57 protein-coding genes (2 of these 57 cut by a window edge) are annotated in these 56,381 nt (G+C 59.0%); 17 read left to right on the top strand and 40 right to left on the bottom strand.

Annotation, left to right across the window (positions count from 1 at the left end; genetic code table 11):
- From JNN07_01785 to JNN07_01770, 4 genes are all read left to right on the top strand, one after another.
- A protein-coding gene (locus JNN07_01785) for a DUF2752 domain-containing protein (GenBank protein MBL9166452.1) crosses the window boundary here: on the top strand, positions 1 to 401 show its 3' portion. The gene continues 67 nt to the left of window position 1, outside the view; the window shows 401 of its 468 coding nt (coding positions 68–468); its start codon lies beyond the left edge, outside the window; its stop codon occupies positions 399 to 401.
- A 258-nt stretch (positions 402 to 659) separates the two neighbouring features.
- Positions 660 to 1,781 (top strand): glucose 1-dehydrogenase, encoded by a 1,122-nt coding sequence (locus JNN07_01780; GenBank protein MBL9166451.1) that lies wholly within the window; start codon positions 660 to 662, stop codon positions 1,779 to 1,781.
- 47 nt (positions 1,782 to 1,828) lie between these two features.
- Positions 1,829 to 3,559, top strand: coding sequence for a M3 family oligoendopeptidase (locus JNN07_01775; GenBank protein ID MBL9166450.1), 1,731 nt, complete (start codon positions 1,829 to 1,831; stop codon positions 3,557 to 3,559).
- Between the two features lie 39 nt (positions 3,560 to 3,598).
- A complete protein-coding gene (locus tag JNN07_01770) occupies positions 3,599 to 4,948 on the top strand; it encodes a PQQ-like beta-propeller repeat protein (protein ID MBL9166449.1) in 1,350 nt (449 codons plus the stop codon).
- A 233-nt stretch (positions 4,949 to 5,181) separates the two neighbouring features.
- On the opposite strand, the gene JNN07_01765 is transcribed toward JNN07_01770, so the two are convergent.
- The 3 genes from JNN07_01765 to JNN07_01755 all read right to left on the bottom strand — a co-directional run bounded on the left by JNN07_01765 (position 5,182) and on the right by JNN07_01755 (position 10,565).
- Positions 5,182 to 6,327, bottom strand: a complete 1,146-nt coding sequence (locus tag JNN07_01765; protein ID MBL9166448.1) for a hypothetical protein — start codon at positions 6,325 to 6,327, stop codon at positions 5,182 to 5,184.
- 255 nt (positions 6,328 to 6,582) lie between these two features.
- Entirely contained in the window at positions 6,583 to 7,956 is a 1,374-nt protein-coding gene (locus JNN07_01760; protein ID MBL9166447.1) for a DUF1552 domain-containing protein, read from the bottom strand.
- A gap of 2 nt (positions 7,957 to 7,958) precedes the next feature.
- On the bottom strand, positions 7,959 to 10,565 hold the full coding sequence (locus JNN07_01755) for a DUF1592 domain-containing protein (protein MBL9166446.1): 2,607 nt from the start codon (positions 10,563 to 10,565) through the stop codon (positions 7,959 to 7,961).
- A gap of 223 nt (positions 10,566 to 10,788) precedes the next feature.
- Between JNN07_01755 and JNN07_01750 the strand changes: the two genes are divergently transcribed.
- Positions 10,789 to 11,508, top strand: coding sequence for a prepilin-type N-terminal cleavage/methylation domain-containing protein (locus JNN07_01750; GenBank protein MBL9166445.1), 720 nt, complete (start codon positions 10,789 to 10,791; stop codon positions 11,506 to 11,508).
- A gap of 16 nt (positions 11,509 to 11,524) precedes the next feature.
- Positions 11,525 to 13,663 carry a PQQ-binding-like beta-propeller repeat protein gene (locus tag JNN07_01745; GenBank protein ID MBL9166444.1) on the top strand — a complete coding sequence of 713 codons (2,139 nt, stop codon included), beginning with the start codon at positions 11,525 to 11,527 and terminating at the stop codon, positions 13,661 to 13,663.
- A 23-nt stretch (positions 13,664 to 13,686) separates the two neighbouring features.
- Here the strand turns inward: JNN07_01745 and JNN07_01740 are convergent, their stop codons facing one another.
- From JNN07_01740 to JNN07_01725, 4 genes are all read right to left on the bottom strand, one after another.
- Positions 13,687 to 14,976 carry a serpin family protein gene (locus JNN07_01740; protein ID MBL9166443.1) on the bottom strand — a complete coding sequence of 430 codons (1,290 nt, stop codon included), beginning with the start codon at positions 14,974 to 14,976 and terminating at the stop codon, positions 13,687 to 13,689.
- Positions 14,977 to 15,186: 210 nt separating this feature from the next.
- The gene (locus JNN07_01735; protein MBL9166442.1) at positions 15,187 to 16,029 is read right to left on the bottom strand and encodes a PEP-CTERM sorting domain-containing protein; all 843 of its coding nucleotides are present in this window, start codon (positions 16,027 to 16,029) and stop codon (positions 15,187 to 15,189) included.
- A gap of 402 nt (positions 16,030 to 16,431) precedes the next feature.
- Complete coding sequence (locus tag JNN07_01730) at positions 16,432 to 20,235, bottom strand: VCBS repeat-containing protein (protein MBL9166441.1); 3,804 nt, start codon at positions 20,233 to 20,235, stop codon at positions 16,432 to 16,434.
- Between the two features lie 36 nt (positions 20,236 to 20,271).
- Complete coding sequence (locus JNN07_01725; GenBank protein MBL9166440.1) at positions 20,272 to 21,165, bottom strand: hypothetical protein; 894 nt, start codon at positions 21,163 to 21,165, stop codon at positions 20,272 to 20,274.
- A 111-nt stretch (positions 21,166 to 21,276) separates the two neighbouring features.
- Here JNN07_01725 and JNN07_01720 point away from each other — a divergent pair, with 111 nt between their 5' ends.
- The 3 genes from JNN07_01720 (at position 21,277) to JNN07_01710 (ending at position 24,724) form a co-directional block, all read left to right on the top strand.
- On the top strand, positions 21,277 to 22,137 hold the full coding sequence (locus JNN07_01720) for a hypothetical protein (GenBank protein MBL9166439.1): 861 nt from the start codon (positions 21,277 to 21,279) through the stop codon (positions 22,135 to 22,137).
- Positions 22,138 to 22,301: 164 nt separating this feature from the next.
- The gene (locus JNN07_01715) at positions 22,302 to 23,411 is read left to right on the top strand and encodes a hypothetical protein (protein ID MBL9166438.1); all 1,110 of its coding nucleotides are present in this window, start codon (positions 22,302 to 22,304) and stop codon (positions 23,409 to 23,411) included.
- A complete protein-coding gene (locus JNN07_01710) occupies positions 23,408 to 24,724 on the top strand; it encodes a hypothetical protein (GenBank protein ID MBL9166437.1) in 1,317 nt (438 codons plus the stop codon). The genes JNN07_01715 and JNN07_01710 overlap by 4 nt, the downstream gene beginning before the upstream one ends.
- Here the strand turns inward: JNN07_01710 and JNN07_01705 are convergent.
- Entirely contained in the window at positions 24,651 to 25,574 is a 924-nt protein-coding gene (locus tag JNN07_01705; GenBank protein MBL9166436.1) for a cation transporter, read from the bottom strand. The genes JNN07_01710 and JNN07_01705 overlap by 74 nt on opposite strands.
- Positions 25,575 to 25,942: 368 nt before the next feature.
- On the opposite strand from JNN07_01705, the gene JNN07_01700 reads away from it, so the two are divergent.
- The 3 genes from JNN07_01700 to JNN07_01690 all read left to right on the top strand — a co-directional run bounded on the left by JNN07_01700 (position 25,943) and on the right by JNN07_01690 (position 30,488).
- Positions 25,943 to 27,421: a putative Ig domain-containing protein gene (locus JNN07_01700; GenBank protein MBL9166435.1), complete on the top strand. Its 1,479-nt coding sequence runs from the start codon at positions 25,943 to 25,945 to the stop codon at positions 27,419 to 27,421.
- Between the two features lie 389 nt (positions 27,422 to 27,810).
- Positions 27,811 to 29,832, top strand: coding sequence for a PAS domain-containing protein (locus JNN07_01695; protein MBL9166434.1), 2,022 nt, complete (start codon positions 27,811 to 27,813; stop codon positions 29,830 to 29,832).
- Positions 29,823 to 30,488: a response regulator gene (locus JNN07_01690; GenBank protein MBL9166433.1), complete on the top strand. Its 666-nt coding sequence runs from the start codon at positions 29,823 to 29,825 to the stop codon at positions 30,486 to 30,488. Before JNN07_01695 ends, JNN07_01690 begins: the two co-directional genes overlap by 10 nt.
- A gap of 135 nt (positions 30,489 to 30,623) precedes the next feature.
- Here JNN07_01690 and JNN07_01685 read toward each other — a convergent pair whose 3' ends face one another.
- Positions 30,624 to 31,049 (bottom strand): hypothetical protein, encoded by a 426-nt coding sequence (locus JNN07_01685; GenBank protein MBL9166432.1) that lies wholly within the window; start codon positions 31,047 to 31,049, stop codon positions 30,624 to 30,626.
- A 96-nt stretch (positions 31,050 to 31,145) separates the two neighbouring features.
- Here JNN07_01685 and JNN07_01680 point away from each other — a divergent pair, with 96 nt between their 5' ends.
- The gene (locus tag JNN07_01680; protein ID MBL9166431.1) at positions 31,146 to 32,309 is read left to right on the top strand and encodes a hypothetical protein; all 1,164 of its coding nucleotides are present in this window, start codon (positions 31,146 to 31,148) and stop codon (positions 32,307 to 32,309) included.
- On the opposite strand, the gene JNN07_01675 is transcribed toward JNN07_01680, so the two are convergent.
- From JNN07_01675 to JNN07_01655, 5 genes are all read right to left on the bottom strand, one after another.
- Positions 32,302 to 33,201 carry a transglutaminase family protein gene (locus JNN07_01675; GenBank protein ID MBL9166430.1) on the bottom strand — a complete coding sequence of 300 codons (900 nt, stop codon included), beginning with the start codon at positions 33,199 to 33,201 and terminating at the stop codon, positions 32,302 to 32,304. The two genes, JNN07_01680 and JNN07_01675, sit on opposite strands and share 8 nt — an antisense overlap.
- Positions 33,202 to 33,289: 88 nt before the next feature.
- Positions 33,290 to 33,445, bottom strand: coding sequence for a hypothetical protein (locus JNN07_01670; protein MBL9166429.1), 156 nt, complete (start codon positions 33,443 to 33,445; stop codon positions 33,290 to 33,292).
- 126 nt (positions 33,446 to 33,571) lie between these two features.
- Positions 33,572 to 34,258: a response regulator transcription factor gene (locus JNN07_01665; GenBank protein ID MBL9166428.1), complete on the bottom strand. Its 687-nt coding sequence runs from the start codon at positions 34,256 to 34,258 to the stop codon at positions 33,572 to 33,574.
- Positions 34,255 to 35,445, bottom strand: a complete 1,191-nt coding sequence (locus JNN07_01660) for a sensor histidine kinase (GenBank protein ID MBL9166427.1) — start codon at positions 35,443 to 35,445, stop codon at positions 34,255 to 34,257. Before JNN07_01660 ends, JNN07_01665 begins: the two co-directional genes overlap by 4 nt.
- The gene (locus JNN07_01655) at positions 35,442 to 36,209 is read right to left on the bottom strand and encodes a hypothetical protein (protein ID MBL9166426.1); all 768 of its coding nucleotides are present in this window, start codon (positions 36,207 to 36,209) and stop codon (positions 35,442 to 35,444) included. Before JNN07_01655 ends, JNN07_01660 begins: the two co-directional genes overlap by 4 nt.
- A gap of 204 nt (positions 36,210 to 36,413) precedes the next feature.
- Between JNN07_01655 and JNN07_01650 the strand changes: the two genes are divergently transcribed.
- From JNN07_01650 to JNN07_01640, 3 genes are read left to right on the top strand one after another with little or no spacing between them, the layout of a single operon-like run.
- Positions 36,414 to 36,860: a hypothetical protein gene (locus JNN07_01650; GenBank protein ID MBL9166425.1), complete on the top strand. Its 447-nt coding sequence runs from the start codon at positions 36,414 to 36,416 to the stop codon at positions 36,858 to 36,860.
- A gap of 38 nt (positions 36,861 to 36,898) precedes the next feature.
- Positions 36,899 to 37,864: a flotillin-like protein FloA gene (floA, locus tag JNN07_01645; protein ID MBL9166424.1), complete on the top strand. Its 966-nt coding sequence runs from the start codon at positions 36,899 to 36,901 to the stop codon at positions 37,862 to 37,864.
- 24 nt (positions 37,865 to 37,888) lie between these two features.
- Positions 37,889 to 38,065, top strand: a complete 177-nt coding sequence (locus JNN07_01640; GenBank protein MBL9166423.1) for a hypothetical protein — start codon at positions 37,889 to 37,891, stop codon at positions 38,063 to 38,065.
- Positions 38,066 to 38,071: 6 nt separating this feature from the next.
- On the opposite strand, the gene JNN07_01635 is transcribed toward JNN07_01640, so the two are convergent.
- From JNN07_01635 to JNN07_01620, 4 genes are all read right to left on the bottom strand, one after another.
- Positions 38,072 to 38,728, bottom strand: coding sequence for a TIGR04283 family arsenosugar biosynthesis glycosyltransferase (locus tag JNN07_01635; GenBank protein MBL9166422.1), 657 nt, complete (start codon positions 38,726 to 38,728; stop codon positions 38,072 to 38,074).
- 121 nt (positions 38,729 to 38,849) lie between these two features.
- A complete protein-coding gene (locus JNN07_01630; protein ID MBL9166421.1) occupies positions 38,850 to 40,496 on the bottom strand; it encodes an AAA family ATPase in 1,647 nt (548 codons plus the stop codon).
- A 101-nt stretch (positions 40,497 to 40,597) separates the two neighbouring features.
- Positions 40,598 to 41,791, bottom strand: a complete 1,194-nt coding sequence (locus JNN07_01625; protein MBL9166420.1) for a hypothetical protein — start codon at positions 41,789 to 41,791, stop codon at positions 40,598 to 40,600.
- Between the two features lie 79 nt (positions 41,792 to 41,870).
- A complete protein-coding gene (locus tag JNN07_01620) occupies positions 41,871 to 43,640 on the bottom strand; it encodes a phosphoenolpyruvate carboxykinase (GTP) (GenBank protein MBL9166419.1) in 1,770 nt (589 codons plus the stop codon).
- Positions 43,641 to 43,948: 308 nt separating this feature from the next.
- On the opposite strand from JNN07_01620, the gene JNN07_01615 reads away from it, so the two are divergent.
- A complete protein-coding gene (locus tag JNN07_01615; GenBank protein ID MBL9166418.1) occupies positions 43,949 to 44,782 on the top strand; it encodes a GTP cyclohydrolase I FolE2 in 834 nt (277 codons plus the stop codon).
- Positions 44,783 to 44,889: 107 nt separating this feature from the next.
- On the opposite strand, the gene rplQ is transcribed toward JNN07_01615, so the two are convergent.
- The 22 genes from rplQ to rpsC form a co-directional block, all read right to left on the bottom strand.
- Positions 44,890 to 45,354, bottom strand: coding sequence for a 50S ribosomal protein L17 (rplQ, locus tag JNN07_01610; protein MBL9166417.1), 465 nt, complete (start codon positions 45,352 to 45,354; stop codon positions 44,890 to 44,892).
- 10 nt (positions 45,355 to 45,364) lie between these two features.
- On the bottom strand, positions 45,365 to 46,357 hold the full coding sequence (locus JNN07_01605; GenBank protein ID MBL9166416.1) for a DNA-directed RNA polymerase subunit alpha: 993 nt from the start codon (positions 46,355 to 46,357) through the stop codon (positions 45,365 to 45,367).
- 138 nt (positions 46,358 to 46,495) lie between these two features.
- Positions 46,496 to 47,104: a 30S ribosomal protein S4 gene (rpsD, locus tag JNN07_01600; protein MBL9166415.1), complete on the bottom strand. Its 609-nt coding sequence runs from the start codon at positions 47,102 to 47,104 to the stop codon at positions 46,496 to 46,498.
- Positions 47,105 to 47,141: 37 nt separating this feature from the next.
- Entirely contained in the window at positions 47,142 to 47,753 is a 612-nt protein-coding gene (gene rpsK, locus JNN07_01595; GenBank protein ID MBL9166414.1) for a 30S ribosomal protein S11, read from the bottom strand.
- Positions 47,754 to 47,765: 12 nt separating this feature from the next.
- A complete protein-coding gene (gene rpsM, locus JNN07_01590) occupies positions 47,766 to 48,161 on the bottom strand; it encodes a 30S ribosomal protein S13 (protein MBL9166413.1) in 396 nt (131 codons plus the stop codon).
- Positions 48,162 to 48,167: 6 nt separating this feature from the next.
- Positions 48,168 to 48,281, bottom strand: a complete 114-nt coding sequence (gene rpmJ / locus JNN07_01585; protein MBL9166412.1) for a 50S ribosomal protein L36 — start codon at positions 48,279 to 48,281, stop codon at positions 48,168 to 48,170.
- A 10-nt stretch (positions 48,282 to 48,291) separates the two neighbouring features.
- Positions 48,292 to 48,507, bottom strand: a complete 216-nt coding sequence (gene infA / locus JNN07_01580) for a translation initiation factor IF-1 (protein ID MBL9166411.1) — start codon at positions 48,505 to 48,507, stop codon at positions 48,292 to 48,294.
- Positions 48,468 to 49,244 carry a type I methionyl aminopeptidase gene (gene map / locus JNN07_01575; GenBank protein ID MBL9166410.1) on the bottom strand — a complete coding sequence of 259 codons (777 nt, stop codon included), beginning with the start codon at positions 49,242 to 49,244 and terminating at the stop codon, positions 48,468 to 48,470. The genes infA and map overlap by 40 nt, the downstream gene beginning before the upstream one ends.
- Before the next feature lie 59 nt (positions 49,245 to 49,303).
- Positions 49,304 to 50,710 carry a preprotein translocase subunit SecY gene (gene secY / locus JNN07_01570; GenBank protein MBL9166409.1) on the bottom strand — a complete coding sequence of 469 codons (1,407 nt, stop codon included), beginning with the start codon at positions 50,708 to 50,710 and terminating at the stop codon, positions 49,304 to 49,306.
- A gap of 20 nt (positions 50,711 to 50,730) precedes the next feature.
- Positions 50,731 to 51,186, bottom strand: coding sequence for a 50S ribosomal protein L15 (gene rplO / locus JNN07_01565; GenBank protein ID MBL9166408.1), 456 nt, complete (start codon positions 51,184 to 51,186; stop codon positions 50,731 to 50,733).
- 8 nt (positions 51,187 to 51,194) lie between these two features.
- Positions 51,195 to 51,884: a 30S ribosomal protein S5 gene (gene rpsE / locus JNN07_01560; protein MBL9166407.1), complete on the bottom strand. Its 690-nt coding sequence runs from the start codon at positions 51,882 to 51,884 to the stop codon at positions 51,195 to 51,197.
- 33 nt (positions 51,885 to 51,917) lie between these two features.
- Entirely contained in the window at positions 51,918 to 52,277 is a 360-nt protein-coding gene (locus JNN07_01555) for a 50S ribosomal protein L18 (protein ID MBL9166406.1), read from the bottom strand.
- A 39-nt stretch (positions 52,278 to 52,316) separates the two neighbouring features.
- On the bottom strand, positions 52,317 to 52,853 hold the full coding sequence (rplF, locus tag JNN07_01550; protein MBL9166405.1) for a 50S ribosomal protein L6: 537 nt from the start codon (positions 52,851 to 52,853) through the stop codon (positions 52,317 to 52,319).
- An 18-nt stretch (positions 52,854 to 52,871) separates the two neighbouring features.
- On the bottom strand, positions 52,872 to 53,258 hold the full coding sequence (rpsH, locus tag JNN07_01545; GenBank protein ID MBL9166404.1) for a 30S ribosomal protein S8: 387 nt from the start codon (positions 53,256 to 53,258) through the stop codon (positions 52,872 to 52,874).
- A gap of 3 nt (positions 53,259 to 53,261) precedes the next feature.
- Positions 53,262 to 53,531, bottom strand: a complete 270-nt coding sequence (gene rpsN / locus JNN07_01540; GenBank protein MBL9166403.1) for a 30S ribosomal protein S14 — start codon at positions 53,529 to 53,531, stop codon at positions 53,262 to 53,264.
- 35 nt (positions 53,532 to 53,566) lie between these two features.
- Complete coding sequence (rplE, locus tag JNN07_01535) at positions 53,567 to 54,112, bottom strand: 50S ribosomal protein L5 (protein MBL9166402.1); 546 nt, start codon at positions 54,110 to 54,112, stop codon at positions 53,567 to 53,569.
- A 56-nt stretch (positions 54,113 to 54,168) separates the two neighbouring features.
- Positions 54,169 to 54,441 (bottom strand): 50S ribosomal protein L24, encoded by a 273-nt coding sequence (locus JNN07_01530; protein ID MBL9166401.1) that lies wholly within the window; start codon positions 54,439 to 54,441, stop codon positions 54,169 to 54,171.
- 3 nt (positions 54,442 to 54,444) lie between these two features.
- Positions 54,445 to 54,810, bottom strand: coding sequence for a 50S ribosomal protein L14 (gene rplN, locus JNN07_01525; GenBank protein MBL9166400.1), 366 nt, complete (start codon positions 54,808 to 54,810; stop codon positions 54,445 to 54,447).
- A gap of 12 nt (positions 54,811 to 54,822) precedes the next feature.
- Complete coding sequence (rpsQ, locus tag JNN07_01520) at positions 54,823 to 55,113, bottom strand: 30S ribosomal protein S17 (protein ID MBL9166399.1); 291 nt, start codon at positions 55,111 to 55,113, stop codon at positions 54,823 to 54,825.
- Between the two features lie 8 nt (positions 55,114 to 55,121).
- A complete protein-coding gene (rpmC, locus tag JNN07_01515) occupies positions 55,122 to 55,319 on the bottom strand; it encodes a 50S ribosomal protein L29 (protein ID MBL9166398.1) in 198 nt (65 codons plus the stop codon).
- 24 nt (positions 55,320 to 55,343) lie between these two features.
- The gene (gene rplP / locus JNN07_01510; protein MBL9166397.1) at positions 55,344 to 55,766 is read right to left on the bottom strand and encodes a 50S ribosomal protein L16; all 423 of its coding nucleotides are present in this window, start codon (positions 55,764 to 55,766) and stop codon (positions 55,344 to 55,346) included.
- Between the two features lie 27 nt (positions 55,767 to 55,793).
- On the bottom strand, positions 55,794 to 56,381 hold the 3' portion of the coding sequence (gene rpsC / locus JNN07_01505; GenBank protein ID MBL9166396.1) for a 30S ribosomal protein S3. The gene runs 93 nt beyond the window's last position; only the last 588 of its 681 coding nucleotides appear in the window; the start codon falls outside the window, past its right edge — the gene reads right to left on this strand; the stop codon is at positions 55,794 to 55,796.

Here is a 56,381-nt window from a genome sequence, read left to right as displayed (position 1 = left end):
TCCAGGAACCAGAGGCCACCTCAAAACCAAGCTTCTCGCTGCCCCGCACGATCGTTTTGCTGGGAATCGTTGGATGTGGGGTAGCCGGGCTGCACTTTTTTCCTCCAGGCCAGGGGGGATTCTATCCGCCGTGCCTGTTTCATCGAGCGACCGGACTCGACTGCCCGGGCTGCGGGGCCACACGCGCGGCTTATTCTCTCCTGCATGGAAACATCGGGGTGGCTTGGCACCAAAATGCTCTCCTGGTGCTGCTCGCCCCCGCGGGGCTGATCGGGGGTGGAGTCGCCGCCTGGAGATGGACTCATCGGCGACCGATGCCGTCACTTCCGGGCCAGCCCTGGACGATCTATATGCTCCTGGCAGCCATGGCCATCTTTGGCATCGCACGAAATATGCGCTAACTTCGATCACCCGGCTAAGCTCCAGGACCGCACGGGGGTCCGAAGTCCGAGGGAGATACGGAAGCTGAGAACTGTCGCCTTGTGAACTCCCGCGGACATACGACGGAAAACACGTTGCAAATCTCACCCAATTCTTAGCCACCCGCCCTCCTAATCATAAAAAATTTGATTCCCTACCACCCAAAGCACGCTATCATGTCCCACACCACTCGCCCGGGTAAAACAACTCCTTGCGGCTGAGCGTTGATTTTTAAGCACATGAGCAAGCATATGCGCGCCGTCGGCGTGGTCCCCAGTCGCAAAGAAGTGCGAATGATCGAGCATCCGGCTCCGGCGATCACCCAGTCAAACCAGGTCAAGATCCGCACCCTCGATGTCGGGATCTGCGGCACGGACCGGGAGATCTGTACCTTCGTGTATGGCGCCCCGCCCACCGGCTCCGACTATTTGGTTCTGGGGCACGAAGCGCTCGGGCAGGTGCTGGAGGTCGGCAGCAATGTCAGCCGGTTTAAGGTCGGTGACTATGTGGTTCCTAGCGTCCGACGTCCCTGCCCGGCTCCCAGTTGCGTTCCCTGCCGCGAAAGCCGACAGGATTTCTGCAGCACCTGGACCTTCACCGAACGCGGCATCAATCAGTATCATGGTTACATGACGGAGTGCTTCGTCGACGAAGACCGTTACCTGACCTACGTGCCGAGCGAGCTTCGCGACATTGCGGTCTTGGTCGAACCCCTGACCGTCGCCGAAAAGGGACTCGCCCAAGTCTGGAAGACCCAGCAGCGCCTGCCTTGGAACAAGGCTGCCACCCACGAACCCCGCGGCACCGGACTGAACGCGGTCGTCCTTGGCGCCGGTCCCGTCGGCATCCTCGGAGCCATGGCACTGGTCGTCAACGGCTTCAAGACCTACGTCTATTCACGCTCCAAGAAACCGAACAGCAAGGCCGATCTGGTGGAGTCCTTCGGTGCCGAGTACATCTCCTCCGAACAGATGAGCGTCGATGACCTGGCCAAGCACGTGGGCAGCATCGATCTGATCTACGAGGCGGTGGGCGTTCCGGGAATCACTTTCGATGTCATGCGCGTGCTGGGGATCAACGGGGTTTATGTCATGACCGGCATCCCTGCTCCGAAAGCCCCCATCTCGGTGGCCGCCAGCGAAATCATGCGGAATATCGTGCTGAAGAACCAAGCGATCGTCGGCACCGTCAATGCCGACGGGGATGCGTTCGCCTCCGCGATCCGCGACCTGGGAACCTTCAACCAACGGTGGCCCAAGGCGGTCCGCCAACTGATCTCGTCCCGCAACAAGCTGGAAAACTTTCAGGAACTGCTGGTCGGCAAGGCCACCGGCATCAAGAACGTCATCTCGTTCGACTGAAATAAATCCTCCTTCACCCCCGGGCCGGCTCTCGCTAGGCTCCGGGTATGAGCTTACTGCCCTTTGGTGAATTAACGCCTTTTAGCGCGCGACGCTTCGTTCCGAGCCAGATCAACCTCGGAGAGTGGGCGTCCATCGAACCGCTCTTCCAACGTCTGAAAGCGGATGCCGCCGCCTGCGCCTCGGTGGCCGATTTCGAAGCCTGGATCCTAGCCTGGGGTGAGCTCAGCGCCGCTCTGGATGAGGAGTCTTCCCGACGCTACATCGCGATGACTTGCCACACCGACGACCCGGGTGCCGAGAAAGCCTATCTGGAATTCGTCGAATCCATCGAACCCGAACTCAAGCCCTGGCAGCAGCAGATCTCGGAGATTTTTCTGGCCCACCCACTGAGCTCGAAGCTTCCCGAAGAACGCTATCGAATCCTGCATCGCGACACCGTCCTGCGCGTGGAGTTGTTCCGACCTGAGAACGTCGCGCTCGAAACCGAGGAAGCCAAACTCGGACAGCAATATCAAAAGCTGAGCGGCTCCCTGACGGTTCAGTATCAGGGCAAGGAACGCACCCTCCCCCAGATGAGCCCCTTCCTGGAAGAGCAGGACCGAGGGGTCCGCGAAGACGTCTGGAAACTCGTGGCCAACCGCCGACTGCAGGAGAGCGAAGCGTTCGAAGCCCAGTTCGAAGGGTTGCTCGACCTGCGCGAGCGGATGGCCAAGAACGCGGGCTATGCCAACTATCGCGACTACGCCTTCCGGCTGCGCGGTCGCTTCGACTACACGCCCGAACACTGCGAACGATTCCACGACGCGGTCGAGGGGGAGATCATGCCCGTTCTGCGCGAGCTTCAAGAGAAGCGCCGGGAAAACCTGAAGGTTCCCGCACTGCGCCCGTGGGACATGGCGGTGGATCCATTCAACCGTGCTCCGCTGCGCCCCTTCCAATCGGTCGACAAACTCACGTCGGCCTCCCAGAAGGTGTTCGATCAGATTTCTCCCGAGCTGGGAAGCGGCTTTCGCCTGATGCAGACGCGCAAGCTGATCGACCTGGAAAACCGGAAAGGCAAGGCGCCCGGCGGATACCAGTCGACCCTAGCCGAGGCACGCTTACCCTTCATTTTCATGAATGCGGTCGGAGTGCAGCGGGATGTCGAAACCATGTTCCACGAAGCCGGCCATGCGTTCCATGCGCTGGCCACTCAGAAGGAAGATCTCTACGCCTATCGAGGCGCGCCGATCGAGTTCTGCGAAGTGGCATCAATGAGCATGGAGCTTCTCGGCAACGAGTTCCTGGAAGAGTTCTACTCCCCTGCTGAAGCCCAGCGGGCCCGCCGGGATCACCTGGAAGGGGTTCTGAAAGTCCTGCCCTGGATCGCCACGGTCGATGCCTTTCAACACTGGATCTACACCCATCCGAAACATGCCCGCTCCGAACGGACCGCCGCTTGGGTCCAGCTGATGGGACGATTTGGAGACAAGGTCGATTGGACCGGATTCGAGGCTGTCCGCGCCAACCTCTGGCATCGCCAGTTGCACATCTTCCTGCACCCCTTCTATTATATCGAGTACGGGATTGCCCAACTCGGAGCCCTCCAAGTCTGGGCGAACTCGAAGAAGGACAAGCCGGGTGCGCTGCGCGACTACCTCAAGGGCCTCTCGCTCGGCGGTTCACGCCCGTTGCCTGAACTTTTCCAGGCCGCGGGATGCCGATTTGACTTCAGCCGGGAAACCATCAAGCCGCTGGTTCAGTTGGTGCGCAACGAAATGGCCAAACTGGCTTGAGCGGCAGGCGGACCCTCGCCAGCCAACCCGATGCAACTCATGAAACCCATCCTCGCCCTGGCGATACTCATCAACCTTAGCCTCGTCCCACTCGCCTCGGCCGCGAACTCGCCTGCCGCGCCGATCCACTGGCCTCAGTTCCGCGGGGCGGACTCCATGGCCGTGGCTGATGGGTCGCGGTTTCCTGAACGATGGAGCACCAATGAGAATGTGGCTTGGAAGGTGGAGATCCCGGGGCGTGGCTGGTCCTCACCCATCGTGTGGGGTGATCGCGTCTTCCTGACCACCGCTACGAGCGAGGGTCCCATGGACGAGGCCAAAAAGGGCCTGTACTTCGGCGGCGACCGCAAAGACCCGCCGGCCACGACGCATCATTGGTGGGTGCAATGTCTCGCCCTCAAGGACGGGAAAGAACTGTGGCGCCGGGAGGTCAAAAGCGGCAATCCCGTCAATCCCCTGCACATCAAAAACAGCTATGCCTCGGAAACGCCAGTCACCGACGGCGAGCGAGTGTACGCCTACTTCGGCAACGTGGGCCTGTTCTGCTTCGACCTGGACGGAAAGCCCCTCTGGTCCACCAACTGGCCGGCAGTGAAGACCCGCTACGGATGGGGTTCGGCGGCCTCGCCGGTGCTTCACGGTGACAAGCTCTTCCTGGTGAACGACAATGAAGACCAGTCGTTTGTGGTGGCGCTGGACAAGCGAACGGGAAAGCAGCTTTGGAGAACTGAACGGGATGAGCCGAGTAACTGGGCGACTCCCTATGTCTGGCAGAACGAGCAGCGAACCGAGCTGGTCACCCCGGGACGCAAACGCGTCCGCTCGTATGATCTCGATGGGAAGCTGCTGTGGGAGTTCGGAGGCATGTCCACGATTGTGATTCCAACGCCCTTCTCGAAGTTTGGATTGCTCTACATCAGCTCGGGATATGTCGGTGACAAAATCCGCCCCGTGTTCGCGGTGAAGCCGGGCGCGAGCGGGGATATCACGCTGCCCGCAGGCGAGACCAACAGCGCGCACATCGCGTGGTATCAGCCGACGGCGGCACCCTACAACCCTTCACCCCTGCTCTACGGGGACCAGTTCTATGTGCTGTTTGATTTCGGTTTCTTCAGCGCGCACGACGCCCGAACAGGACGACAGATCTACGAAAAGCAGCGGATCCGGACCCAGACCACTTCCTTCACGGCCTCGCCTTGGGCGGCCAATGGAAAGATCTACGCGCTCAGCGAGGACGGCGACACCTTCGTGTTCCAAGCGGGACCCGAGTATCGTCTGTTGCATAGCAATCCGCTCGACGAGATGTGCATGTCCACGCCGGCCATCGCCGGAGATCGGTTACTGATTCGAACCCTGACCAAGCTCTACTGCATCGCACCGGGAAAGTGAGTAATTGTGGCGTCGTCCATGTTGGACGATGCGCCAGCCTCCCGAGCGCAGCGGGCCTCATTGGTCCCAAATGGAAAAATGAGCAATGTGAAATCAGGTCCGTTGAGCCGCGCCCATTCCGAGGGGGATTGCACATTGTTCATTGCTCATTTCACATTGCACATTGGGGATGGACCGAGACGGCCCACACTACATTGTGGCATCGTCCGTGTCGGACGATCCGTGCGACAAACTCACCGAAACAGCTTCGGCGCGAAATCCACCAGATATCGCCGCCACACCGGCCAGGAATGGTCACCCTCCGTCACGAGGTATTCGTGCTGAATCCCCTTGGTTTTCAGCAACGCGGAAAAGGTCTCGTTGTTCTGAAAAAGGAAGTCCTTCTTTCCACACGCAATCCAGAACAGCTTCAGGTGGCGGTTCATTTCGTTGCCCTTTTCCAAATCTCGAGCAATCCAACTCTCCACCGGAGTCGCGGCGCTGAAGGCCCCCACCCACCCGAACTGATCATGGTGCTTCAAGGCCACCGTAAAGGCATGGTGCCCACCCATCGACAAACCGGCAAAAGCCCGGCTGCGCGGACGTGAGGCAACCCGGTAATGACTCTCGACCAAGGGCACGATGTCCTTCACCAGTTCTTCACAGTAAGCGCCGCTATTATTGGTCGCGTAGGCTTCCCAAGCTCCGGCAGCAGGGGGGAGTGCATGGCCATCCGGCATCACGACGATCATCGGCACCGCCTTCTTCTGAGCGATCAGCGAATCGAGAATCCAATGGGCCTTGCCATGAACACTCCAGCTTCCTTCATTGTCGCTGTAGCCATGCGAGAGATAGAGGACCGGCAGCTTGGAACCCGACCCGGCTCCCGGAGGCGTATAGACAACCACCTTGCGCCAGGTGCCCAGCACCTTCGAGTGATAAAGATGCTCATGGAGTACACCGTGCGGAATGTCCTGCAGATCCCAAGGGGCGGCAGGCACGGAAGGAACGTGAAGGATGCTGGTGTTGGGCCAGCGTTGCGGCTTGATGGCCGGGTTCTGGGGATCGATGACACTCAAGCCATCCACGACAAAACGATATTCATGCACCCCTGGCGGCACCGACGGCAAGGTCACGCTCCAGACGCCCTGATCATCTTTTTGAAGCGGCGTGTCGGAACCAAACTGTCCGACCACTTTAACCTCCTTCGCCTGCGGCGCCTTGAGCCGAAAAGCAACCCCGCCCCCCGGCAAAAGATCCGGAGAAACCAAGGGGGCCGCTCGAGGTGCACGGCGCGGTGGTGTGTTCGTCGCAGTGGAGTTAGATTGAGCTTGGAGCGGAGAGATAGCGCTCACTGCAATACAGAGACATGAAGCGAACACGAAGCGTGGCAAGTTCATAGCGAGAGAGGTCATCGGATGTGGGAATACCTTACCGATCTCCCCGCGGCCGATGCCACAAAATTATCGGTCAGCCCATGAGATAGAAGTCAGGCCAGCCACGGACGAGTGTGATTATTTCCGCGTGAGGCGTGGTCGTTGGTACGGAGTTGATCGCGGGGCGGTCCGCTAAAGCTTATAGTTCACTCGTCCGCCTTCAGGCGGATAGGTGTAGGAATGGACCTAGCGGCATGAAATTCACCATTCAGCCACTGCTTAAACGTCCTCCAACAGGCCCGTGGAATCGCCCAAGCTGGTCACATTCTTCGCCCCCATGTGCTGCGCCATCGTCAGGAGCAGGTTGGTCATCGGCTTGGATCCGTGGTTCACGTAGCGACCAGGCTTCAGCAGGCCACCACCTCCGCCCGCCAACAGCAAAGGAAGATTGGAATGGGTATGACGGTTGCCATCCGCATTACCGCTCCCGTAGAGGATCATGGAGTTTTGCAGCAAGGGGCTCCCATCCACATCCGTCACACGCTGGAGCTTGTCCAAGAGCTGCGCAAACTGCCCAGCATACCACAAATCGATGTCCTTCAGCTTTTGAATCTTTTCCTCACTGTTAAAATGGTGAGAAAGGTCATGGTGTCCTTCGGAGACACCCGCCTCGGGCAAAGAACGGTTGTCGCCATCGTGCCCCAGCAACATCGTCGCGACGCGCGTCGAATCCGTCTGGAATGCCAGCACGAGCATGTCGCACATCACCTGAACATACTGGGCACGATCCTGGGGAACCCCGGAGGGCGTGTCGCCCCCTGGATCCCGGACCTCGCCGAATCGCTCCGCCTTGTCGAGGCTGTTTTCAATCTCCCGAATTCCCGTGAGATACTGATCCAGCTTGTCGCGATCTCGTCCGTTGAGACGACGGTTCATCGCGCGGGCATCCTCCATCACGAAGTCGAGCACCGAGCGCTGCTCCTGCTGACGCCGCTGCAGGTTCGCCGCGCGTTCGCCCGGCGCTCCCGCACCAAAGAGCCGCTCGAAGACGAGCCGCGGGTTGGACTCGGCAGCCACCGGGGTGGTGGGGGAACTCCAGGAGAGGTTGAACTGGTAGGCACAAGCATAACCGGAATCGCAGGCGCCGGATCCCCGAATCGCATCGGCGCTCAGCTCCAGCGAAGGGAACCGCGTCAGGTGTCCGATCTCCCGCGCGATCGCCTGATCGATGGACACCCCGGCGCGGATGTCGGTGGCGCTCTTCTTCAACCGCACCCCCGTCAGGAAGACCCCGTTGCCTCGGGCATGATCCCCAGCCCCGTCGGGACCACCCTCGGCGAACTTCTGGTTCAGTCCCCCCAGGATTTGGAGGGAACGACGGTGGTTCGCCAAAGGCTTCAGGGTAGGGCTCAGCTCAAAGTCTGCGCCATCCTTTCCCGGCCACCAAGCGGAAGGAATCGCGCCGTTGGGAAAAAAGAGAAAGGCGGCGCGCACGGGGGCGGTTGCTTTCGTTTTCGCTCCGGACGGGGTGGCGCCCAGCAGGTTCAGCGATTCGAATGCTGGCAGTGCGATGCAAGCCCCCAGCCCCCGAAGAAAGCGGCGGCGGCTCAAACTCTGAAATCGGGCGATTGTGGATGGGGAGAGAGAGCTCATGATCAAGGGTGGATTGAGGTGGACGGACTCACAGACGCAGATTCAGGGGCGGATTTGGATACCTTCGAGGGAAGTGCACGGGTTCGTTGGAAGGGGACGGACTCCACGACGGATCGGATCAGAATTTGAGCCCGCCCCTGGTTCGCCTGGAGCCGAGCCACAATGTCATCCACCGTCGCCACATCATAATAATCGAGCCCTCGGCCCAGGGCATAAGTTAAAAGTTTCTCGGTCAGGGTCGTATAAAACTCGATGGAATGATCGCGAGCCAGAATGGATTTCAGCTGTCGAACGTGAGAGAAGCTTTCCCCGCTCAACAAGGCCCCGGTGGCATCGATCGGCTGCCCGCGCTCCTGATCCCGCCACATTCCCATGGCATTAAAATTCTCCAAGGCCAGGCCCAACGGATCCATCCGATTGTGACACGAGCTGCACAAGGGTTGATCGCGATGCAGGGCCAGCGTTTGCCTCAGAGAGAGGTTCTGTCCTTTCATGGCTTTGACGGCATCCTCCAGCGGTGGGATGTCAGGGGGCGGCGGAGGCGGGGGCGTTCCCAGGATGTTGTTGAGAATAAACAAGCCGCGCTTAACGGGCGAGGTACGGGTTGGGTTCGACGTTACGGCCAGCACGGAGCCATGGGTCAGCACACCGCCACGGGGGCTCTCCGGAGGCAGGCTCACCTTCCGCAGATGGTCGCCCGTGATGTTGAGGTTAGTCAGCCCATAGTGGCGGGCCAATCGCTCATTCAAAAAGGTGTAATCGCCGTCGATCAGCTCGATCAAGGCGCGATCTTCCCGAAACACATGCTCTACGGTTTTCTCCGTCTCCTGACGCAGGAACCGTCGCAAATCTCCGTTCAGCTCCGCTCGCAAAGGCTGGGCGGCACGGCGACCAAACCCTGCTCGAAATTCGTCCATCTCCTTGACCTCCGCCGGTGTCAGCGTGCTCTCGGGACGATCCCTCAGCTCGCGAAACCGCTGACGACGTTTCTCAAAAGCGGGATCGGGCGCCGCCTCCCGCTGCAGCACCTGCCGCGCATCGATCGCGATCGTGTCGATATCACGAACCTGCAGCCACTGCCCCACGAAATTGCGGAAAAAGGCCTCTGATTTACGATCGGCAAACAGCCGCTGGGTTTGGGCCGCCAAGTTCTTCCTCAGCTCCCCTTGGCCAGCCAATCGCAGGAGTTCCTCATCCGGCATAGAGGACCACAGCCAGTAGGAGAGCCGGGAGGCCAAGGAATACTCGTCGACCAACGGATGAACCTCTCCCTCCTTCAGCGGCGCAGTTTCTTCCTCTCGAAACAGGAACCGGGGCGATGCCAGCACCGCAACCATCGCCTGCCCCACCCCAAACTCGAAGGTCTTCCCCGAATGTTCATGGCTCTGTTCAGCCAAGCGAACCAACCGATCCACCGTTGCCCCATCGACCGGCCGACGGTAGGCCCGTTCTACAAATTTTCCCAAGATCTCCCTCGCGAAGGCACGACGGTCCTCCGTTCTCTCGCCGGGCTCATGGGGGAAGAACCGCGTGTAGTCCTTGGGCCGCACCCAATGTTCCGGTGCCATCGGCCCCTGGATGGCAATTGCGTCCAAACGTAAGGTGAGAGATCTGACCTGCTTCTGATCCGGGGTGAGTGGGTAAACCTCGACCAGCAGCTCATGGTCGCCCTCCCTCCAGTCCTGATCGAAGTCGTAGGTAAAGAGCTTGCCACCCTCACGAGTGAACTCCTGGCGCTGCAATTCCTTTCCGTCCACCTTGAATACCATTCGACACTTATTCTGATCGAACTGGTTTTCCACGAAGCGCTCCTGGGCGGTGACCGCCAAAGTCAGCCGATACCGTCCGGTGTTCTTCACCGAGAACCGATTCGAAAGAGCGGACTCCCGATAATAACTGAGATGCGGAGACTCCGTCGCCGGGAGACTGCCCGGGCGCGCCAGGAGCGTGAAGTCCTTGCCGGGAATCTTACGCTCGGCCGGAACTCGGGAGGAATCAGGCACGCCCCGACTGATGATGGATCGGGCCGCGACAAGATATTTCTCCAACAGCATCGGCGACAGAGTCAGCACATCGCCCATGTTGTCAAAACCGTGCCCTGCATCATCCGCCGGAAACTCTTTTTCAGTGTCAAAGTCCACTCCCACCAAATCACGGATGGTGTTGCGATACTCCGTTCGGTTCAACCGCCGAACCGTGACCTGCCCTGGATCCAAATGGAGTGGGTCCACCTCGAATACCGAGGCCTTGATCCATTGCTCCATCCGCGCCTTCTGCTGCGTCGAGGGTTGGGGCTTTTTGGCCGGGGGCATCATCCCGGCGCGAACATTCTTCAGCACCTTCAGCCAAAGTTCGTGATCTGCGGTCAAGGCCTTCTCAGTGGGATAACGATCGAAGGCAACGCCCCCCTTCTCCGCTCCATCAGCGTGGCAGTCATGGCAGTATTCCTTGAGCAGTGGGGCAATGTCCTTCGCATACCGGAGAACCTCGGCACCCTGAGTTGTGGCGAAGCCCAGCCCAACGACCAACACCACCAGCAGCGCAGCTGCGCGCTCCGCGCCCGGGGCGAAGGACCTTAAAAAGCTTCGTGAGCGACACAGTGTCAGCATAGGACTTTGGCTAGGTGAATATCCTGCGCTCTTCCGGGGCCTCAGGCCAGAGGATTCTGGCGTGAACTCGGGTTTGACAACCAACTCGTCGCGATTCAGTCTGCCCCTCACCCGACGCCTGAATCGCTCCCTGCAAAGGCACGAATCCTCAGGGTCGGCTCGATAACGGTCCATGCAGCTCACCCTGTCCATTAGACTCCGTTACCGCCGCAGCAGCCCAGCCATGCCCCATGCCGATCGCCGGCCCCCGTTCGCGCTCGCCTTCACCCTCATCGAATTACTGATTGTCATCGCGATTATTGGGGTCCTGGCTTCACTGCTCCTCCCTTCCTTTTCCCGAGCCCAACAGCGCGCCCGTCGCACCAACTGCCTCTCCAACCTCCGACAAATCGGCATCGCATTTGCACTTCAAGAGGACGACCACAACGATCGTTTTCCAGATGATCGGCCGCTGAAGACCCAGTTGGGGTATCGTCCGTGGCGCACCTGGCCACCATCCGATCCTCGGGCCGGATGGGCAGCCCTCTCATTGAGCAATCACATCGGGAATAATGCCGTCTGGATGTGTCCCTCCCTGGATGGGGCCGGCCTGGGCCAAAGCGCCCAGGCGGTGCAACGCTTCAGCGCGGGAGTCAAGGCTTCTGCCACCGGATACTGGCTGTGGCGATTCGACCGGATCACCGATCCCGTGCCCCTCGACAATTTTTGGGGGAAATCTCGCGAAGCCGCGATGCACGACCTCCGCGCTGCCGAAAACCCCACCATCGGCCAGCCAAACTCCCCGTCGGAGGTCGAACTCGCGGTGGACACTTATTTCCCAAGCACCATCGGAACGGTCGATCCGCTGCTGTCCGGGCGATCCCCCCACGCGGGCGGACGCAACCGCCTCATGCTCGACCTGAGCGCCAGCTTCTGGAGCGACCCCCGGTTGCTGGCACGGTGAAGTCTTCGTCCTATCTATGAATAAAGCCCTGCTCGCAGCGCTCCTCCTCCCACTGTCCGCCGTCGCGGCCGATTCCAATTGGCCCGCTTACCTGGGGGACAAATCCAGCAGCCACTACTCCAAACTACGTCAGATCACCGTCAGGAATGTTCACAAGCTCCAGCCCGCTTGGACCTATCGGACCGGGGGATCGGATGCCAACAACCGGTCCCAGATCCAATGCAACCCGTTGATCCTCGACGGGGTTCTCTACGGCACCACTCCCGACCTCCAGCTCTTCGCGCTGGAAGCGCAAACCGGAAAGGAAAAATGGCGCTTCAACCCGGCAACCATCCCCGGAATCCGCACCTCGGGAGTTAACCGCGGGTTGGTCGCCTGGATCGATGGCAGCGACCGTCGAATCCTCTATGCCAACGACCACTTTCTCCACGCCGTTAACGCGGACACAGGTCAAAGGGTTTCCAGTTTTGGGGTTGCCGGAACCATCGACCTGAAGCAAGACCTGGGACGCGACATCAGTTCCCTCTCCCTCCAGGTAACCACTCCCGGAGTAATCCTGGGCGATCTTCTCATCATGGGCATGCGACTGGGCGAAGGACCAGCCCCGGCGGCGCCAGGACACATCCGGGCCTACAACGTCCGCACCGGACGACTGGTATGGCGCTTCAACACAATTCCCAACCCCGGTGAACCCGGCTATGAAACCTGGCCTCCCAACGCCTATCGCTATGTGGGGGGCGCGAATGTCTGGACGGGATTCGCGCTCGACGAAGAGCGCGGCCTGGTGTTCTGCCCCACCGGATCCGCCACCTACGATTTCTGGGGAGGTAACCGGATGGGCCAGAACCTCTATGCCAACTGCCTGATCGCCCTGGATGCCAGGACGGGGCGACGCATTTGGCACCAGCAGTTGGTTCACCATGACCTCTGGGATCGCGACCTCCCAGCACCCCCAAATCTGCTCCGGGTGAAGCACGGAAACCGAGAGATCGATGCCGTCGCCCAGGTCACGAAATCCGGTCATGTCTTTGTCTTTGATCGGGAGAACGGAACACCACTCTTTCCGATCGAGGAGATCGCGGTACCAGGATCTGACCTTCAAGGAGAATCCGCCTGGCCAACTCAGCCCATTCCCACGAAGCCGGCTCCCTTCTCGCGTCAACTGCTGACGTATCACGAGTTAACCGATCTGACTCCCGAGTCTCGACGCCAAGCCCTGGAACGTTTCGTGCGGATTCGGCCACATGTTCCCTATCAGCCCCCGAGTCGCGAGGGCACCATCATCTTTCCTGGCTTCGACGGAGGGGCGGAATGGGGAGGGGCCGCGGCGGACCCCAACGGAGTCTTGTACGTCAACGGGAATGAGATGCCTTGGATCCTGACCATGGTGGAAACCAAGCGATCCGGCCAGGAACCCCTGTCCAGCGGGGAGGCGATCTTTACGCAGATTTGCGCGGCCTGCCATGGAATCGATCGCCAGGGGAACCGGGCGCAGAACGTGCCCACGCTCCTGGGGATCGAAAAGCGGCTCAAGCGCGACGACGTGATGGCTCTGCTCAAAACCGGAAAAGGGGTCATGCCCTCGTTCGACTTTCTCACTGAACGGCAACGCCAAGCGGTCGCGGATACACTGCTCGGATCCACCTCCTCCCCAGCGGGGGTGGCGGCAGGGACACTCCCAGCTGATCGCAGCGCTGCTCCCGGGTCGTCCGATGCCCTCGGCTCCGTTCCCTACACTTCCACCGGATACCACCGCTGGTTGGACACCAATGGCTACCCCGCCGTGAAGCCGCCGTGGGGAACCCTGAATGCGATCGACCTGAATACGGGAGAGTATCGCTGGCGAGTCACGTTGGGTGAATGGCCTGAACTGACCGCCAAAGGGATCCCCCCCACGGGCACCGAGAACTACGGCGGGCCCGTCGTCACGGCCGGCGGATTGGTGTTCATTGCCGCCAGCCGCGACGAACACCTGCGGGCATTCGATAGCAAAACCGGGAAGGAACTTTGGAAAGCTCGTTTGCCCGCGGCCGGTTATGCGACGCCGGCAACCTACTCAGTAGGAGGCCGGCAGTTTGTCGTGATCGCCTGTGGAGGCGGCAAGATTGGCACGAGGAGCGGCGATGCCTATGTTGCGTTCGCCCTGCCGGAGTGATGAGGGCCGTGAGCTAGCCAGTCCTATCTCGGATCGCTTAATCTTCCGAGAAAGAGGCAAGCCTTGCTCGCTCGATGTTGAATCGCGAACAGAAACGGACGGTCCACACGCACTTCGATGGGAGGCTTGGGCGCGGCAATCACGGAGGTGGCTCGCATCATGGACACTGCCGTTGCAGCCGCGGCCTCCGTTCCTTTCTCATCCAACTCGATAAAGGTCTTGTGAAAGACTTCGGAGATGAAGAGGTAGTCGTCCGGTTTTCGCTCCGCCATTCGATCGAAATTGGCGGACCCGGCCGGCACGTCGAACGCGGACTTCATCCCCAGCGCCCGCAACGCGGCCGAAAGCTTCAGAACGGGCGGCTGCAGTTTGAACTTCGGCAAGGACAGCTGAACCTCAGTTCCGGGTAGATTCGAACAGGCCGCCAACGCTTCTTCCTTGAGCTTCGTTTCCAGCTCCGCCAACCCTTCGACGGCATCGGGGAGAAGGATGAGAAAGTGGAGCTCCCCACCGGCGTATGGGACGCTCACCGCCGTGTAGCCGTCGCGTTTGGAATAGCCAAACCGAGCCTGGCGCTGGAGGGTCGGGACTTCCCGCACGGTTTTGCCATCAACGTGGAAGGGACGGTTCGCCGTCGCACCGGACGGAAAAGGTTCGACCCATGGCGATTTGAAATGAATCGCGTTGACCAGGACCAACCGGGTATCGCGACTCACGCCGTCTTCGGGAACGAGGTCCAGGATACGATCTTTCGTTCGCTGAGCTACCCAGCGGTTGATTCCGGCGCGGGCACCTTGGGGATCTTCCCGAAAGGAAACACGTTCCAGCGGAGCCCCATAGTGTTCTTGGACCACCCCCAGAAAGGGCGGACGAAAGGCATAGTGTTGCTCGCCGAACAGCCGATTCGCCATCGCCAAGGACAGGGGTTCGCCTTCAACCCCGTTTTTGGCGAGATTCTTAGTCCGCAACTCGCTCCGACGGGAGACTTCTTCCAAGGCCGCGGCCAGCGCAGCGAAGGAAGCGTGGATCTCCGACTCCGCGCCATTCAGGCCGAGCACCCGGGCCATCTCGGTTCGCGTTTCCCCATCAGCTCCGGCCAGCGTCATGGCCAGAGCCGTCTGGATGGAGTAAGGCGAGAGAAGTTGGTTCCCGCCGGCCGACTTCGACTGGCCAAGGAGTTCCAGTCCCAGACGGTTGAGCGATTGTGCGGCAATTTCAGGAGTATTCACAGCGGAGTGGCACCACAAGGTTCCACACCCCATCAAGACCGCCACCGCTCGAAGAAGCGAGATCTGGATCGAATCATTTTTCATGGCGCGTGTTCTGGTTGACTCTAAGTGACTCTGAAAGCTCGGCGTCCGAGCTTTCCCAACGTTTGACGGCAACAGGGAATGAAAAACTCCCGGTGCCGGAAAAAGTCTAGCCTCCCTGGGCGAGAGGGACAGGCACACTGTCAAAAAAAAAGCGGACCGGTCGTGCACCGGTCCGCTCACAGACATCGGAGAATACTCCGCGAAGTTAGTTTAGTTCTTGCGCTTGCGCAGGAACAGCATACCCAATCCGAGGCCGCCGAGAGCCATGATCGAAGGCTCAGGGACGTAGGTGATATTCAGATTGTCGATTCCAGCCAACTCGTTCTCACCGCCGGTACGGGCAGCGAAGATGGCGCGGCTCTCGAACGGAGTCAGGCCAGCAACCGCTTGGTTACCGAAGATCGTCTTGCCGTCCACCGTCATGCTGACGGTGCCGCCGGCAAAGTCCACAGTGCCATAGACATCGTGCCAGAGACCGTCGTCCAGGGTCAGCCCCAAGGTGCGGGTATCGTTCACACGAGCAACGAGCGAGTTATCATAAAAGACGCTGATTTCCTGGTAGTCCGAGCTCTGAGCCTGAGCCGGATCATCGGGGCTGGCCGTATCGACTCCACCATTGTTGCTCCAGGTGTCAAAACCGAAGCCCAGAATGCCCGCCGCCTTCGGATCTTCAGGCGTGAAAACGGGCGCTCCCACCCCACCGGACACTCCATACTTGGAGGTGTCAGCATAGGAGAACGAGAAGCCGTCCGCCGAGGCCGTGCTATCAATGCGGAACTGGAAGCTGAACGTGGACTGAGGAGCGGTTCCAACATGCGTCCGGTCAAACGAGGCCCAGTTATTCTGGCCGTTGACTTTGTCGGTCAACTGGAGATAACCGCCTCCATTGCCGCCAGTAGTCTGAATGCTGGCCTGCCCGGGATCGCCGAAGCGCTCGAGAGTGAGAGCGGTGTCTGCCCCTCCATCGAAGGAAGCAGAGGTATTTGCAGCTGAAGTGCTACCAACCGTGATAGCTCCTGAAACTGCTAACGTGAACAAAGGTAATAGTTTCATATGGTTTGTACAAACTGTTCTGGAATAATTAAGATATACGCGAAAAGCGGGAGCGAAGGCAATGGAAAAAGTGGGCGAGCTGGAGATTTTTAGGGGTGAACGGGTGCCCAGCATGGGCGGACCGGGCCAAGGGACCGTGCAACAATAAATTCGGGTTTTGCTGAAGGAATTCTCACATTCTGGCGAGGCACGAGCGAGGAGTCTACCCACAGCGGTCTGTGACGAGCGAGTAACGACGCCAGAATGTGAGAAGGGCCCAGCCCTGCGGGGCGGGGCGGTGCCAGGCCAGCTGCGTCGTTGCTCGTCAGTTACAGCCCCACCGTGGGGGATGCGCCTTCCTCGCGCCTCGCATCTGGCCTGGCAGCGCTCCCGCCAAAACCCGAAGTTATGTTTGCACGGTCCCTAAGGCGACGAGATGAACACACGGTTGGTGTTAACCGGAATCGAAATCTCACTCGCTTTTCCGTCGTTCCATCGAACGCGCACGGCCGCGCGAGGACGGGCGGCAGCGGACACCTGCAGATAAACTGTGGCGCTCGACTGCGAAAGGTAACCCTCCCCGGCTCGCACCTCGGTGGTTCCAGCAAGTTGACCATCGGCCGCCACCAGGCTGATGCGTGCACCGACGCCCTGCGGGTTTCCGGCCGGCCCTCTCAAGGTCACAGCCACTGAAACCCGATCCTGCAGAGAGTGCAGAGTGCTCTGGAAGGCCAGCAAGGCATCGTTGTTTTGGGTGGCCAGCAAATCGGGAAAACCATCCCCGTTCAAATCGGTCACGGCCAGCGCTTTGCCATCGCCACGCACCACAAACCCGGATCGTGCCGGATCCACTGATGTGGGACGTTGCGCGCCCCTGAAATCGAGCATGCAGCCCACCCCAGAGCGCCACAACCCTGTCTCCACCTCGCGCGCGTCCGAATTCTGGGCTATGGCTAGGCGAATCCCGCCCTCCCCCGCCCCAAAGAGGGCCGCTGCGCCGAACCCGGGCGACAGCTGAGCCTCTGCCGGCAAAGGGATCCATGTCAGCCGGACTTTTCCGACGGTGGAGTCGTTCCGAAGAACCCCGCTGGCAAGTTCGGAGGCGGTTAGCCTGACGGCTCGTTTCAACGCCTCCTCCCCATAGATCTCGTCGAGGGTGGCGGAAGCAAAGCCTCGATAGGTTGGAAACCGATCGTTGATCAAAGGAACGGCCTGGCTGCTCGGATGCCGCGCCCGCACGGGGACCAAACCACGCGCACCCATTCTCGCCTCGATAATCTCCGCCACCTCATTGCCATCCATATCCCCGAAGAATAGAACCAAAGGCCGCTCCGGGGTGGGCGCGCCATACTTGGTGTTGGTCCCCGCGTTCAGAACCACAAAATCGATGTCTCCGTCGGCGTCGAGGTCCGCCGGGGCGATCGAGTTCCACCAGCCCAGCCGGGCTGCTAGATCGATACCCTCCTGATCGCGGACACGCGCCAGTTCGCCTCCCCGATTCAAATACAACGACACGGGTCCCCACTCACAAGCCACGAGCAGGTCGGGGCGACCGTCCGAGTCCACATCCGACCACAACGCTGAGCTGACCATACCGATCTTCCGCAAATCCGGCGCCACCAGATCCGTCACATCGCTGAACTTCACCTCCCCCGCTCGACGGCCATCGTTACGCAACAAAAGTGACTCGCCCGCGGTAGGATAGCTACCCGGGATGGACCTGGCCCCAACGAAGAGATCCAGATCACCATCCAGATCGAAATCGGCTGCCACCACGCAAGAGCCCGCTTGCCGGGAGGCGGGAATCGAGCCCTCCGGGGCCTCCACAAAACGCAGGTCGCTCAAACCGCGGGCGGTCTGGTTCAGGTACAAATGGTCGGCATAGCGGGAGTCCTGCGGCTCCCATTCGTTGCTACCGCTCACGACATACAGATCCAGATCGCCATCACGATCCGCGTCAAAAAAAAGCGCCCCCATGTCCTCGGACGTCGAATAGCGATCCCAGGGAGCACTGCCGAGCCTCTTGAAGGTGTGATCAGGTTGGTGCAGGAACAGCACTCCAGCTTGTCCTGAAGCCCCGCCTACGAACACATCATCCAGGAGATCCCCATTGACGTCGGCCACGGCCAGGCCAGGGCCAGCCTGGGAGAGCTTCGCCGGCAGCAAGGGTTCGCGATGATAATCATCGAAGGCCTGCTCCCGATGGGTGAACTCCAGACCCAAACGGCTGGCAGACTCAAGGAGAGACGGCGGCGGCTCCGGGGCAGCCAGGCTGGGGGAGTTGGTCGCGGGCAACGCGGCATCTGCCTCTTGAAGATCGACCGATCGATTCGCCCCGACAGACTTCAACACTTGGATCTTTCCCGATGGCCAGCGCACTTCGAGGGATCGAAGCATCGTTTCGCGACCCAGACCAAAATGGAGCATGGGCTCATTGCCGGAGAGGAAACCTGTGTAGGGGTTCATCAGCCTGAGCAGCGCCTTGCCATCGCTGAGCTGAGCGGTCACCAAAGCTCCCACACCGAACCGATTTTTCTCCCCGTGCAGCCGAACCTTCAACCAGTGAGCCTCGGACTCGGCAGCTCGGTTGCGGTACAGCGAAACCGGCTCATCGAGGTGGCAGACGACCAGATCCAGGTCTCCGTCGGCGTCCAGGTCGGCGGTGGCGGCCGCAAAGCTCATGCTCACCTTATCCAAGTTCCAGCTCTTGCTGACATCGGAAAAATGCAGCCCATCCTGGTTGCGAAACGCAAAGTTTTGCTCCCTCCCTTCGGACGTGTTCTTGAAGGCTTCCCACAAGGTGGTCCCCACCAGCATGGCCGGTGTCACGATGATGTCGGAATCGGTGAACAAGCGCGCCGCGCCGGTGGTGAGAAACACATCGGGCAGCCCGTCCAGATCAAAGTCGCCAAATTTCACCGCCCAGGTCCAATCCGTGCGAGCGACACCCGCTTCAAAGGCTGCTTCCTGGAAGCGCTCCACCCCGCTCCCCAAGAACAGGGTATTTCTCATCGTCTGCCGGGGCCAGGCGTTCTGAGCAACCCAACGGCGCCAGCCATTGATCTCGACGGAGGTCCGCTGGGCTTTTTCGTGAGTGCTCCCAGCCATATCGGCCACCAAGAAGTCTAACCGTCCGTCTCCGTTGATATCGGCGAGATCGCTGCCCATCGAGGACCACGAGGTATAGGGCAGATGTTCCGCGATGGCATCCCGGAATTGAAACTCGCCCTTCGAGTTGATTCCCTGATTAATCCAGAGGTTATCCGCATCCGTGTAGTCGTTCGCCACATAAATATCCGGCAGACGATCCCCGTTGACATCCCAGATCAAGGCCGAGAGACCGTGGCCGGCAACCTTCATGAGAGCGCTTCCGGAGGTGACGTCGGTAAACCGGGGCACTCCATCAGCCCCAACACCGTCGTTTCGATAGAGTCGATCGGGATGACCATACTCGAGCATGAAAGGAGGAGGAGGGGTCTCGGTGGTGACCCCCGGACGAGCGGGAACCTCTGATTCGGGCCGGACGATCCGAAGGAAGGGGGCGTATTCCTTCTTGATGTGCGGCTGTCCGTCGCTCCCGAGCTCGCTCGCCACCCCGCGGGGACGGCCGGATCGTGAATAAAAGCGGTTGGTCAGCAGGAACAAGTCCAGATCGCCATCATTGTCAAAGTCGGCAGGGTAGATCGCCTGGCTGGGGCCGGCATAGGACATTCCGGATGCCGCGGTCACGTCGCGAAACTGCCCCTTCCCATCATTGAGGAACACCTTGTTCTGAGCCCCGTAGTTCACCAGGAGCAGATCCAGGTCGGCATCCCCGTCGAGATCCACGAACGTTGAGCTGACGCCCCAGTTCTGGCCATCCTCGAGCACCGCCGCACTGGGAGACTTCCGGAAGACGAACTTTCCCTGATTGAGGTAGAGAACATTCTCACCCGGGCCGCTCACCAGCAACACGTCGGGGAGTCCATCCGCATCCACGTCACCGATGCTCACCCCACCACAGGCATAGCCCGACTCGTAGAGGTAGCTGTGGGGGTGATCGAGCGCCAGCCGATGGGTAAAGTTGACTCCTGACTCCGACGGCAAGACTTCCTCAAACAGACCGGAGGCTCCCTGAAGCTGAAAAAGAGTCACGGGCCACAACGCCCAGACCGCAGCCCGCTTCCACACAGGGCAGGCTCGGGCGGCGGAACGCGCTCGGAGATCGGGGCGAAGGATTTGAGTCATCGCGAGCCAACATCAGAGCAGAACGAGGGGCCATTGTCACTCCCCGATCGCCCGCACGGTGGTCAGCGATCGAATGAGCGAGTGGTCATCCCACTTCCAGATAACCCGCTTGTCGCGGGTTACCTCGAACGCGTGCGCTCCCTTCCCCTCTTGACCTCGCAGAAAATTGCCGACTAGCAGATTGCCGTTGCGAAGCTGCTGAATGCTGGAGACCCAGGTGATGTTCAGCTCAGGGGCATCCTGGGCCGTGAACTCCCAGGCAATCTTTTTATCCTTCGTCACTTCGAGCACGCGTTTCTGAGTGCCGCAGGAAATCAGGGTGTTTCCATTGGACAACCTTTGGGCATCACCGGCATTTTCCACTCCCGTATACTCCCAAACCACCTTTCCCGACGGATCGACCTCACGAACGGCCCCCTCCCCCTCGTGGGCGGCGAGGATATTTCCGTTGGCCAGCTTGTGAATGTTGCGTACCTGAAGGTGGTAGCTTTCGTGACTCGTCTGAAGCGGCGTTGTGTGGACCACCTGCCCCTTGGGATCCACTTCCACCGCTCGGCAGGGGCCCTGTTCGGCAATCAAGGTGTTCCCGTTGGCCAGCCGTTCACCGCCAAGAACCTGAGGGCAGGAACTGACATAATTCCAAACCTCCACCCCCTGACGCGTCACCTCCCTCACCCCGGTAGGTTTTCCGCCATAGGCATAAAGCACATTGCCATTCGGCAGTATTTGGAAAATGACGGCGATGCTCGGCGGCTGATGTTCCCACACGATTTTTCCCGCGCCATCCAACTCCAACATCCGGTTGGGCCCTTTCCCATACTCAAAAAGGAGCAGCTTCCTGGGCTCCGCTGCCCAGGAAGCAAGAGCAGTCAGGAGAATCAGAAACGTCGAAGCAAACCCGGAAACGTGGAAGCGAGTGACGAGGTTCATAGGCGTGGTGGTGAATTCGGCAGACGCTAGGCCAACGCTCCAGCCGGTCAAGCCAACAGATGAATCAAGAAAAGTTAGTGCATTGAGCGGTCGACCCGCTAGATTATCCCCATGCTTTGCGGGTTCGATACACGGGACATCAGTGCCGTGGAACGAGAAGTCATGGATGGGTTCCGAACCCTTTTTCCGGGTTCTGATCCGTCCTTTATCCCCCGTGCATTCTCCCTCGCGAAATCGGCCTTTGAAGGCCGCTATCCGGGCTATTTCCCGATCGATGCGGTCTACCACGACTTGGAGCACACGCTCCAAGGCACGCTCTGCCTCTTCCGACTCCTGAGCGGACGCGCTGCCGCCGGCACCCAGCCCGCCCTGACACCACGGTGGCACGAACTCACGCTCCTCAGCATTCTCTTTCACGACAGCGGTTATCTTCGCACCTCCGAGGATCGGGACGGCACCGGCGCCCGGTTCACGCAAACTCATGTCGCGAGAAGCGAGGTCTTCGTGAAGAAAGTGCTCGGGGAGGCCGGCTATCCCCCGGGAGAAATCCAGGCGATGCAGCGTATGATTCGCTGCACCGAGTTGAACATTGAGGTCGGGCGAATCCCCTTCGCCTCCGAGCTGGAGCGTCAGCTGGGCTTCGCGCTGGCGACGGCCGACCTGCTCGCGCAGATGGCGGCCGACGATTACGTCGACAAGCTCCCCGCCTTGTTTGCCGAACTCGCCGAGTCCTATCAGCTGGAGCCCGCCTCCCCGAAAAACAGCCCCCGTTTTACCAGCGTCGAGGATCTGAAACAAAAAACTTCGGATTTTTGGACCTTCTATGTATTGCCCAAGATCAACAAAGATTTCTTGGGGGTTTACCGCTATCTCAATCTTCCCTTCCCTGACGGCCCCAACCCATTCCTGGTCTGGATTGAAGCCAATGTGAAGCAGGCCAGCAGCTCGAGACAGCCTCTCCACGGCAACTGACACCAGCATGGTGCGGTCTGCAAACCTACCGTTCAACGGGGTGCCACGTCTGCACAGCAGCCTTTACATTTATTGCCCAACCGGACACAAGTAATCGCAATAAGCCTGTCCAAACTCCAACGAGACCGTCGTTTAAACACTGATCGACTCCACCCTATATGACGATGAAAGCCTTAGTCTTCAGCCTCGCGACTTTCGGATGCCTCCTCAGTCACGGTGCCCCAAGCCCCTGGACCACTGGATTTCAGGAAGGAAAGTTGTCCCTTAAATCCATCAGCCAAATCACTTTTGGCCCCGATGGAATCCTGTTTGCCGCGGATTCGAAAGCTGCGTCGGTCGTGGCTATCGACACCGGGGACACCACGGCGCAGGCACAGGCCCCCTCCGTTAAAATCCAGGGGATCAACGCGCAGCTCGCCGCCCTTCTGGGAACAGCGCCCGACCAGGTGCTGATCAACGATCTGGCGGTCAACCCAATATCCCATCGGACGTATCTGGCGGTATCGCGTGGTCGCGGACCGGAAGCAACCCCTCTGCTGGTGCGGGTGAACGGGGGCAAGGATCTGGAGTTGGTCTCGCTCGACAAAGTGCGCCACTCCCGCTCGGAGGTTCCCGACGCCCCGGCGGACAAAACGGTGGGCGAGGGGCGACGCGCCAGCAACCCCCGCATGGAAACCATCACGGACATCGCGTTCCTCCAAAACCGGGTGTTGGTGGCCGGGCTGTCCAATGAAGAGTTCTCCTCCTCCCTTCGCTCGATCCCCTTCCCCTTCACAAAATCCGTAGGGGGAGCCAGTGTGGAGATCTACCATGGTGCCCACGGGAACTTCGAAACTCGGTCTCCGATCCGGACTTTTGTCCCGATCAACATAGGAAATGAGCCGCAGCTCCTAGCCGCCTACACCTGCACACCGCTGGTGCAGCTTCCCCTCAAGGACCTGATCCCGGGAGCCAAGGTGAAAGGGAAGACCATTGCGGAACTCGGCAATCGAAACCGGCCGCTCGACATGATCGTGTATGAGAAAGGCGGAAAGGAATTCCTCCTGGTAGCCAACAGCAGTCGCGGGGTCATGAAACTCAGCACTGACAAGATCGAAGCGAGCGAGAGCATCACGGAACCGGTGAAAGATGGGGCCACCCGCGGCTTGCCTTACGAGACCGTGGCAGGTTGGACCGGGGTGGATCAGCTCGATCGACTTGACCAAGGTCACGCGATCGTGCTGCGCCGTCCAGAAGGCGGGGCCCAGCAACTGGAGTCGATTGCGCTTCCATGATCCGTCCAACGTGGGCGGGTGGGGCGGCCGTCGCGAGGCTGGCCACCACGCTCCTCCACCTCCTTTGCTGCGCGGCCTTCGGAGGATCGGCGCCCTCTGCGCCGTCCTCCGCAACCGACAAAGTCGGTGATTCCGAAACCGCGAGGACCCATCGGCCCCGCCTGCGCTGGGTGAGAACGGATGGGTTACCCGGCCGCTATGAAGTCGAAGCCAGGCCTTTGCCACGCGCGATCCTGGCCGAGTTGGCGCACGCACCCGCGCTAGATCGCGCCGTGTGCCGGAAGTGGCTCAGGGTCTATGCGGTGCCGCCCGGTACTCAGCCCACGGAAACATCCCTGTGCATGCTCGGTGACTACGACCTACGGGATGACCGACTCCGCTTCACACCCGCTTTTGATCTCTCCCCAGGAATGTGGTACCTGGCCGTCCTCGACTCACCGCATTCCCCTGAAGCCTCCGGGGCCCGGCTCCGAACGATCAAGACCCTGCGGATACCTGCGCCCCGTCTGCCGCGCTCTACCGTGGTCACGAAGATCTACCCCACCGGCACGGCCCTGCCAGAGAACCTGCTGAAATTCTATCTGCACTTCTCCGCCCCCATGTCCCGCGGGCAGATCTACCAGCACATTCATCTCCGGCGGGAGGGAGGGCGAGACGTCGAACTTCCCTTCTTGGAAATCGACGAGGAGCTTTGGAATCCCGAAATGACCCGCTTAACCCTGTTCATTGACCCCGGCCGCATCAAGCGCGGGGTGCGGCCATTGGAGGAGATTGGCCCGGCGCTCGAGCAGGGAGGCCGATTCGAGCTCGTCATCGACCAGGACTGGCAGGATGCGTCGGGCACACCGCTGAAGAGGTCGGCAGCGAAGCGATTCACGATCGGCCCAGCGGATCGCGAGCCGCTGGACCCAAGATCGTGGGATATCGACGCGCCTCGCTCGGGCACGCGACAGCCGCTTCGCCTCTGGTTCAACGAGTCGCTCGATGAAGCTCTGTTGCGACATTGCCTGGATGTGATCGATACCGAAGGCCATGCCGTGGAGGGAAGTGTTCGCATCGGGCCGGAGGAACGAGCGTGGGAGTTCCGGCCGGATCATCCTTGGTCCGGCGCCGAAATGGCGATCCGAATTCGAACGACCTTGGAGGACCTGGCCGGAAACAACATAGGCAAGGCGTTCGACGTGGATGTTTTCGATCGGGTGCCGCTGCCAACCAGGACTCCCTTCCTGCTGGTTCCATTCAGACCGTCGGATGCAAAGGGCTCCCCGGCTCCTGGGCTGCGGAGGCACGTGTTCCCGGCTCGACGTGGATGAGCACATCCCAGACGGATGGCAGCTTCGTTCTGACCTCATCCTTGATGGCGTGAGCGATGCGATGGGCATCGCGCACCGGCATCTCGGGGTGAACGTGCACATGCATGTCAACCCACAGATGCCCACCGGATCGTCGCACGGTGCATTTCTGAACCAGCTCGACCCCGGAGATCGAGGCCGCGACTGCCCGGATGCGATCGATCAGCTCCTGATGCGGGGCCGCATCCATCAGTTCATCCACCGCACGCACGAAGAGCTTCCATCCATTCCAAGCGATGATCCCCGACGCCAGGAGCGCGGCAATGTCATCCGCCGATTCATAGCCCGGCCCTCCCAGAATGCCGATGGTGATCCCGATGCCGGCAGCCACCGAAGTCAGGGCGTCGCTGCGATGATGCCAGGCATCCGCCTCGAGCAAGCCGCTGTCGAGCCGCTCGCCCTGCTTCTTGGCGTAGCGGAACAGCAGTTCCTTGGAGACGATGGTAAACACCAGCACGAGCAGCGTGAAGGGTGCCGGTCCTTGGTGCGGGCGCACGATCTCCGCGGCACTGCGTATGGCAATCCAGGAAGCCGCCCCCAGGAGTAGCAGAGCCACCAGAGCGGAGGCAACCGTCTCCGCCTTACCATGTCCATAAGGATGCTTCGGGTCCGGAGGTTTTGCGGCGACCACGATCCCCCGCCAGACCACCAAGGATGAAAACATGTCGGCCAAGGACTCCACTCCATCCGCCACGAGGGCTTCCGCATGTCCGATCACGCCGGCCGCAATCTTGACCACGGCCAGCACCGCGTTCAGACAGATGCCCACCAGCGTCGTCTTGACACTTTCAAGCGTTCGCTGGTCGCTCATCGGATTCTTTGAGAGCTGAAGGTCATGCCGCCAGGGACCAAGGTACCCGCCAAGCAACGCACAATCGGTCGCTCCTGACAACCTTCAAGCCGCGCGGATGAGCGAGGGCAGGAGGAAGCCTGGAATGGGCCAGGCAGCCCAGCTCCGGGGAGTGCGGCGGGACAGCCAGCCCAATGCTTGGTCCGGATTCTTCGTTCCGAGTGGTCCTGATCCGGACCAAACGGCTTCCCAGGCGCACCCGGCCGCCGCGGATCGGCGGATGAACCAGAGGCAAGCGCCCGTCCCTGAACAGGTTGCCCGCCGTCCGGCAACACCCCCGAAGAGTCTGTCGGGAATTGGCTCGGCAGCTGCTAAAAGGGAACTCACTTATGACAACCAAGATCTTGATACTCTTGGCAGCGTTGGCTCTGCCCTACACCAGCCAAGCGAGCACCGCCTATGGCTCACTGAACAACTTCGACGTCGTCAACGACACCGGGGGCAAATGCTACGGGTTCGAGATCGAGCTCGAAGATCTGCGCAGCGTCGACATTACCTACACGTACGACTATAACCACTACGGCACGCCGCGCATCACCGAAGACAACTCCGTGCCGGGACATCCCAAAGTCCGAGTGCGGTATGAATCCAAGAAGAATCCGGACGGCAGCTGGGCCGCATTTACCAACCCCCAGGATCCGCTCAACCCGCTGGCCCCGACCGATGGGCATGCGTTCACCAATCCAAGCCTCAACCTGGGCGGAGAGCATTTCGGGATGGGTTACTATGGCTCTCCAAGCGTTGTTCGGTATCACTGGCTGGTGGAAGACCCGGCTCTCCCCGGAACTCTGACCCACGGGCCAGCGGTTCAGGTGGCTACGCCCCAGTTCACCTACTTCCCAGCGGTGAATCCCCCCGTAAATCCGGGTGACCCACCGGCTGCTCCGGCAATCATTCGTGCGGTGATCGTACCCCAACGCCAGGAACACGAGCACGAAGAGCAGTTCGGTGTGCCGGTCTGGGTCAAGATTCTGAAGACGGTCCAGAAATCCGGACGCAAGGTGCGGCTGGAAGATCTCGTCACGGACGACCCGCACCGAGACGACGATGAGGACTGGGCCGGCGAGGAAGAAGTGGAGACGGAAATCGAGTGGACCGTCTTCCAAAAACGTCCGCCCGGCGAGGAAGAAGAGGAAGAGATCGAAGCCGATGACCTATTGAAGGATGGCGATGAGATCGTCACGCGACGCTACGAGTTCTACGTTTATAACGGCCCGGTGAACCCCAAAGATGGTGAAGCCAAGTGCAGCAAGCCAGAGCGCTGCCCAGACTCTGTCGGTGCCTACATCGGAGCACAGATGGCCGGATTCGGAGCGGACATGGAACTCGGCCTGATCCAGAACCTGCAGTCAGGTATCGCCAATCAGCCGTATGTGGATCGGTCGCTCGCCGCGGGCGGACAGGCACCCTACGTCGTCAGCCTGAAGCTGGGAACTCTGCCGGCCGGAATGACCCTCGATCCCACCACGGGAGTGCTGTCCGGAACCCCCTCAGAAACAGGCAAGTTCCCGATAACCATCGAAGTGGTCGATGCGAAAGGCGCGCTGACCTCTCAAGCCTATCAGTTGATCATCGAAGCGGAGGTGCCTCCCTCGGCCGAGCTGAGCATCTCGCTGGAGAACGAGGAAGTCTCGCTCTGGCTGCGCGGCACGGTCGGAACGCAGTGGCAGCTTCAGATGGCGAACGATCCGGCCGGCCCTTGGGCCGATGTCGAGCAGGCAGTCCTGCTTCCGGCAGCCGGCGCACTGGAATTCCGCGGCACCTTCCGAGCACCCGCTGCATACTATCGGGCGCTCAACGTGCAATAGGCACGTTCGCAGATCAGCCCACAGCCATCACGGCCGTCTCCCCTGGATCGGGAGACGGCCGTTTTTCTGGCAGCCTCCAGCGGGGGCCGCTGGGATGGATATCGGGTCATGGCAGCTCTGCCCTCCCCCACCTGATCGCACGCTGCAGAAGCTCCGATTCCCCAGGCTGGTTGTTTTGAGGTCACGGCCTCCGGTGTTCGGCACTTGCTATGTTTTTCCCAACCTGATAGTTGACACGAGAGGTTCATGTTTGTGCCAGTCGAAGCGGGCACAAAAGAAGGGAACAGGCCTAATTCGGCAGGCCCGTTCCTCAGGGGCGTACGAACTCAAGACCATCATGGTGGGCTCGCTGAGAGTCCGGGATGCGGCCTTGGGCAAGCGATCAGGATATGAAGAGCTTTCTTCAAACCTTAGTCGGTGGGCTTAGATCGTGGATCCCGAGCCAGGGGGCGTCCGGCAAGATTACGAATGCATCCGAGCAGGCCAGCGCTTTGGAAGTGCACGCGCGTCAACGCGAGCAAGACCTCGCCTCCATCAACGCAGCGCTCCAAAAGGAAGTGGCGGACCGGATCCGCGCCGAGGAACAGATTCGCGAACTCAATTCCCGACTCGAGCACCGTGTCAAGGAGCTTCAGGCGGTGCTGGACGTGCTCCCCGTCGGTGTCGGCATCGCCCGAGATCCGGAATGCCGCAACATCCGGATCAACCAGGCCTTTGCACGCATGCTCGATCTGCAGGATAACCGCGAAGCGAACGCCTCCAAGAGCGCGCCTCCCGGCGAAGCGCCCACGCATTTCCGGGTGTTCATCGGAGACCGTGAGACCAAACCAGAAGAACTGCCCATGCAGCAGGCCGCGTCGGGTGGAATCGAGGTTCGGGATGTGGAAGAGGAGATCCTGTTTCAGGACGGACGATCGCTCCATGCCTTGGCCTACGCGACCCCCCTGCGCGATGACGAGAATCGCGTGTGTGGAAGCGTGGGGGCGTTCGTAGATATCACCGAACGCAAGGTATCCGAACGTCGCCTGGCGGCGGCCCTCAATGAGCTGCGCGACCTCAAGGTGGCCCTGGACGAACACTGCATCTTGGCCATCACCGACGCGAAAGGGCGAATCACCTACGTCAATGATAAGTTCTGCGCGATCTCCGGGTTCACTCGAGAGGAACTCCTGGGCCAGGACCACCGGATCATCAACTCAGGGTTTCATCCCAAGGAATTCTTCACCACTCTCTGGTCCACCATCGCCGAAGGCACCGTGTGGAAGGGCAACATCAAAAACAAGGCCAAGGACGGCAGCTTCTACTGGGTTGAGACCACTCTGGTGCCTTTTCTGGGGCTGCAGGGAAAACCTTATCAATACGTCGCCATCCGCACCGACATCACGGCCAACAAGCTGGCGGAGGAGCGCCTGAAACTGGCAACCCGAGCCGCACACTTTGGAGTGTGGGACTGGGATCTGGTGAAAGGCCGGCTCGATTGGGACAATCGCATGTTCGAATTCTACGGAGTCGAACCAGAACAGTTCAGCAGTACCTTCGATGCCTGGGAGGCGGCGGTTCACCCTGCGGATCGGGCAAGGGCGGTGACCGAGTTGGAAAGCGCCCTGCGCGGAGAAAAGGACTTCGACACCGAATTCCGGGTCGTCTGGCCGGACGGCTCGATCCATCACCTCAAGGCGCATGGGCTCATTCAAAGGGATAGCTCGGGCCAAGCGGTGCGGATGACCGGAACCAATAGCGACATCACCCAGGATCGCGAAGTGGAGCAGCTGATCAAGAACCAGCTCGAAGAGAAGCAGACGCTGCTTCAAGAGATCCATCATCGGGTCAAAAACAACCTTCAGGTGATCTCCAGCCTGCTTTCCTTTCAGCAGCAGCGGGCCACCCAGCCCGAGGTGGTTGAACTCTTTCAGCAAAGCAGAAACCGGGTGGCGGCCATCGCGTTGGTGCACGAACGGCTCTATCAATCCAAGAACCTCAACCACATCGATTTCACCGATTATGTCCGGGATCTGACGCAGACCATACTCCTCACGTATGGATCGGAGAGGTCACGCGTCCAGACGCGAATCCACGGGGGCGGGCTCCGGGTCGGAGTGCAACAGGCAGTTCCCTGCGCGCTCATCCTGAACGAGCTGTTTACCAACTCGTTGAAGTTCGCCTTCCCGGCGGAACGCCCCGGGAACATTCAGATAGACCTCATCCAGGATGCCGTAAGCCGACAGCTCAGGGTACGGATCGCGGACGATGGCGTTGGCCTCCCACCTGAGTTCTGTTTGGCCACTTCCAAATCTCTGGGGCTACGACTCGTCCATCGCTTGGCCGAGCAACTGCAGGGCAGCGTCGAGCACGTGCCAACCCCATCCGGAACCTGCTTCGAGCTCAAGTTCGAGAACAAACTATGTCCGTGATCGCCCCGAACTCTCACCGGATTCTCATCGTAGAAGACGAGGCTGCAATCGCCATGGAGATCGAAATCCGCCTGACCCGGATGGGATACTCCACCATTGGACCCACCGCCACCGGAGAGAAGGCCCTGCTCCTGGCCGAGTCGAATCGGCCCCACTTGGCGCTCATGGACATCAACTTGGCCGGAGATCTGGATGGCATTGAGACCGCCTCCCGCCTCCGAGGCCGCCATGACATCCCGAGTGTTTTCCTGACCGCCTACTCCGACGACACCACCATCCAACGGGCTTCGGTGAGCGGGCCGCTCGGCTACCTCACGAAACCCTTTTCCGACCGCGATCTGCATGCCGCCATCGAGGTAGCCCTCTACAAACACAAAACCGACCGGGAGCTCCAGGTCTATCGCGAGCAACTGGAGCAGACCGTGGCCGAACTGCGGGCGGCGATCAGCGAAGTCAAAACTCTCCAGGCGCTCCTTCCCGTCTGCGCGAGCTGCAAAAGGATTCGCGACGACCAAGGGTATTGGAGCGCCGTGGACACTTACGTGGTCAGCCAGGGCCTCGGAGCAGTCACACACGGCATCTGCCCGGAATGCATCCACAAGCTTTACCCAAACCTCGCGAGTCGGAAAACCCCGGAGAAACAACCCGAGGGCTAGCAGGCCGTCGGACTTAAAATATCGTTCTGCAGGGTGCCCGCCAGCGCTATTGTTCGGTTCTCGGGTTTTTTGGATGCCGGCCTGCTAGCAATCACCCCGACTCGGAGTCGGGGTGAGGAAACTCAATCTGATTCTTCAAAACCGCCCGTTTTGCCTCTTTTCCTCCCGCTGGGCCACCATCAACCGGCTCTCCACCTCCACCGCCGCCTGCGCTTTGTACGCCTGCTCAAAATGATCTCCGTTTCCGGCCTTCATGATCCGGCTCTCCGGGTCGGTGAAGTTGCCGTACAAAACCCGACGCCGTTGCCCCGCTCCATCTTCAAGCAACCCAACAGCGGATCGGCTCTTTTCCGCAGGAAAAATATCTAGCAGCTTGTCGCGAGGATTCCTAAAAAATGACTCAGCACTATCGGGCTCCACAGCCGGACTTACGTCGGGCCGGGACAAGTCCGACAGGCTGCTAGCGCCAAAACCCATCCAACTCCAGTCCGATCGCCTGGGAAGCAGGGTCGTATGAGTCCGCGATAGCACGCACTGGATTCCATCAAACTGTTGCGACATCGGCCCTGGCTCGAGTGCTCCCCTGCTCAGGTGTTCACCCCATGGCACAGAGGTGCCGAGCCGGTTAGGGTCACGGACCGAACCAAAGCCAACTGCATGGATTTCATTTCACTCAAGGCGCTGCACCACTATCTCCGACTGCTCGAAAACCCGGCGGAGTTGAAGCGAAAGATGCCCGCGTCGGCCAACCAGAGAAATCTGAAGGACAGCCTTGGGGAAATCAGCAAGCTGGCGGGGTTGGAGGCGTCTGCTTTCAAGAACCCAGAGCTCATCGGAACCCTGATCGGGGATGCGCGCTTTGTTAGAATCTGGGGTGAGCCATCCCTTACCGACCGCGTCAGCCGGGTGTTCGATGGCACTCGCCTGCTCCTTTCGCTCTTGATCGACCCCAGTCGCTATGATCAGCCGTCATCGGGACAGCTCGGAGCCACCGCAGGAGGGGCACCTTCGTCGCTCCAGCCCAAGACACCCGCCCCGAGCTGGATCGCCGCGAAAGCGGAGATTGTCGCCAACGAACAGGATACCCCGCTCGAAAGTCTGAAGCCAATCCTGGCCGGCAACCTCGAGCTAACCTGTCGCCTGTTCCGGGCGTTGTTTGAACACATGCTCAGCTCGGCCGCTCCCCCTTCAGGGCAGCAAGGGACTTCCCTGCTGGTACATGACCTCGCCGGAACCAAGGAAAACGGAAGGACGTTTCTCCCCACGGCCCTCTTCCTGCTCGGTAGCGCGATCGCAGAAAAAGCGGTGGTGCCCTTCATGATGGAACTGGGGCTGTTCGGAGTCCCGATGCTGGAACACCTGCTCCAGAATCGGGATTACTGCGAAGCACACTACTCTTTTCGTAGGCTAGAAAGGGCGATCAGCGGATCGGCGGCTGAGGAAGAGCTGCTGATCCGAAATCGCATGAATCGCTTGCTAGCGCAGAACGGAGCCCAAGCATCGACCCTCTTTACCCTGAATTCGAGCGAGTTGGAAAAAGCGCAAGCGGACGCTCACCTGGCTGCCGCGGATTTGCTCGAGGCATTGGCTCTGACACCCTACGCCCTCTGCCTAAGAAATGCGATTCACGCCAACCCGGCCAACTGCGTGCTCTCAGTCAAGGCCATTGCCCTGCACTTTATTAGCTGGGCGGAGCGCACAAAGACCAAGGATCAGGCAAACCAGGAGATCGCCGACCATTTGCTGGCCTTCGCACGACAGTTCTCCACGCATGAACGCCCGGAGCCTGCCGATCCAGTGCCAACTCCCCTCGCTAGCTGAGACGGAGAGTCGGCGTGCCGTCCAGTCTCTTGCTTAAATCGATCGGATCGCCGACCGAGACCTCTCGCGGGTTTACCTGGTAAGCCCAGACCTCAAAAAACGCCAAACTGGCCTGCCCGTAGACGGTCGCAAATGCCCCATCAACGGCGTCAGCCCCGTGCGCCACTTTAACTCGCCCAATCCGAGGCTCGTTGAAACGAGGGTCAAAGGTATACCAATCGCGTCCCAAATACACCTCGCAGTAAGCATGAAAGTCCATCGGGGAACCCGGATCAAGATGACCGATGTCCGGAAGATGACCTGTCACATACCGCGCCGGCAGATTGAACGCGCGACAAAGAGCGACCGCGACATGTGCGAAATCTCGGCAAACTCCATAACGACGGTGAATGACCTCGGAGGCGGACAGGTCCGACCGTCCGGACATGTATCGATACTCGATGTTCTGGTGGACCCAATCGCAGATGGCCTGCACTCGAGCCAAACCGTGCGGAACCATACCAAACTGATTCCAGGCGAAGTCCATCAACTTATCGGAATCGCAGTAGCGACTGGGCAGGGTGTAGCGTAACAACTCACAGGGGAGTTCGCCCACCGGAAGCATCGGAACGACCAGTTCGCGGTTGTCCGGAAGCGAGGAGACAGCGACCAGTGCATCGTGTCGAATTTCGTTCCGCCCGGGCATGAACATCGATCGGTAAGTGATGTTGCCGTGGGAGTCCTGAAACTCATAAGCCGGGAGGCCGATGCCAAAGGAGAGGCGTTCCTGCATCACCAACACGCGACCCTCCAAGCGTGGTTTCAGCACAAACAGCACCGAAGTGGGAACAGAAACCTCGTAGGCCAGGCTGCAACCCACTCGGACGGTCAGATTCAGATAAGCTCCGTGCATAGGCACCATTGTGGACTGGACTTTCCCGAATAGGCAACTGCCGCATAAGGCGTGAAAGGCCGAGGCCCGGAGGGAACAAATCGCGCTATTACTTCGTGCCGTCCTGAATTTTTTCCCCAGTGCGCTCCATGTCTTTGCCGAATCCATCGGCGGTGTTGCACCCTACCCCGCCAACGGCAGAGATCGAGACAACCAGGATTAAAAGTAGGATGCGTTTAAGAGCGGAGGTCGAGTCAGTTTTCATTGTTCCATTCAAGACGATCACGCTCCGAGTGGCTATGGGGTATAACCCTACCATTCAATTGCGGGGGGTGGGGTTTTGTCCCATAGCTAGGAGCTGCTGATCCAGACATGTTAGACCAAGAACGAGTCAAGAGGAGGAGCGTGTGGTAGTCTGCACGCTGCTCTCGATGATGCCAGCGCCAATGGCATAGCGAGTCAAGCCGGCCGTATCGTGAATATCGAGTTTCTCCATCAGGTGCTCCCGGTGTTTCTCGACTGTCTTGATCCCGATGCCAAGCTCAACTGCCGTCTCCTTGTTGGCCTTGCCCTCCGCGATCAGCTGAAGGACCTCTCGTTCACGGGATGTGAGCTGGGCCACCCGATCTTTCAAGGCACCGACCCTCCGAGTTGTAGTGGATTCGAGCTGGCCCAAACGACGAGAAATCGAGGGGCTAAAGAATCTCCTTCCCGCGTGAATTTCTCGAATGGCGCGGCACACATCACTCGAGGAAGTCTGCTTCAACAAGAAACCCACTGCGCCTGACTCAATGGCAGCGTCGATGTAAGCATCGTCACTGTGGGCGGAGAGGACCAATACCTTTGTGGAAGGCACCAGCTTCATCACTTGGCGCGTGGCCTCCAGACCGTTCAGCAAGGGCATGGCAATGTCCATCAGCACGATTTCAGGCTTCAGTCGGGACGTCATGACCACTGCCTGACGTCCATCCTTGGCCTCACCAACAACTTCAATGTCGCGTTCCAGGGCGAGCATGGCGCGAAAACCTTCACGAACCATGGTGTGGTCTTCCGCGAGCAGAACAGTGATAGGGTTCATAATGTGGGGGGTCCGATTTCCTTTGGTTTGCGTCGACTTCTACCCTTGCTAACACCTCCAAGAGAGGCCTTGCCCAAGGGAATCTTGGCACGAATCAATGTGCCCGTCCGAGACGTCGAGTCGACCTGAAGCTCGCCCCCGATCATCTCCAATCTCTCACGCATGCCAAGCAAGCCCAGGTGCCTACCACTGAGCGAGCGCATCACGGGCTGAACGCGGAAGGCGACTCCGTCGTCCTGAATCTCCATTTGGATGTTTCGAGAGCCGCATTGAATCCGCACCTGCGCGTGACGCGCCTTCGCGTGTCGGGCGACATTGGTCAGGGCCTCCTGCGCGACACGGAACAACACGGTTCTTCGGGTGGCATCCAAACGCTGCATGCCGGAGGATACCACGAGGCTGGTGGGAATCCGAGTCTGCTCGATAAAGTTCTTGATGAAGGACTGCAGCGCGGGAACCAAACCGAGGTCGTCCAGCACCGCGGGACGCAACTCGCGCGCGAATCGGTGGACGATGTTCACGGACCGCTCCACCAACTGCTGAGTCCGACCAATATTGCGATCCAAACCCTTGGTGTTCAGGGCGGCATCCTTCCTCAAGGTGGAAAGGCGCAAGTTGATGCCAGTCAGGGTTTGAGCGATCACATCATGAAGCTCGCGACTGATCTTCTTCCGTTCTTCCTCGTGAGCGGCGAGGATTTGTCGGGAGAGTCCTCGCAATTGTTCCTGAAGCCGGTCGGACTGTTTCAGCAGGCGGGCATAGTGCTGCTCACTCTTCTTCAGAGCCTTCTCCACGGATTTCCGCTGAGTGATCTCCCGGCTGAGTTCCAGATTGGACGCCGCCAACTGCACAGTGCGCTGACTGAGGGTCGCAATAAACCGGCTCAACCGGGCTTCCGCAGCTCGCCCTTCCTTTGGAACCCCCTTGATGGGGGTAATGGCGGCAGCGAAGAAGAACCCAGCCCTTCGTATCAGTGCAGGACGTCTGGAGGGAACACAATCCGGCAACAGCTCCAAGGTCATGATCTCGTCGTGAAGCTTGGCTAGCCGGAGTGTGTTTACACCGAGGTTCAATACATTCTTACCGAGATGGCACACCACCTCCGTCGATGCACTGCCCCTTCGTCCTAGGTAGGCATGCAGTGCGGTATGATAACGGCGGGCAACCCGCTGATCTCGGAGTTTCATTTCTTACTCAGGCGAAGGGCCATGGATTTCATGGATTTGGCGGATTGTCCCACCAACCGCCGGGTGCTGGCCATACGATTCCTAAACCAGCGGGATTGGTCACTGGCGTCCTTTCGCATCGAGATCAACCGTACATTGATGCCGAGCAGCGTCTGGGCCACATCGTCATGCAGTTGGCGGCTGACCTTGCCCCGCTCCTCCTCCATCCGGATCAACACCCTCCGGGTCGTCTGCCGAAAAACCTCCTGCATGCGCAGTGATTGAGCCAATAGTCGCGAATTCTGATCTCCAGATCGTTTCAACGTGGCTTGAAGCCGTTGCCGCACCAATACGCTCCTCTGGAGTCGGGCGCGTGTAGACTCCAACTCGGCATTTCGACGCTTAAGCCTCAGCTCCAACCGGCTCGTTGCCAGGCGACTTCTCGAAATGACAGCGACCCTGGCCAGCAATGGCCTTATCACATCTCGAAAAAACAACCCAGCCCGCTCCTGAACCACGCTACGGCCTCGGAGGCCCGGTAGCTGTTGCAGGCAACGCTCGTGCATGCGTGCGACCTCTAAAACCCCGATCCCAAGTCGCGCCGCACGCTGTCCCAGTCGGAGCTGCACCTGGGTCGCCGCCCGAGGGGAAGTCTCCCGGAGCAGGTAGGACCGCAAGCCGGCAGCATACCGCCTCTTGAACACAGCCAGGGGGTGGCTGAGCTTCGCGGTCGCAGCGGCGAGCTTCCTTCCTTCTGACGCAGATCGCGGAAGGTCTGGGTGCATGTTCACATCTAACCCTGCGACACTAAATGCGACTTCACCATGGGGTGTTTACCCCATGGCCAAGCAAAGAAGCGCCTGCTACCTTGACCGAGGCGGATTCACCCGACATTCACCCGACATTTCAACCCGTTGGACTTTTCGGCAGTGAAGATTCGCCTCTAAATTGATGCCGATACAACGTTCACGCACGGATAAAGGCCAGACATGACAAGCCAACGCAGAGTGACCCCACGCGCGGACTACCGCCGGCAAGAAGACCTGAGAAGCAAGGCCTCCGCAAGCCTGGCCGCGACCTATCCCAACCTGAAATCGCTCACTGTGGAGTTCGGCCACTATACTTCCGAAGGCCTGGGGCGGAATCATCAGATCAAATACACCGTCAACCCAGAACACGCTCGAACGGTTTTCCGCTTAGACTGTCCTAACCCCGAATGCATCCGCGGGGACTTTGACCTGAGCTCAGTGATCGCCGAAGCAGTCAGCCTCGGCTTGCCGATGGCCTCCGGCGAGATCTCCTGCCAGGGCTGGTTGACCAGGCATACGATCGACAAGATCCCTTGCCACCAACTGCTCCGCTACAAACTCCTGTTCGAATACCAAATCCCCCCTCCGAAGATCCGCCCGGTAGCTCCGTCCCATGCTACCTGCTAGCTCATCCAGCGATGAACCCACTCTCCCCCCTCCTCGACATGTCTCCCGTCACTGCCCAAGCAGTAATTCTCGGTGCGTCCTGGGAGCTGCCGGCCCTGGGCATCGGGATCATCATACTGCTGGCTCTCGCGCTCCTGCTGGCCAATTTTGGATGGATCTATCTGCGGGCGCTGTTCTCCGGTGCTAAAATCACCTGGACGGAACTCATCGCGCTTCGACTACGTCGCGTGCCGGTCGGACTCATTGTGGACAACCGGATCAGCGCTGTTCGATCGGGCCTGCCGCTCTCCATCGATGATCTCTCCACCCACTACATGGCCGGCGGGAACGTGCCCATGGTGGTGCTGGCTCTCATCGCATCCCGAAAGGCAGCCATCCCCCTGAGCTTTGATCGCGCCTGCGCCATAGACCTGGCTACCAAGGGAACCGGAAAGACACTCATTGAAGCCGTTCGAACCTCGATCAATCCCCGAGTGATCGGCTGCCCAGCCCCTAGCTCAGGCAAGCTGACCATCACGGGAGTGGCCAAGGATGGAATCATCATCAAGGCACGGGTACTCGTCACCGTGCGAACCAACTTGGACCGATTCGTCGGCGGGGCGACGGAGGAAACTATCATCGCGAGGGTCGGAGAAGGCATTGTCAGCACGATTGGTTCGTCGGCCACTTACAAGGAGGTGCTGGAGAGCCCCGACTTGATCTCTCGAACTGTGTTGAACAAAGGCCTGGACGCCAACACGGCCTTCGAGATTCTGTCCTTGGATATCGCTGACTTGGACGTGGGCGAGAACATCGGGGCCAAGCTGCAAGCCGAGCAAGCCGAAGCGAACAAGCTCATCGCTCAGGCCCACGCGGAGATTCGTCGCGCAGCCGCGGTCGCGGAGGCTCAGGAAATGACGGCTCGCGTCGCGGAAATGCGAGCCCTGGTCGTGGAGTCGGAGGTTCAGGTGCCCATGGGCATCGCCGCTGCCTTCCGAGCTGGAAAACTGGGCCCCATGGGCTGAACCAAGCCCGCAAAACCCTCCCGCATGCAACCCCTTCGACGTGTCCTTAGGAAGCTGACAGAACTGGTTCGACAGATCTTCACGCTTCCCACATTCTTCCGAAATGCCGCGGCCAAGCACCGGCAGCAACAAGCGGCGGCGAAGCAGGAGGCTGAGCGGATCGACCGAATCCGGAATCCTTCCAAATACCTGGGTGTTTGAGGCCCCTCAACCATAGCGGCGTCTGAGTTCAGCAGGAGAGCGCCCGAGTCGATAGAGCATGGTGATCTGCCACATCTTGAAGTAGGTGGAGAGAACTCCCTTCTCGATAAACCGCCGAGCCGACGTCGTCACCACGCCGTCGGCGAGAGCCAACCGACCGACCTTGCGCAAGCGATGGGAAAGCTCAAAATCCTCCATCAGCTCCATGTCGGGCACTCCGCCAATCTGCTCAAGAACCTCGCGGCGGATAAACATTGCCATATCTCCCACGATCCGTCTCCCGATCCAGACGCGCACGGCGCATCTGAACCTGGACCCTAGAAGAAGCAGACGAGTTTCACGAAACCGCTTCCAAAACCCACCCGCTACCACTGCAGGATCGCGTAGACATTGCAGCATGACCTCACCCGCATCCGACTCCACCCACGTGTCGGCGTGAAGCAGCCAAACCACGTCGGCGGTGGCCTGTTGGGCTCCGAGTCGCATCTGTCCCCCCCGGCCGGGAGCAGCAACAAAAACCGAGCAGCCCAGGGATCGGGCCAAAGCCTGGGTTCCATCGTGGCTACCCCCGTCAACCACGATGATCTCGCGAACCTCGGCGACCCGACGCACCCGCCGCACCGTTTCTTCCAAACCGTTCACCTCGTTCAGAACAGGGATCACAACGGAAATCGTCTTCGGGGGCGATTTTCGATCGCCAGAGGTAGATAGTGGAGGGCCGCCGGTCACGAAGGGTAGGATTACCCACAGAACCGGCAGGAGACCAACTGAAAGTAATAAAGGGTTAAGCTGCCTCCACCGGGCGATCAGCGGCGAGCCGGGCCAATCGACTGAGCGCGGAGGAGGTGACCCGCTCGACCGTACCGTGGGAGATCACTCGGACTACCGTGTGCAACGGCAGCTCCGACGCGGGTTGGTAGAGGCCGCTCAGCGTCGTAAAATCCTCCAAGCGAGCATCCGATACTTCCATCGGGGATCGTTCCCGCCGCTGCAACCGTCGCTTGACTTCTCGATCGGTCGCCACGAGTTCCACGAAGCGCAACGGAAGCCCCTTCGCTGCCAAGGCTCCCCGCAGCCAATCCCGCTGCGAACGCCGCGCAAAGGTGGCATCCAGGATGACGGATTGGCCCTGCCGCACGGAATGCAACGCGGACTTCAGCAGAGCCTGGTAAGTTCGGTGCGTCATCCCTTGGGAATAAAGCACCTTCCGAGCCTGATCGTCGCTGCGTCCGTGGAGCGGGAATCCAGCCAGCCCTTTGCGCTGGGCGTCGGACGAGAAAACCGGCCAGCCCAATTCAGCACCCAAGGCCTGCGCCACGCTGCTCTTGCCGGATCCGATGCGCCCCATCACCACCAGGACCATAGGTTCCGACGCGCCGATAGCATAGGCCAATGCCAGGCGGAAATAGCCTGCGGCCCGTTGCGCACTGGCCGTTCGCTCCTGCGGAGGGGCCGACTCCGCCAGGCTATGCAAGCTCTCGACCTTGCCACGAACGTAGGCGCGATAACACTTGTAAAAGGGCAGCAGTCGCGCGAGGTGAGGATCCCCAAGCTCCCGGATCAGGCGGTGCACCAAGGCTCGGGCGAGGTCTGGACGTCCCTCGTGGTCGAGATCCATCGCCAGGAACGCGATATCGTTCGCTACGTCCACATAGCGAAACCGATCATTGAACTCGATGCAGTCGTAGATGTGAAGCGCATGCGGGGTGAGGTGGATATGTTCCAGATGCAGATCTCCATGGCAGTCGCGAATTCGTCGTTCCTTCACCCGGTTGGCTAGCAGAAGGCCGCCCGACTGGTAAAAGCGCTGAGTGAAGGCGCGAACCGTCCGATACGCCACCGAGCTCAGGGTTCGCCCGACGAATTCTCGAGTTTGGGCGAAGTTTTCATCCGTGCTCAGGCGCAAGCGGACCGGCCGCCCCCAGGACTCAACCTCAGCGCTGGGATGTTGGTTGGTATAAAACCTGGCCAGGGTAACGGCGATCCGTTGAATGTCCCGAGTGCCGACCTTCCCCTGCCTCACCAGCCGGTCCAGCATGTGACTCTGGGACAGGTATTTCATCCGGATGGCGTATTCGATCACCTGCCCCCCGGAACCCAAGATCAGTTGTCGGGCCTGCCGAGAGATAGGAACCACCTCCAGATAGACCCCGTCGCAGAGTCGTCGGTTCAGCTCCAACTCCCTCTCGCACGCAGCCCGACGTCTCGCGAGAGTGGAGAAATCCAAAAAGCCAAAGTTCACCGCTTTTTTGACCTTGTAGACAAAGGGAGGAACGATGAAGACGAAGGCCGAGTGCGTTTGAATCAGGCGAACGCGCTTTGGATGGTGGGGATAGGAGCAGGGATTCAGGAGGAATTCGAGCAACCTGCCCTGCGATCCCCCCGCACCAATCGGAGGTCGTCGGCCTGAACGTTCGAGTGGCTGAGCCATAGTAAAACCATCGGACGCGCGCAAGCAGGGAACCCCACGTCGATTGCCCAACGCTAAGCGGGTATTGCCCCAAGACAGCGCTCCCCGACGAGCCGGATGCTTCAAACCTTAATAATGAGACCGCGGCGATAACAAATCCAGGACACGATCCAGCAAGCCCCCATGTAGAGCAGCGAAAACAGGAACGAACCCAGGCCATTGTCACCAACGAGGGCTGCCCCGGTATGGGCGTAAAGCCAGCCGAAAGCCGTTTGGCTCCTACCTTCCGCCCCGGCGATCGACACAGTCTGGAGGATCACCACCCCCATTTCGGAAACCATATAAGCGACCAGCGGATTCAGCCCGAAGACATGGAAGAAACTTAAATAACGAGCCTTGCCTTTGACATCCACCAGCCAGATGGCAAACGCGAGGAGGAACAGGGAAAGTCCCCCCACAAACAGCGTGTAGGAACTGGTCCATAATTTCTTGTTGATGGGGAAGCCCAGCCAGTAGTCCCAAAGAAACCCGGTGGCCACGAGTAGAAAAGCAACCGGAAACAGCTCGCTGATCGCCCATCGGCGATCGGGGTTCTGCTGGAGGAATCGGCCGCAGAGGAACCCGATAATGAAGGTCACCAGTGCCGGTAGCGTGCTCAGCACCCCCTCCGGGTCAAAGGCGAACGGCTTCCCAGCCACGGACTCTCCATGGTAGAGATGGTTCGGCCCCAACAGCCAGAGGTCGAAGCGCAGAGCGGCATTCGTCGGCAAGGCGTACGGATCCGGTCCCTGACCAAAGGCTCGCATGAGCCCCCAGTAGGCCAGCAGGGCCACCACACCGAATCCGGCCAGCGCGCGCGGGGACAGTCGCAAAGCCAGGGTTGCACCAATCCCGTAGCAGAGCGCGAGCCGGCCTAGCACGCCGAGCACCCGAACATTGGAAACGAACTCTTGCAGAAAGGTAACCAACTTTCCGGAAAAGACCGCTGCAACCAGCCCGGGGATGTACCACATCAGCATGCCGACCAGGAAGAGTATGCCCGTTCGACGCCAGATCTTGGGGAGCACTTGGCCGGGAGGCTGTCCTTGGAACTTGCGAAGGGAAAAAAAAGCCGAGACTCCGATGATGAACAAGAAAGAGGGAAACACCAAATCGGTAGGAGTAAAGCCGTGCCAACTGGCGTGCTGCAATGGAGACCATGAACGCTCCCCATTCCCGGGGGTGTTCACAATGATCATGAACGCAATCGTCCAGCCGCGAAACACATCCAGGGCGAGCAAGCGGCTGGTTGCCGGAGAGATCTGAGTTGTTGCCATGCGCTTCCCCCTCTTGTTGCCAGCTCATGACCCCAAGAACAAGAACCAATCCCAGGTTCGCCCCCCGGGCGCGGGCGGGCTATAACCGCGCCACCAACAACTCCCGCTGAAAGATCATCTCTTTGGGCAGATAAGAATAGAGGCGTATGAACAACTCGTCCTGCGAGATCACCTCCCGCCGCCACTCCTCCAGATCAATCGTCTGAACTCGCTCAAAATCCTTCTCCGTGAAACCTTTGAGGCCTTCCACATCGAACTCGCTCGGGTTGGGAAACCAGCCCAACGGAGTTTCGTACGCGCCCACCTTCCCCGCGCACCGCTCAATGATCCAATTCAGGACGCGCATGTTCTCGCGAAACCCTGGCCATAAAAACGCTCCATCATTGTCCTTCCGAAACCAGTTCACATTAAAGATCCGTGGCGGGAACTTCATCCGCTTCCGCATGTTGAGCCAGTGCCTGAAGTAGTGAGCCATGTTGTAGCCGCAGAAGGGCAGCATAGCCATCGGGTCTCGCCGCACCTGCCCAACCGCACCCGACGCGGCCGCCGTCGTCTCAGATCCCATCGTAGCGCCGATGTAAACTCCATGGATCCAGTTGAAGGCCTCATAGACCAAAGGCAATGTCGTCGCACGCCGCCCCCCGAAAATGATCGCGCTGATGGGCACCCCCGCCGGATTCTCCACCTCGTCCGCCAGCATGGGATTGTTGCGCATCGGCGCGGTAAACCGGCTGTTGGGATGAGCGGCTTTCTCCTTCGATTCCGGCGTCCAAGGATCTCCCTTCCAATCGGTGCAGTGGGCGGGCGGAGGGCCATCCTTGCCTTCCCACCAGACATCGCCGTCCGGCAGCAAGGCCACGTTCGTGTAAATGGTATCCTTCGCGATCGTTCGCATCGCGTTGGGGTTCGACTGAAAATTCGTTCCGGGCGCCACGCCGAAGTAACCGTTCTCGGGATTGATCGCGTAGAGGCGCCCGTCAGGCCCCGGCTTCATCCAGGCGATGTCATCGCCGATGGTCCAGACTTTCCAACCCTGGTATCGATCGGGAGGGATCATCATCGCGAAATTGGTTTTGCCGCAGGCGCTGGGAAAGGCAGCGGCGACGTAGGTCCGGTTACCTTGCGGGGACTCGACACCCAGGATGAGCATGTGCTCGGCAAGCCACCCCTCCTTGCGCCCTCGCCAGGACGCCAAGCGCAGCGCGAGACACTTTTTACCGAGCAGGACATTCCCTCCATAAGCCGACCCCACCGAGATGATCGTGTTGTCCTCCGGAAAGTGGCAGATGAATCGCCGTTCGGGATTTACATCGAGCATGGCGTGCAGGCCGCGGCTGAAGTCACCCCGATCGCCCAGCTCGTTCAGGGCTATTTCACCCATGCGCGCCATGATGCGCATGTTCAGTGCTACATAGATGGAATCGCTGAGCTCTACCCCCACCATCGACATGGGAGAGTTGGGCGGGCCCATCAGGTAAGGAATCACATAGAGCGTGCGGCCTCGCATCCCGCCCCGAGCGAGATCATAAAGCTTGCGATACGCCTCCGAAGGAGCCATCCAATTGTTGGTCGGACCAGCGTCCTCGGCCGATTCGCTGCAGATAAAGGTGCACTGTTCGACGCGAGCGACGTCGTTGGGGTTCGATCGATGATAGTAGCAGCCCGGCAGTTTGTCCTGGTTAAGCTCAATCAGGACGCCCTGACGAACCGCCTCAGCGGTCAAAAACCGTCGCTCCTCCTCTGAGCCATCACACCAGAAAACCCGGTCCGGCTGACACAGATCCACCATCTCTTGAACCCAGGCAATGAGCGCTGGATGTCTGGTGCGAACGCTTCCCATGTTGTTCATATATTTATCCTACCTGGTTGATCGGCTTCGTGAGCAGTTCGATTAACCACTAGGACAATGGAACTGCAAGCGGGGTAGTGCAAGGATGCCTGCTATCGAAGTCTTGCATGACTATCAACTATTCTTGTCACGCCGTTTCCGGGATGAACCGCGCCCTGGTCGGGACTCGCGGCTCCTCAGGAGCTAAACTCAGCCGAGTGCCCGGGTCTCGAAAGCTGGCCATTCGAGGCATCCCCATTATCCAAAGCAACTTACCAGGGGCATGAATTTCTTTTGCAACAGCTAGGGCCGCTGCTACGTTGCAGGCTATGAATCATGGTGATGGGCTAAAAGCGAACTCGGTCGAGTCTGGCGCGATCCGGGTTAAATCGACATTGCACGACAAGCAAAATGAACGGGACCACCGCGAACTTCGTATCGATAAAGTAGGCGTGCGCGGATTGAGATTTCCCGTGCAGGTGCGCGACAAGGCCAAGAGCCTCCAAAACACTATCGCCACCCTCACCATGTGCGTCGACCTGCCAAAAGAGTTCAAAGGCACCCACATGAGCCGGTTTTTGGAGGTCCTGAATGCCCACGGCAATGTGGTTCATGTGGAAAACATCCCGGACATTCTGTTTGCGATGCAGCACAAGCTCAAAGCGGCGACGTCCCATCTGACGATGGAATTCCCTTTCTTTCTCGAGAAGAAGGCACCGGTATCGGGTTTAAGCGGCTTGCTGGACTACGTCGCCCGATTCGAGGCGACCGCGACGGGCAAGGAGATCGATTTTGTACTGACCGTTAAGGCGCCAGTCACAACACTTTGTCCGTGTTCCAAGGCCATCAGCCGCTACGGAGCCCACAACCAAAGAGGCGAAGTGACTGTGGCGATCCGCTCAAGAAACATCGTGTGGATCGAGGATCTCATCGCCATCGTCGAAAGCTCGGCAAGCAGTGAGCTGTATTCCCTACTGAAGCGCGAAGACGAGAAGGCGGTCACCGAGCGAGCCTATGAAAACCCTGTGTTTGTGGAGGATCTGGTCAGGAACGTAGCCGTCAAGTTAAACGCCCATCCAGAGGTAACCTGGTACAAGGTGGAGGCCGAGAACTACGAAAGCATCCACAACCACAATGCCTATGCCTGCATCGAGAAAGGCTAAGCCGAGGCTTTAATCTCGGTGCCAAGCGAGCAGCTAGACTAGGATACAAAAAGACCCCGGCCACCGTAAGGTGACCGGGGTCTTGCAATTTTGTTGGGACGGAAGGCTTAAGCCTTAGCGGTGGCGGCCTTTTCCTCGGTCTTCACGACCTCGGTGGATGCAGGCTTGTCGACCCACTCCAGAATGGCCATCTCAGCGGCGTCACCCTGGCGCTGTCCCAGACGGATGATGCGCGTGTAACCACCGTTGCGTTCCTTAAACAGCGGGGCGATATCCTCGAAAAGGATCCGCAGAACGTCCTCGTTCTGGCGCCACTTCAGCCGAACTTCCTTGCTCTCGAAAAGGGAGCGGGAATTCTGGTGAAGGCGGGCTGCAACGAGCCGGCGGGCATGGAGAGTACCCTCTTTGCCCAAGGTAAGAATCTTCTCAGCTACCGGCCGGACAGCTTTCGCCTTGGCGAGCGTGGTGGTGATTCGTTTCGATTTGATGAGGCTGCAAACCAGGTTCGCTAGCAACGCTTTGCGGTGCTCAGACGTCCTGCCCAGTTTAGCCGTTCGCTTAAGGTGGCGCATAACAACTCAGTTATTCTGTGACAATCTTGGTTTCTTCCTTGGGCTGCTCGAGCAGCTCATTCTCGAACTTCATACCGAGACTGAGGCCCAAAGCGGCCAGCTTCTCCTTGATCTCGTTCAGCGACTTCTTGCCGAAGTTGCGGTACTTAAGCATCTCGGACTCTGTCTTCATCGCCAACTGGCCGACAGTGGTGATGTTTGCATTGTTCAGGCAGTTCGCAGCACGGACGCTGAGCTCAATCTCGTTGACGCTCATATTGAGAAGCTTGCGCATCTTAGCCTTCTCGTCGTCCTGCTTGTCAGGAACTTCCTCAAATTCAATCGCGTTTTTGTCGTATCCAACAAAAACATCAAGATGATGCTGAAGGATCGCGGAGGCCTGAGTGAGGGCGTCGTCGGGGGTCATACGACCGTCCGTCCAAACCTCCACCAACAGCTTGTCGTAATCCGTGCGTTGGCCTACCCGCGCGTTCTCAACGGCATAACGCACGCGCGTCACGGGAGAAAACAGAGAATCGATCGCAACCACGCCGATCGGCTGGTCCACTTTCTTATTCTCGTCGCCAGGACAGAAGCCACGACCGATCTTCACTTCCAGCTCCATCTCGAACTTTTTCTTCTTGTCGAGGGTGCAAATCAGCTGCTTGGGGTTCACCAGCTCGATGTTCTGGTTCAGCTGGATATCTCCGGCATACACCGCACCTTCCTTGTTCACCGAAAGCAACAAGGTCTGGGTCTCACGGGAATGCGCCTTGAAGAGGACCTTCTTGAGATTCAGGACGATGTCGGTCATGTCCTCAACCACCCCGTCGATGGTGGTGAACTCGTGCATGGCACCATCGATCTTTAGAGAGGTGATGGCAGCGCCCTCAAGCGAGGACAACAGCACACGACGCAGGGAGTTGCCAATAGTATGACCGTAGCCCGTTTCAAAGGGCTCGGCGATGAACTTGGCATACGTGTCGGTGGCGGTGGCCTCATCCTTGGTCAACCGCTTCGGCATTTCAAAACGACCTAAACGAACTGGCATATGTATTTGGTGGCAATTTTAAACTGACCAAGGCCTCCCTTATTCCCGAAGGATGCCCCGGCCCATATAATTGCAAAGCGCCACTCGATGAGTGGCGCATTGGTTACAGGTTTAGCGGGAATAAAATTCAACAACGGCCTGCTCATTCGCAATCGGATGGATCTCATCGCGAGTAGGAATGCGCATCACAGACCCCTTAAAGCCTTCCTTGTTCAAGGAAAGCCAGTCGGGAACCGTACGGCTGGTGGAAGACTCCAGGTTTTTGGCAGCGAGTTGGCGAGAGACGGTGACGTCCTTGACTTCCACCACATCGTTAACCTTCAAGGCAAACGACGGCACATTCACCTTGCGGCCATTGACCTTGACGTGGCCGTGTGCGACCAACTGACGTGCTGCCGGACGGGTGAGTCCGAAACCCAAGTGATACACCACATTGTCGAGGCGAGTCTCGAGAATCTGGAGCATCTGCTCGCCCGTGACACCACGACGGCGGAGCGCGCGCTCATAGACGTTGCGGAACTGACGTTCCATCAACCCGTAGTAGTAGCGCAGCTTTTGCTTCTCAATGAGCCCCAGGCCGTAGTCGGTAAACTTACGACGGGACTTCGGGCCATGAACACCTGGGCCGTAGTTACGGCGCTCCAGATACTTCGTGGGGCCAAAGATGGGCACGCCGAAACGGCGGCTAATTCGAACGCGAGGACCAGTATAACGAGCCATGAGATCCGCTGGGTTTAGTCAGTTACAGTTGAAAAGATTACACGCGACGCTTCTTCCGGGGCCGGCATCCATTGTGCGGGATCGGAGTGACGTCCTTGATCACGGAAATTTCCAAGCCAATCGCCTGCAGGGCTCGGATCGCGGATTCGCGGCCAGAACCAGGACCTTTGACTCGGATCTCGACCTCGCGCATGCCGTGGGACATGGCTTGGCGGGCGGCGTCTTGGGCCACCTGTTGAGCGGCAAAAGCAGTGCTCTTGCGGCTACCCTTGAAGCCCACGCGCCCGGCGCTGGACCAACCAATCACGTTGCCTTGCATGTCCGTGATGGCCACTTGGGTGTTGTTGAAGGTCGCCAAGATGTTGGCGATGCCCGTAGTGATGTTCTTAGAGCCCTTCGCCTTGATGATCTTTTTGGCGTTGGCATCATCACCCAGGAGTTCCGCGGCAGTCGGAGCGCTCCCGGCAACAGGTTCGGCGGGTTTCGCAGGGGCGGCAGGAGCGGCCGCTGCTTTGTCCGCGGACGCCTTGTCGGCAGCAGCGGCAGGAGCCGCAGCCTTCTTGGCTTTAGCGGGTTTAGCCTCGTCGCCCGACTTCTCGGGAGCAGGCTTTTCGGCAGGAGTCTTTGCAGGCTTGGTTTCGTCGGCCATAGAAAAAATGGTTTAGTGAATTCCCGTTTTGGCATTGGGATTCCGCTGAACACCGACGGTGCGGCGCGGTCCCTTGCGTGTGCGGGCGTTGGTCTGGGTGCGTTGCCCACGGACAGGAAGGCTCTTCAAATGCCGCACACCTCGATAGCATTTGATGGCTTGCAGCCGCTTCAGATTCAACCCGAGTTCTCGGCGGAGATCACCCTCGATGACATACTTGCCCTCTTGGATGACGTGAACAATTTGCGACATCTGAGCTTCGGTCAGATCCTTCGCCCGGATGCTCGCATCAATGCTCGCCCGCTCAAGGATGATCTTCGCATTCACGGGCCCGATGCCGTAAATGTAGCGGAGAGCGATGTCGATCCGCTTCTCACCCGGAATTTCAACTCCGATAATACGTGCCATAGTCTTTTACCCCTGCCGCTGTTTATGTCGCGCGTTGGAGCAGATCACCCGAATGATCCCCCGCCGCCGCACGATTTTGCAGTTTTCGCAAAGCTTTTTAACTGATGCTCTGACTTTCATATCAAAAATTTTACACCGAGCAGGCTATACGCCCTCTCGACAAATCGTAGGGTGACATTTCGAGGACCACGCGATCCCCTGCACCCAGTTTCACAAATTGAAGGCGGAACTTTCCAGAGACATGCGCCAGCACATGATGCCCGTTTGCCAGTTCCACCCGGAACAAACGAGGCTTCAGGACGTCTACTACCGTCCCTTCGACCCTGATACTCTCTTCGCCGGCCAAGTCAAAATCTCCGCTTCGGCCTCAGTAATGAGAACCGTATGCTCAAAATGAGCAGAAAGTTGACCATCTTTGGTAACGACTGTCCAGCCGTCATTTAACTGTCGAACCTGTGGCTTACCCGCGTTGACCATCGGCTCGATCGCGATCGTCATCCCGGGCCGCAGCTTCGGGCTGCTCTTACCGTCCACATAGTTCGGCACCTGAGGCTCTTCATGGACCGATCGTCCTACCCCATGGCCAACAAATTCTCGAACAATGCTAAAACCGTGGGACTCAACGCAGGTCTGAATCGCCCGCGAAATGTCAACCACCCGATTCCCCGCACGCGCTTGGGCGATACCCTCAGCCAGCGACTTCTCGGTCACATCCATCAGACGTTGGGCATCCAGGCTGCAACCGCCAACCGCCACGGTCTTCGCCGTATCCCCAACAAATCCGTTCCAGTAGACCCCAACATCCAAGCTGACAATGTCGCCAAACTCAACGCGACGCTCACTAGCCAGACCATGCACCACTTCTTCATTCACCGAGATGCAAATCTGACACGGATACTTCTTGTATCCCAAAAACGCACTCTTCGCACCATGGCGCGCAATACATTCGCCAGCGTACTGATCGACCTTCTTGGTCGTCATCCCGGGCTGAACGTAAGCAGCGACTTCTTCCAACACTTCCCGAGCGATCCTACCCGCTTCCCGCATCGCGACGATCTCCCGCTCGTTCTTGATGCTGATCATGTTTGGGTTTTAGTCAAAGACCCGTTTCAGATCTACCACGGACTTTGGTCCAGGGCAGATTAGTAACGTCCACGGACCCGACCCTTCTTAAGGAACCCGTCGTAGTGACGCATCATCAGATGCGATTCCATCTGTCTCATCGTGTCCAGAAGCACACCGACCAGGATGAGCATGCTCGTTCCACCGAAGAACGTCGCAACCTGGAATGGAATCTTCATCTCGCGGTTCAGGAGAATCGGAATCACAGCGATCAGCGTCAGGAAAATGGCACCCGCGAAGGTAATCCGGCTCATCGCGTTATGGAGGAAGTCGCTGGTGGCTTGACCGGGACGCACACCGGGAATGTATCCCCCGTGCTTTTTCAGGTCATCCGCGATCTGCAGCTCATTAAACTGCGTGGCAACCCAGAAGTAGGAGAAAAACAGAATCATCAGACCGTAAAGCACGATGTAGAGCACAGCACCTTCGGTCAGATAGGTGGCCATTCGCGAAAAGAGGGGGATCGAAAACTGGGCCCCCAGGAAACTCAGGGCGCGCTCCGGAAGCATCAGAATGGCTTGCGCGAAAATGATGGGCATGACGCCCGCATAATTAACTCGGAGCGGCAGGAAGGAACTTCCTCCGGAAACCACCTTCCGCCCCACAGCTCGCTGGGCATACTGCACCGGAACCTTGCGTTGTGCCTGAAGCACCGCGATAACCCCGGCCACCACCCCGAGCAGCAGTAAGACCAAGGCAATAATATAGAAAATGTTGAAGCCACTGGGCTCACCAGTCTCTCCACCGGTGAACATGTCTTTGAGGCCCAGGAAGGACTGAGGCAGCCGAGCCAAGATACCGATACTGATTACCAGTGACGTTCCGTTGCCAATGCCGCGCTCGGTGATCTGCTCACCAAACCACATCAGGAGCATCGTTCCAGCGGTCAAGATGATCGTCGTCTGGATGCGGTACCAGATGATGTTGTCATACATCACCAGCTTACCAGGAAACTCAGCACCACCGAACAGAGTGCTGGGGTTTTCCCAGGTCGTGCTCATGTAGAGGCCTTCTGCCAAGCAGAGAAACACGGTCAGATAACGACCATATTGAATGATCTTGGTGCGTCCGCCCTCTTCACGAGCGAGCTTGCTCAAGGAGGGAATCACCGCCGTCAGCAACTGAATAACGATCGTGGCACTGATGTAGGGCATGATGCCCAAGGAGCCCACCGCGCAACGCTCAAGGGCACCTCCGGTGAACATGCTATACATGCCCAGGAAGGAACCACCGGAATCTCCGCCCCTCGCTGCACGCGCTGCAAGCTGGTCGAAGAAGTTCTTAAGCGCCTCCCCATCCAAACCAGGCAGGGGGCACATCGACACCACTCGACACAAGGCCAAAACAACTAGCGTGAACAAAATCCTCGATTTCAGTTCGGGGATCTTGAAGCAGTTAGCGAAGGTATTAAAAATGTTGCCGAGCATGCCGGGTGCGGGGGTTCAGCTTAGGCTGTTACGAGTTCGCACTTACCGCCTTTGGCCTCGATCTTGGCTTTGGCGGTGGCGGTGAAGGCATGAGCTACGACCGTGAGCTTGCGGGTCAAGTCCCCATCGCCCAGAATCTTGAGCTTGGTCAAGCGGCCAGAGGCAACACGAATTTTGCGGAGCGCCGCAGTGTCTACGGTCGCGCCATCAGCAAAGCTGTTCAGAGAAGCCACATTGACAACGAGATAGCGCGTCGCGTGGCTGATGTTGTTAAACCCGCGCTTGGGCATACGGCGGAAGAGGGGCATCTGGCCCCCTTCGAACCCGGGACGGATGGAGCTGCCTGAACGAGCAGACTGACCTTTTCCACCGCGACCGCTGGTTTTGCCGTGGCCGCTGGACTCACCGATACCAAGCCGCTTCCGGCGGTGTTTAGCACCAGGTCGAGGTTTAAGATTATGGAGACGAAGTGACATATCTAGATTCAGGTAGTAGCAGGAGTTTCAGGCGTCGCAGCAACCGGTGCAGCCGCAGCAGCGGTCCGCACAACGATGCCACGGCTCCTCAGGATGTCTTCGCGGAGGCGCAACTGGCGCAGAGCGGCGAAGGTTGCCTTGACTACATTGGACGGATTTTTGGATCCCAGCGATTTGCTCAGAACGTCACGGATGCCGACGGATTCCAAAACGGCCCGAACGGTCTTACCGGCGATGACCCCGGTTCCGGGAGAGGCAGGTCGCAACAGCACGCGAGCACCGCAATAATCGGCCAAAGCCTCATGCGGGATGGTGGTATCGCGCAGAGAAATAGGCATCATGCGTCCTTTGGCGATTTCCCCGCCTTTGCGGATCGCGTCAGCCACTTCCCCGGCTTTACCAAGGCCCAACCCTACACGGCCCTTTTTGTCTCCAACGACAACCAGAGCGCTGAAGCTGAAGCGACGACCGCCCTTAACCACCTTAGCGGAGCGATTGATATAAACGACTTTCTCGGCGAGTTCGTTGCCGTTTTGGTCGCCATCGCCATCGCCCCGGTTACGCCGAGGTCCACGTCCAGGCCCACGCCCGCCGCCGCGATTGCCGCCGCCACCGAAATAGCCGCCCCCGCCACCCTGGCCACCCGAGCTGTTACCCGGCTGCCCAGCGGGCTTTGCACCTTCGTTATTGCTTTTGATAGGATCTGACACGGTGATTAATTCCTTCCGCGGTTAAAATTCAAGACCACCCAGGCGAGCCGCGTCAGCAAGCGCTTTCACCTTCCCGTGGTAGCGAATGCCATTGCGGTCAAACACAACTTTCTTAATCCCTTTGGCCAAAGCAGCTTCAGCCGCGAGTTTCCCTAACTTGGTCGCGCCATCGATGTTCGCCTTGAGCACCGACTTGCCACCTTTGACCTTCGTTGAGGCGGCCGCCAAAGTGACGCGGGCTGAATCGTCGATGAATTGAACGTAGATGTGCGCATTGCTGAATTTGACAGACAAGCGGGGGCGGACCGGTGTGCCGACGACCACCTTGCGAATGCGAAGCTTTCGGAGGCGGCGTAGACGTTGTTTGTTCTGGATCTGCATGTTTTTGGAGCCACGGGTTTGGCCGTGGCGTTAAATCGGTTACTGTACGGTCTTGCCTTCCTTGCGGATCACCTTTTCGTCCGAGTAGCGGACGCCCTTGCCCTTGTAAGGCTCAGGGGGGTAGAAGGCCCGAATTTCGGAGGCCACGAGACCAACCAAGGCCTTATCCGGCCCTTCAATGGTCAGCTTGGTGTTTTCTTCGACCGTGACCTTGATTTGGGCGGGAATGGGGTAGTTCAGGGGATGCGAATACCCCAAGCTCAGATTGACAACTGCCCCTTGGACAGCGGCCTTAAATCCGACGCCTTGAATCTCGAGCTTCTTGACGAAGCCATCGCTGACGCCCTTGACCATGTTGTTGACCAAGGCACGACCTAAACCGTGCATGGCCTTGGCCTCAGCATCTTCCCCATCCCGGGACACCACGACCTGGTTGTCAGCCACTTTGGCGGACGTGCGGCGCGGAAGAGTCATGTCGAGCTTACCTTTGGGCCCCTCGACGCGGAGCTGACTGCCTTTGATCTCCACCTTAACTTTGGCGGGAATCGCAATCGGTTGCTTACCAATTCGTGACATAATGGCTGTAAATTGAAGTTACCAAACGTAGCAGAGGAGTTCGCCACCCAAGTTCTGCTTACGAGCTTCCGCACCGCTCATGACCCCTTGCGAGGTGGAGAGGATCGCGGTCCCGAGGCCACCGCGGACCCGAGGAATCTCGGTAGACCCGACGTAGCGACGGAGCCCTGGGCTGCTCACGCGACGAATGCCAGTGATAACACTGCGTCGTCCATCATACTTTAACTTGAGCTTGAGACGTTTGATAGTCTTGCCCTCCACGCTAAAGTCCACAATGTAGCCCTCCTTCTTCAAGATGGCAGCAATGGCCTGCTTCATCTTGGAGTGCGGCAGCTCAATATCCGTCAAGAGCGCTCGGTGCGCGTTACGGATCCGGGTCAACAAATCTGCAATCGTGTCGGTCATAGGTTACCAGCTGGCCTTAGTCACGCCAGGAATCAGTCCGTTCAGCGCCAATTCGCGGAACGTCAAACGAGATACGCCATATTTTCGGATGAAGGCGCGGCGACGGCCGGAAATCCGGCAGCGATTTACCAACCGCACGGGGCTAGCATTACGCGGGAGCTTCGACAAAGCGGCGTAGTCGCCCTTCGCCTTCAGCTCGGCGCGCAGGGCCGCATACTTCTTCACCGTGCGAGCCTTCTTCTTATTACGTTCCAACCAGGATCTCTTGGCCATAAGGTTAAAGTCTTCTCAAAGATTCACCAAACTCGTTAGCGATTCTCCGCGAACGGCATGCCCATCAACTTGAGCAGTTCGAGAGCCTCAGCATCGGTCGGGGCGGAAGTCACGATCGTGATGTCCATGCCCTGCTGACGTTTGATCTTTTCCAATTCAATCTCCGGGAACACCGTTTGATCGGCGATGCCCAAGGAATAGTTGCCGCGACCATCGAAGGAGCGGCTCGAAATCCCACGAAAGTCACGGATACGAGGCAAGGTGGCGGCCACCAACCGATCCAGAAACTCATACATGCAGTCGCGACGGAGCGTGACGCGACAGCCGATAGGCTGACCTTCGCGCAGCTTGAAGTTCGCGATGCTCTTGCGCGACTTGCTGATGGCCGGCTTACGCCCGGTGATCATCTGCAGATCCTTGGCGGCATCTTCGATGGCTCCCTTTTCGAGGGAGGCACTCACGCCCATGTTGACCACGATCTTCTCGATGCGAGGCACCTGGTGAACGTTCTTGTAGCCCCGGTTCTTCTGCAGGGCCGGCCGCACTTCGGCCTGATACTTGGTGTAAAGTCTCGGTTTCATTTCCGAAAATTAGTGGTAACTGACGCGCTTCGTGACGTAGTAAACAGGACGTTCTATTAGTTGGTTTTCGTCCCGCCGCGCTTCGCGGCCTTGGAATCGTAGCGTTCAGCCAACATCACATTGGACGAATGGATAGTTCCTTCCCGCTCGACGATCGCACCCTGAGGATGAGTTTGGCTCTTCCTCATGTGCCGTTTGATCATTTGGGCGCCCTCGACGATGACCCGATTCTTCTTGGTGAGAACCTGGATGATCTTGCCGCGCTTACCCCGCTCGGAGCCAGCAATGACGACCACTTCGTCTCCGCGCTTAACATGCAACTTAGCCATAAATCAAATCACCTCCGGTGCGAGCGAAATAATCTTCATGAACCGCTTGTCCCGCAGCTCGCGCGCCACAGGTCCAAAGATACGGGTTCCGCGAGGGTTGTTTTCCTTGTCGATGATGACAATCGCGTTGGAATCGAAACGCAGATACGAGCCGTCAGAACGGCGAATCGCCTGCCGAGTCCGAACGACCACCGCATTCACAACCTCGCCCTTCTTAACGGTCCCATCCGGAGCCGCCTCTTTAATGTGGGCCTTAATCACGTCGCCAATCCGGGCGTAGCGTTGATTCTTGCCGAGGACGCCAATCGCGGCCGCGCGCTTGGCACCTGTGTTGTCGGCAACGTCCAATATGGAACGAATCTGCAGCATAGTATCTTAGATTTAGACTGCGACAGGGGTCGCCTCAGTGTTGCGCTCAACCACTTCCACCAACTTCCACCGCTTGGTGCGCGAAAGCGGACGAGTCTCTTGGATGCGAACGCGATCGCCAGGCTTCGCCTCGCTCTTCTCATCGTGAGCGTAAAACTTCTTGTAACGGGTGATTACTTTTTTGAACTGCGGATGCGGGAAGCGTCGTTCGACCCGAACCACGATGGTCTTGGTCATTTTGTTAGACACCACCTCACCCACCCGTTCCTTACGATGACCGCCGGTTTTATTCGTCTGTTCCATACTTAAGGTCAGGCAGCTTGTTTCCGCAGTTCCGAGATTCTTGTTTCCACCCGTGCGATGCTCCGACGGAGGTTTCTGAGTTCCGAAGGCTTCTCCAGCTGGCTGGAGGCCTTTTGCAATCGCAGCTTGAAGAGCTGCTGCCGAAGGTCGCGGCTCTTCACCTGCAACTCGGCAACTGTTTGGTCTTTCAGATCGGAAGATTTCATGTCGTCAAATTCCTTGCGCAGGCCTTACGCGGCCACACGATGGCGGGAGATGAATTTAGTCCGGATCGGCAGCTTGGTAGCCGCCAAGCGAAGAGACTCCCGAGCCAAGGCTTCGGGCACCCCATCCACTTCGAACAGGACGTTAGCCGGACGAATCACGGCAACCCAAGACTCAAGCGGGCCTTTGCCCTTACCCATACGAGTTTCCAAAGGCTTCTTCGTAAAGGATTTCTGAGGGAAGATCCGGATCCACACCTTGCCGCGACGCTTCATATTGCGTGCGATGGCGACCCGGGCCGCTTCAATCTGCTTGGTATCCAACCAGCAGCGTTCGAGACTCTGCAGTCCATATTCGCCAAATGCTACGGTGGAACCACGGTAGGCAGTGCCTGCGCGGCTTCCCCGATGCATTTTGCGATACTTCACTCTTGCGGGCATCAATGGCATAGGCGTCTCCTAAGAATCTTTAATGGGTTACTTGCCAGCAGGAGCCAAGGCTTCAGCCGGACGAGGCGCCGGGGCCTTGTCTTTCTTTTCGTCTTGTTTGCAGATCCAGCACTTCACACCCAAAATGCCATAGACCGTTTTCGCCTCAGCGAATCCGTAGTCAACGTTGGCACGCAAGGTATGGAGCGGAACACTGCCCTCATGGTAAATTTCGACACGCGCCAATTCGGCGCCGCCAAGACGACCACCACAGCGGATCTTGATGCCTTCGGCACCCAGGTCCATGGCGGTCTGAACCGCCTTCTTCATGGCTCGACGGAAGGAAACCCGGCGCTCCAGCTGGAGAGCCACGTTCTCGGCGACCAATTGGGCATCCAACTCGGGAGTCTTGACTTCGAGGATGTCGACGTAGATTTCCTTGCCGGTCATCTTGCTCAATTCCTCCTTGAGCTTGTCGATTTCTGAACCCTTACGGCCGATGACCACCCCCGGACGAGCCGTGAGAATGGTGACGCGGCAGCGGGTCGCAGCGCGCTCGATCAAGATGCGTGGCACCGAGGCAGCCTCGAGCTTTTTCTTGAGGATTGAGCGAATCAGTTGATCCTCGGTCAGCAA

The organism is Verrucomicrobiales bacterium, from assembly GCA_016793885.1.
GTDB lineage: Bacteria > Verrucomicrobiota > Verrucomicrobiia > Limisphaerales > UBA11320 > UBA11320.
The sequence above is the reverse complement of the archived record's forward strand: the minus strand, read 5'-3'. Positions and strand labels throughout refer to the sequence as shown.

Excerpts from the sequence above, each read along its gene's own strand:
- JNN07_01620 (MBL9166419.1), bottom strand. The coding sequence starts at position 43,640 with ATGAACAACATGGGAAGCGTTCGCACCAGACATCCAGCGCTCATTGCC.
- floA (MBL9166424.1), top strand. The coding sequence starts at position 36,899 with ATGTCTCCCGTCACTGCCCAAGCAGTAATTCTCGGTGCGTCCTGGGAG.
- rpsQ (MBL9166399.1), bottom strand. The coding sequence starts at position 55,113 with ATGGAACAGACGAATAAAACCGGCGGTCATCGTAAGGAACGGGTGGGT.
- JNN07_01690 (MBL9166433.1), top strand. The coding sequence starts at position 29,823 with ATGTCCGTGATCGCCCCGAACTCTCACCGGATTCTCATCGTAGAAGAC.
- JNN07_01720 (MBL9166439.1), top strand. The coding sequence starts at position 21,277 with ATGCTTTGCGGGTTCGATACACGGGACATCAGTGCCGTGGAACGAGAA.
- rpsK (MBL9166414.1), bottom strand. The coding sequence starts at position 47,753 with ATGGCCGACGAAACCAAGCCTGCAAAGACTCCTGCCGAAAAGCCTGCT.
- rpsD (MBL9166415.1), bottom strand. The coding sequence starts at position 47,104 with ATGGCTCGTTATACTGGTCCTCGCGTTCGAATTAGCCGCCGTTTCGGC.
- JNN07_01755 (MBL9166446.1), bottom strand. The coding sequence starts at position 10,565 with ATGCTGACACTGTGTCGCTCACGAAGCTTTTTAAGGTCCTTCGCCCCG.
- JNN07_01745 (MBL9166444.1), top strand. The coding sequence starts at position 11,525 with ATGAATAAAGCCCTGCTCGCAGCGCTCCTCCTCCCACTGTCCGCCGTC.
- JNN07_01615 (MBL9166418.1), top strand. The coding sequence starts at position 43,949 with ATGAATCATGGTGATGGGCTAAAAGCGAACTCGGTCGAGTCTGGCGCG.
- rplO (MBL9166408.1), bottom strand. The coding sequence starts at position 51,186 with ATGTCACTTCGTCTCCATAATCTTAAACCTCGACCTGGTGCTAAACAC.
- rpsM (MBL9166413.1), bottom strand. The coding sequence starts at position 48,161 with ATGGCACGTATTATCGGAGTTGAAATTCCGGGTGAGAAGCGGATCGAC.
- JNN07_01555 (MBL9166406.1), bottom strand. The coding sequence starts at position 52,277 with ATGCAGATCCAGAACAAACAACGTCTACGCCGCCTCCGAAAGCTTCGC.
- JNN07_01640 (MBL9166423.1), top strand. The coding sequence starts at position 37,889 with ATGCAACCCCTTCGACGTGTCCTTAGGAAGCTGACAGAACTGGTTCGA.
- rplP (MBL9166397.1), bottom strand. The coding sequence starts at position 55,766 with ATGCCATTGATGCCCGCAAGAGTGAAGTATCGCAAAATGCATCGGGGA.
- rplF (MBL9166405.1), bottom strand. The coding sequence starts at position 52,853 with ATGTCACGAATTGGTAAGCAACCGATTGCGATTCCCGCCAAAGTTAAG.
- JNN07_01605 (MBL9166416.1), bottom strand. The coding sequence starts at position 46,357 with ATGCCGAAGCGGTTGACCAAGGATGAGGCCACCGCCACCGACACGTAT.
- rplN (MBL9166400.1), bottom strand. The coding sequence starts at position 54,810 with ATGCTGCAGATTCGTTCCATATTGGACGTTGCCGACAACACAGGTGCC.
- JNN07_01740 (MBL9166443.1), bottom strand. The coding sequence starts at position 14,976 with ATGAAAAATGATTCGATCCAGATCTCGCTTCTTCGAGCGGTGGCGGTC.
- JNN07_01695 (MBL9166434.1), top strand. The coding sequence starts at position 27,811 with ATGAAGAGCTTTCTTCAAACCTTAGTCGGTGGGCTTAGATCGTGGATC.
- JNN07_01660 (MBL9166427.1), bottom strand. The coding sequence starts at position 35,445 with ATGAAACTCCGAGATCAGCGGGTTGCCCGCCGTTATCATACCGCACTG.
- JNN07_01685 (MBL9166432.1), bottom strand. The coding sequence starts at position 31,049 with ATGTCGCAACAGTTTGATGGAATCCAGTGCGTGCTATCGCGGACTCAT.
- JNN07_01665 (MBL9166428.1), bottom strand. The coding sequence starts at position 34,258 with ATGAACCCTATCACTGTTCTGCTCGCGGAAGACCACACCATGGTTCGT.
- JNN07_01775 (MBL9166450.1), top strand. The coding sequence starts at position 1,829 with ATGAGCTTACTGCCCTTTGGTGAATTAACGCCTTTTAGCGCGCGACGC.
- JNN07_01530 (MBL9166401.1), bottom strand. The coding sequence starts at position 54,441 with ATGGCTAAGTTGCATGTTAAGCGCGGAGACGAAGTGGTCGTCATTGCT.
- JNN07_01725 (MBL9166440.1), bottom strand. The coding sequence starts at position 21,165 with ATGAACCTCGTCACTCGCTTCCACGTTTCCGGGTTTGCTTCGACGTTT.
- JNN07_01675 (MBL9166430.1), bottom strand. The coding sequence starts at position 33,201 with ATGCACGGAGCTTATCTGAATCTGACCGTCCGAGTGGGTTGCAGCCTG.
- JNN07_01750 (MBL9166445.1), top strand. The coding sequence starts at position 10,789 with ATGCCCCATGCCGATCGCCGGCCCCCGTTCGCGCTCGCCTTCACCCTC.
- JNN07_01770 (MBL9166449.1), top strand. The coding sequence starts at position 3,599 with ATGAAACCCATCCTCGCCCTGGCGATACTCATCAACCTTAGCCTCGTC.
- JNN07_01655 (MBL9166426.1), bottom strand. The coding sequence starts at position 36,209 with ATGCACCCAGACCTTCCGCGATCTGCGTCAGAAGGAAGGAAGCTCGCC.
- rpmC (MBL9166398.1), bottom strand. The coding sequence starts at position 55,319 with ATGAAATCTTCCGATCTGAAAGACCAAACAGTTGCCGAGTTGCAGGTG.
- rpmJ (MBL9166412.1), bottom strand. The coding sequence starts at position 48,281 with ATGAAAGTCAGAGCATCAGTTAAAAAGCTTTGCGAAAACTGCAAAATC.
- JNN07_01760 (MBL9166447.1), bottom strand. The coding sequence starts at position 7,956 with ATGAGCTCTCTCTCCCCATCCACAATCGCCCGATTTCAGAGTTTGAGC.
- JNN07_01700 (MBL9166435.1), top strand. The coding sequence starts at position 25,943 with ATGACAACCAAGATCTTGATACTCTTGGCAGCGTTGGCTCTGCCCTAC.
- JNN07_01735 (MBL9166442.1), bottom strand. The coding sequence starts at position 16,029 with ATGAAACTATTACCTTTGTTCACGTTAGCAGTTTCAGGAGCTATCACG.
- JNN07_01765 (MBL9166448.1), bottom strand. The coding sequence starts at position 6,327 with ATGAACTTGCCACGCTTCGTGTTCGCTTCATGTCTCTGTATTGCAGTG.
- secY (MBL9166409.1), bottom strand. The coding sequence starts at position 50,710 with ATGCTCGGCAACATTTTTAATACCTTCGCTAACTGCTTCAAGATCCCC.
- JNN07_01650 (MBL9166425.1), top strand. The coding sequence starts at position 36,414 with ATGACAAGCCAACGCAGAGTGACCCCACGCGCGGACTACCGCCGGCAA.
- JNN07_01730 (MBL9166441.1), bottom strand. The coding sequence starts at position 20,235 with ATGACTCAAATCCTTCGCCCCGATCTCCGAGCGCGTTCCGCCGCCCGA.
- JNN07_01780 (MBL9166451.1), top strand. The coding sequence starts at position 660 with ATGAGCAAGCATATGCGCGCCGTCGGCGTGGTCCCCAGTCGCAAAGAA.
- JNN07_01710 (MBL9166437.1), top strand. The coding sequence starts at position 23,408 with ATGATCCGTCCAACGTGGGCGGGTGGGGCGGCCGTCGCGAGGCTGGCC.
- JNN07_01670 (MBL9166429.1), bottom strand. The coding sequence starts at position 33,445 with ATGAAAACTGACTCGACCTCCGCTCTTAAACGCATCCTACTTTTAATC.
- rplE (MBL9166402.1), bottom strand. The coding sequence starts at position 54,112 with ATGAAACCGAGACTTTACACCAAGTATCAGGCCGAAGTGCGGCCGGCC.
- JNN07_01630 (MBL9166421.1), bottom strand. The coding sequence starts at position 40,496 with ATGGCTCAGCCACTCGAACGTTCAGGCCGACGACCTCCGATTGGTGCG.
- rpsN (MBL9166403.1), bottom strand. The coding sequence starts at position 53,531 with ATGGCCAAGAGATCCTGGTTGGAACGTAATAAGAAGAAGGCTCGCACG.
- rplQ (MBL9166417.1), bottom strand. The coding sequence starts at position 45,354 with ATGCGCCACCTTAAGCGAACGGCTAAACTGGGCAGGACGTCTGAGCAC.
- rpsH (MBL9166404.1), bottom strand. The coding sequence starts at position 53,258 with ATGACCGACACGATTGCAGATTTGTTGACCCGGATCCGTAACGCGCAC.
- map (MBL9166410.1), bottom strand. The coding sequence starts at position 49,244 with ATGATCAGCATCAAGAACGAGCGGGAGATCGTCGCGATGCGGGAAGCG.
- JNN07_01680 (MBL9166431.1), top strand. The coding sequence starts at position 31,146 with ATGGATTTCATTTCACTCAAGGCGCTGCACCACTATCTCCGACTGCTC.
- JNN07_01715 (MBL9166438.1), top strand. The coding sequence starts at position 22,302 with ATGAAAGCCTTAGTCTTCAGCCTCGCGACTTTCGGATGCCTCCTCAGT.
- JNN07_01705 (MBL9166436.1), bottom strand. The coding sequence starts at position 25,574 with ATGAGCGACCAGCGAACGCTTGAAAGTGTCAAGACGACGCTGGTGGGC.
- JNN07_01625 (MBL9166420.1), bottom strand. The coding sequence starts at position 41,791 with ATGGCAACAACTCAGATCTCTCCGGCAACCAGCCGCTTGCTCGCCCTG.